Genomic DNA, 54952 nt, shown 5'->3' with positions numbered 1-54952 from the left:
GGACGAGACGAGCTCGGCCTGCTGAACGCCTCACCCGGCCCGGATGACGCCGGCCCGCGCGGGCAGGTCCAGCATCCGCCGGGTGGACGCTCCCTCCCGAGCCGGCCTGGACACCCCGCCCGCCGCGCGCGCCCCGTACCGGCGGGCCCTCGCCGTGGCCCTCGGGCGGACGCTGCTCACCGTCGTCGCCGTCCTCGCCCTCTACGCCGGCCTGCCGCTCGACGGCCGGTTCGGCCCGCGGCTGGTGCTGGCACTGGTCGCGGGCCTGCTGGCGGTCGGCGTCCTCGTGGCCTGGCAGGTGCGGGCCATCCTGCGGTCCTCCTACCCCGCGCTGCAGGCCGTGGAGGCGGTCGCGGTGTCCATCCCGCTGTACCTCCTGCTCTTCGCCGCGGCCGACGTCGTGCTCTCGAGCAGCGATCCGGGTGCGTTCACGGAGCCGCTGAGCCGGGTCGACGGCGTCTACTTCGCGGTCACCGTCTTCGCCACCGTCGGCTTCGGGGACATCGCGCCGGTCAGCGACGCCGCGCGGGTCCTCACCACGGTCCAGATGGTCGGCAACCTGGTCTTCCTCGGGCTGGTGCTGCGGGTCTTCCTCGCCGCGGTGGACCGGCGCCGCCGGCACGCGGACCAGGCCGCCCCGGACCCGCGCTGACCCGGCCGGTCACACACCCAGCAGCCGCCCCTTCTCGCGGCCGAACTCCTCGTCGGTGAGGACGCCGGCGTCACGCGCCTCCCCCAGCCGAACGAGCAGGTCCAGCCGGCCGCTGAGCGCGGACAGCGCCTCGGGCGTCAGCGCGGCCGACACGAGCGGCTCCCGGGCGGGCGCCGGGGTGGCCACCGTGTCGACCGCGGGAGGCGCCGCCGTGTCGACCAGGGTGGCGACCGCCCCGCCGTCCGGCCGCCCGTCGGCGGACGGTGTCGCGACCGAGCGCGGGGCCGGCACGGCCGAGGAGACCCCCGCCGACGGCACGGGCGGCGCACCGGGCGCCCCTGCGGGCGCGGCCCCCGGCTCGCCGGGCACCGGCTCGGGAGCCCGGCTCCGCAGCCACTCGAGCGCGCCCAGGTAGAGGGCGACGAGCGCGGCGACCCAGATGAGCACCGAGAGCGTCGGCTCGGGCCAGAAGAGGAGCACCGCCGCGCCGATCGCGATCCCGGCCCAGCGCGCCGGGCCGTGGTGGGCGCGGACGAGGGCGCCGAGGTGGGCGGTGCGCCGGGGCAGCTCCAGGCCGTCGGCGAAGGCCCGCGTCCACGCGGCGACCCGGCGCGTCCAGGACTCCCCGGTGCCGGTGGCCGCGGCCTGCTCCCGCGCCCCTCCCCCGGCCGGGAGCGCCCGCGCGGCCTGGGCCTCGCGGCGGCGCTGGAGCTGGGTCCGCGCCGCGCGGACGCCGTTGCGCACACCGGCCACCACGCCCAGCCGTCCCCACACGAGGGTCAGCACGAGCACCAGCAGGACGGCGGCCAGCAGCCACAGCGTCCAGGACCGCAGGCTGCCGGCCAGCACGTCGTAGACCGCTCCGACGGCGTCCCGGTTCTCCTCGCGCACCCGCGGGAGCAGCACGCCCCGGGTCACCCGCAGGGCGGCCAGCAGCACCAGGAGGAGCACGGTCGTGGTCACCGCCCAGGCCCGCAGCGTGCCCCGCCGGTACCGGGAGACGCCGAGCGCCCCGGCGAGGGTGCCGAGCGCCACCAGGCCGAGCCACCACCACACCGACTCGAGCAGGTCGATCGCCGAGTAGACCTCCGGGGTGTCGGCCGGGCTCAGGAGCGTCACGCCGGCGTCGTCGGGGAGCAGGTCCAGCACCTGGCCGGCGATCCCGTCGCGGGCCGAGGCGGGCACGAGGTCCTTGGCCTGCCCGAGGGTGTAGGCCACCGGTTCCCCGGCGATCAGCTGCTCCTGGGCGGAGCGGAGCGCGGCGGTGGTGAGCGGGCGGAACGGGTCGTTGGTCAGCAGGCGCTGCACCCCGGCGGCGACCACGGAGCTGATGCCGCTCTCCACGGTGGGCTCGAACCGCTGCAACCGCTCCGGCAGCACCGCCACGGCCTCGTCGACGGCGTCCTGCAGGGCAGGTTGCGCCATCACGGTCTCGGTCACCTGCTCGGTGATGCGGGACTCCACCTCCGGCAGGTCCACGATCGTCTCGACGTTGGCCACGAAGGCGTCGGTGTCGACGACGTTCTGGCGCGTCCACAGCGACACGCTGGCCAGGACGAGCGCGACGGCGCTGACGACGACGAGCAGGCCGGCCACCAGGCGACGCATGGCACTCCCCTCCCGCAGCGGGCGGGGCACGGCGCCCAGCCGACGGGCGTCAGGGTGGTCCGGGCGGTCCCGCCGTTCATCCCTCACCCGGGGTGAGGTCGCCCCGCCAGCGCCTCGCCGGGGATCAGCTGCGCCCTGCCGGGACCATCTGCCGGTACTCGTCGGGCGTGAGGGTGCCGCTCTGCAGGAGGCCGCGGGCCTCGGCGAGCTGCTCGGCCTCCGCGGCGGCCGCGACGGACCGGATGGGGGCGTCGGTCGCGGCCTGCTGCTGCTCGACGGCACGGGCCGACCGCTCGGCCATCCCCCGGCCCTGTGCGACCAGGTAGACGAACACCCCGAGCAGCGGCAGGAGCAGGGTGACCGCGACCCAGCCGGCCTTCGCCCAGCCACCGATGTCGTGACGGCCGAACAGGTCCCCGTAGACGCGGAACAGGAGCATGAACCACAGCACCCAGCCGAAGACGATCAGCGAGGTCCAGAACAGGTCGAGCAGCGGCATCGGTCCGCCTCGTGACGGTGCAGCCGCCCCGACGGTCGCGCCGGCGGACCGGGCGCTCGTCCCCCCGCCGGGGTGACGCAGTGGGTCGCCGTGGCTCACGGGGAGCTGGTGTCCGACGGCTCCGGCCCCGTGGTGCGGACCTCCAGCAGGTCCAGTCCCAGACTGCGGAGGTGTTGCAGCACGCCGTGCAGCCCGGGCTGGTCCGTCGGCTCGGTCCGCAGGATGGTCAGCGGCGGTTCCTCACCGAAGTCCTCGGCGCCGATCTCCTCGAGGAGTTCGGCCGGAACCGGTCCACGCACCCGGAGTTCGTACACGCGACGCTCCATCCCGCTCGCTCCCTCCGACCGGTGCTGACACCGTTCCCCGGGGCCTCCCCCGACGGCCCTCGGCCGGCCCGGTCGCCGGAACGCCCGACCGTGGACCTCGGCAGGTCCGATCCGATCCACGCAGCCTCGCCCTCTCCGGGCTCCGGTGACCTCCTCCCGGCCGGATGAGGCGGGCTGCGGTCGTTCGACGGGCACCGGTACGGCCGCCCCCGGGGGCTGCGGCGGGATCCGCTCATCCGGCCGGGGGGATGGTCACCGGCGCGCCGGTCCCCATGCTGAGCGGCACCCCAGGCCCTCCGGAGGTGGACCATGAGCTCGGCGGCCGACGACTACCGCTGGTCGACCTGTTCTGGAGGTTCGTCGTCTTCTTCGCGCTGCTGGTCTTCTCCTGGCTGGTCATCACGGTCTTCGGGGACCTGTACGGCGGCACGACCTGTCGGGGTGGGCCAAGGCCGGCTGGATCGTCCTGGTGCTCCTCCTCCCGCTGATCGGCTCGGTCACGTACCTCACGACGCAGGGGCGCGCCATGGCCGACCGCGACGCCCGGCAGGCCGAGCAGGCGAGGCAGCGGACCGACGCCCACATCCGGTCGGTGGCCGCCCCCGACTTCCGCGGCGTCGACGAGATCGCCCACGCCGAGGACCTCCTCGACCGGGGTGCGATCACCCAGGAGGAGTTCGAGCAGCTCGAGCGGCGCGTCCTCGTCTGAGTCCCGCGCCTCCGCACCGGGATGACCGCACGGCTGGACGCCCTCGTCCGCCGGTCCCTGCGCCGGCTGGTGCTCGGCTCCGGGCCGCGGAGGTGCCCCTCCGACCGGGTGCAGGCCGTCGGCCGGCTCGCCGTCGTCGCGTCGTTCCTCGTCGCCCCGCTGCTCGCCGTGGCCGCGTCGACCGCCACGTCGGCCCACCTCACGGCGGTGTCGGCCGCCGAGGCGGCGGACCGCTCCCGCACCCGCGCCGTCCTGCTCGAACAGGACCCGTCCCAGGTGGAGCGCGACGACGCCTACGGCGCCGCCCCGGCGCTGGCGGTCCCGGCGCGTGCCGCGTGGCCGGACGCCGGTGGCGCGCCTGGGAGGCGGAGTGGGCCGCCGTCGAGCCGGAGTGGCGGTCCCGGCTGCTCCAGCGGTGGCCGGGGTCGGCGGTCAGTCGACCGGGGCGGCCGGCGCGGGCGGGCTGCCCGCACCCGCGGAGGCCTGCTCCGCGGCGTCGAGGGTGTCGAGCGCCTCGACGAGGGCCTGGACCGGGATGTGGCCCGCGGCCACGAGCCGGCCGCCCGAGCGGCGCAGGGCAGCGGCGAACGGCGTGGCCCAGGTGTTCTCGTAGACCAGGACGCCGGCCGCGGTGCCGGGCTCGAGCGCGGCGGCGGCCTCGGCGACGTCGTCCGGGCCGATCAGTCCGGAGGCCGCGCCGTCGAACAGGGCCGCCTCCAGGACGCGCATGCGGTCCAGGTCGACCTGGGTGAGCGTCGTGACGGTCCCGTCCTCGTCCTTGCGCAGGAACACCAGGTCGAGGATGCGGATGACCCCCCGGTCGACGAGGTCGACCAGGAGCGGGAACGCCTCACCGGTCATGCGGTCGGTCGGGAACGCCACCACGATGTAGTCGACCGGACCCATCTGGTCGAGGTCGGCGGCCTGCTGCTCGAGGTCTGCGGTCATGTCTCCCCCAGCGGACGAGGAACGGGAGCGGACACCCGTCACGGTCCCCCCTCGGCCGGGCGGCGCACGTCACCCGGGGGAGACGATCCGGCCGGACCGGCACCCCCGTCCGGCCCGGGTCGCGGGCAGGCACGCCGGCACCCGCCCGGTCGAGGGGGTGGACCGGGCGGGTGCGGCTCCCCGTCGTCGGGGACGGGTGGTCAGCGGTAGGCCTTGACCTCCCGCCCGTGGACGATGATCGCGTAGATCACGATGACGTCGAGGGCGATCATGATGGTCGACCAGATCGGGTAGGCCGGGAGGAACGCCAGGTTCACCAGCGCGCTGAGCAGGGCGATCCCGACGCCGACGACACGGGCCACCATGTTGCCGGCCAGGAGTCCCAGCCCGGTGAGGATGGCGACGACGCCGATCACCGTGTGGATCCAGCCCCAGGTGTTGTAGTCCACGTCCACCACGAGGCCGTCCTGGGTGACCGCGTAGAAGCCGTCGTCGAAGAGCGCGACCAGTCCCTGGACGACCTGGAAGGCGCCCACCGTGATCAGCATGACGCCTCCGAAGACCACCCAGCCGGCCCAGGCCGTCGGGGGCTCGCGGTACGAGGCGCTGCTCTCCGTGGTGTTGCGGTGCGAGGTGTCCGTCATGTGCCAGTCCTCCGAGATCCACCCCCGGCTCCTGCCGCCCCTGGACCGGAGCCGGTCGGCGCGGGGTTCCGATGCCGTGCGCCGACAGCGTGGGACCCGGACGGCGGCCCGGCATCGTCCGCCGCGCATGACCCGCGGGCGGCGCCCGCACCGGCGGCGGACCGGCTCACCCGGCCGAGGGCTCCTCCGCCGTGCCGGGTCCCGGCCGGAGGGGCCGGTGCACCACCCGGAGGGGGACGACGACGCCGTCCGCGGACCGGGTGGCCGCCCCGGCGTGCGGCACGGGCTCCTGCCCCCGGTCCGGGGCCGGCCCGCGCCGCCGGCCGGGCGGTTCCGGGCACCGGCGGATCTCCAGGACCTGCACGTGGCCCTCGGTCAGCCGGTCGAGCACGTCGGAGAGGTCCCGGTCGGCGGGCACCCGGAACCGGTACACGGTCCGGCGCGGTACGGCGATCGGTGTCACGGGGACGCGGAACGAGGAGAGCGTCGCGGTGCTCACGAGCGTCCCCACGCGCACTTCGTACCGGGTGACCGCTGCCTCCACCGCCATCGCCTCCTCGAACGCCTCACCGGGTGGCCCGGGCCCGGGGGTCCCGCGGCCGGGGTCTGGCCCTGTCGGTCGTGTCCCTCCCGACGCTGCCGGAGAGCGCGGGAGCCCGCATCGTCCGCAGCGGAGGGGCCCGGTGTCCCCCTCAGAGGAGTCCGCGCTCGCGCGCCTTCCGGACGGCCTGGTTGCGCCGGCTGACGCCCAGCTTGCGCAGGATGCTCCGGATGTGCGTGCGCACCGTGTTCACCGAGATGAACATCGTCGCCGCGATCTCGGCGGTGGAGAGCATCTCCGCCAGGTACCGCAGGACCTCCAGCTCACGCTGGCTCAGCTCCTGCACCACCTCGGCGGGGCCGCCCGACCGGACCCCGTCCGTGCCACCGGCCGGCTGTGCCGCGCTCGACGGGTTGAGCCACGCGCCGGGGCCCTGCAGCCGGGGATGGGTGCGCAGCAGCCGGCGCGCCTGCGGAGGGGTGTCCACGAACGGCCAGCGGAGGAGTTCGGGCCGGGCCCGCTCGAGCGCCGCGGCGAGCTCCTCCGCCGCAGCGGTCACCTCGCCTGCCTCGAGCAGCTGGCAGGCGCGGACGACCATCGACTCGACGACGTCCGCCGGCGCCCGCGAGGACTCCTCGTCCGGTGGCACGTCTGCCGTCGTCACCCCGCCGAGGAGGCCCACCGACGCCTGCAGGCGCCGGCTCCACGGCTCGTCGCGCCCCCTGTCCCGGAGCACGGCGAGCCCGTCCTCGACGTGACCGCGGGCCACCGCCAGCCGCACCAGCTCGGTGACCACCTGCTCGGAGATCCACCGCGGCAGGGGCGGCCCCGCGAGGTGGGGTCGCAGCACCTGCTCGGCCAGGTCGTACTCGTGCCGCAGCCGGAAGTGCTGACCCTGCAGCACGGCCTGCAGGGGGCCCGGCCCGGCCGCACCGGAGGAGGCGGAGTGCTCCCGCACCCGGGCTCTGCCCAGCCACTCCCGCGACTCGACCAGCGCGTACCGGCGCAGGTGGACCCAGGCCAGGGCCGTCGCGGCCGCGGCATCGCGCGCGGCCTCCTCGGTGTCCTCCTCGGCGGCCAGCGTCTCGGCCTCCTGGGCGAGCTGGGCGGCCCGGGTCAGGTGCCCCTCGAGCGCCTCGAGGAGCGCGAGGTGGCCGATCGCCCGGCAGCGGAGCCTGCGGGAGCCCGCGGCGTTCGCCGCCGCCGCGGCGGCCCGCAGCGCGACGACCAGCTCCCGGTCGGGGGCGTTGGTCCGGAGCACGGCGAGCGCGCGCAGGTGGCTCAGCACCGCCGTGCCCTCGGTCCGCGCCCGGTGCTCGGAGTCCGGGAGCTCGGCGACCAGGGCGCCGGTGGCGTCGAGCCGGGTGAGGAGGGACGCGGCCTCGACGCCGCTGTGCGTGTCGGCGGTGAGGCAGGCGAGGGCCGCCGAGAGACGCAACGGCAGGGTGGCGCCCTCCTCCTGCGCCCTCCTCGACGCGGCGAGGTCCGCCGGTGACGGGGCATCGCCGCCGGCGAGGGCCACGACCGTCCGGACGACCGCGGCCTCGGGGTCGACGAGCCCCGGCGGGAGGGACGCCAGCCCACGCGTCGTCGGGTCCGTCCCGTGCACGAGCAGGCGCGTGACGAGCAGGTCCTCGACGAGGAGACGGCTGACGGAGCCCCAGTCCTCGGCGGCGACGGCGTGACCGACCGCCACCTGGGCCCGGCCCGCCGCGGCGTACCACGCGGCGCACGTCCGGTGCAGGCCGGCGAGCTCCCCCGGGTGCTCGTAGCCGAGCTGGGCCTGCAGCATCTCCCGGAAGAGGGGGTGGACGCGGAAGCCGCCCGGGGCGCTCGGGGTCTCCTCGACGAACGCGTTGGCGTGCGCCAGCCCGGCGAGGACGCGGCGGGTGTTGCGGCGGCCGCACAGCCTGTCCACGAGGTCGGGCCACAGCTCCGACGTCACGCTGGTGCGCAGCAGGACGCGCCGGACGCCGGCCGGCTGGGTCTCCAGGACCTCCGCGAACAGGTACTGGGCCACGCTGCCGTCGTCGTGCGTCAGCGACGTGATGAGCCGCTCCGGCGGCACGCCCTGCTTGAGCGGCGCGGCGGCGAGCCGGAGGCCGACCGCCCACCCCTCGGCCTCCGCGCACAGGGCCCGCGCGACCTCCGCCGTCACCGGGACACCCATGGCGGCGAGCAGGTCGCGGGTCTCCTCCGGGGTGAAGGCCAGCTGGTCACCGCGGATCTCCGCCAGGGTGCCGTCGAGCCGGTACCGGTGCAGCGGGAGCAGCGGGTCGGCCCGGCCGCACACCACGAGCCGGAGCCGGCTGCCCGCGTGCCGGACGAGCAGGTCCAGGCCGGCGGTGACCGACCGGTCCGTGACGTGGTCGGCGTCGTCGAGGACCAGCACGACGGGCCGGGGGGACGCAGCGACGTCCGCGGCCAGGCGGGGGACGAGCGAGGCGCCGGGCGGCTCCCCCGGGACCAGGGCCGGGACCTCGGACCACTGCACGCCGGCCCGGGACAGGGCCTCGACGACGTAGCTCCAGAAGGTGGCCGGGTCGTCGTCGTACGCGTCCAGGGTCACCCAGGCGACCGGCCGGCCCGCGCCGTGGGTCTGCCGCCACGAGGACGCGAGGACGGTCTTGCCGGATCCCGCGGGGCCGCTGAGGAGGGTGAGCGGGGACCGCTGGACGTGTCGCGTCAGGAGGTCGAGCAGACGCCGGCGGAGCACGGTCGCGTGTGCCGGGTCGGGTGGCGCCAGCTTCGAGTCCAGCAGGGCCGGGCCGCGGTGTCCGGCCGGACCGGGTCGTCCCGCCACGGGGAACGGAGCACCCGTTGCCAGCCTCGCCATGTCCGCCCCCAGCTGCTCGGTGCCCCTCGACCGTGTCGTCCCCCGCAACGAGCTCGTGGCCAGATGTCGCCTCCACCACCCTCGCGAACGCTCCTCCTCCTGGTCAGGGGCGAAGGTCCCCGCGGACGGCAGCGCTCGACCCGGGTCGGACGGCGACGATGCCCCGGCCACCCGGGGACCGGCTCACCCGGAGGGGATGAGGAGTCCCACCGGGTCCCGGCCGATGCTGACGGCTCCGACGGACGGGGAGGCCGCATGAGCCGGGCATCTGACGGCGGTCCAGCGTGGCCGTGAACCCGGCGTACCCGCCTCCGGGGAGCAGCCGGCCGCACGGTCGGCCGTCCGACGTTCCCGTGCCGGACGGCGGCAGCGCCGCGGAGGACACGGTGGCCGCTGCCCACGCGGTCCTGGCGGTCACGGCCGCGCTGGTGAGGTGGGCGGCGGAGGCGGCGGTGCGGAACCCGCGCGGTGTCCTCGCCCGGTTGCCGGTGCGCCTGCCGTCCGCACGGGGCGGCCTGGCCCGTCGTGCCCTGCACGGAACGCTGCCGCGGGCCCTCGTGCGCCCGGCATCCGCCGCGGTGCGGGCCCTGGCCGCCGCCGCGGATGACCTGGTCCCCGGCGTGACCCGGGCAGTGCTCGCCCGGCTCGACGTCCCCGGCCTCGTCCGCGAGTTCGTGGACCTCGACCGGCTGGCCGCGATGCTCGACGTGGACGCGGTGGTGGCGCGGGTCGACCTCGACGCCGTGCTGGACCGGGTCGACCTCGATGCGGTGGCCGCCCGGCTCGACGTCGACGCCATCGCTGCCCGGCTCGACCTCGACGCGGTGGTGGACCGGGTCGACGTCGCCCGCGTGGTCGACCGGGTCGACGTGGACCGCGTGCTGGACCGGGTCGACCTGGACGCCGTCGCCGCCCGGCTGGACCTCGACGCGGTGGTGGACCGGGTCGACGTCGCCCGCGTGGTCGACCGGGTCGACCTCGACGCCGTCGCCGCCCGGCTGGACGTGGACGCGGTGGTCGACCGGGTCGACGTCGCCCGCGTGGTCGACCGGGTCGACCTCGATGCCGTGGTCGACCGGGTGGACCTCGACGCGGTGGCCGCCCGGCTCGACGTCGACGCCGTCGCCGCCCGTGTCGACCTCGACGCCGTCGTGGACCGCGTCGACGTCGACCGGGTCATCGCCCGCGCCGACGTCCCCGGGCTGGCGCGCTACGTGGTGGAGGTGATCGACCTGCCCGGGCTGCTGCGCGAGTCGACGGGCTCGGTCACGGGAGAGGTGGTGCGCAGCGTGCGCGACCAGGGCGTGGACGCCGACCGTGCCGTCGAGCGGGTCGTCGACCGGCTGCTGCGCCGCAACGGCCGGCGCACGGCGACCCGCGCATCGGAGGACGGTGCGCGCGGGAGCGCCCCGTGACCCGCGCCCCGGAGCGCCCGGCCTACCCGTGGCACGGGGACCCGCGCCCGGTGAGGGACGGAGCGGCGGTGCGGGCGGCGGTCCGCGGCCGCCGGGCCGGCGTGGTCACCCGCTGCCTGGCCAACGTCGTCGACGCCGCCGTCGTGCTCCTGCTGCTGGGCGCCGGCTACGCCGTCGTCGCGGCGACCCGGTTCCTGCTGGCCCCCACGAGCTTCCGGTTCCCCACCCCGTCCCTCGCCCTCCTCATCGTGGCGGGGCTCGCGCTGCTGGCCGGCTACTTCGCCGTCACCTGGACCGTGGTCGGCGCCACCTACGGCGGCCGGCTGCTGGGACTCCGGGTGGTCGACGACGCGGGCGCGCGCCTGGGCTGGGGGCGCGCGTGCACACGGGCGGTCCTCTGCGCGGTGTTCCCGGCGGGCGTCCTGTGGGTCCTGGTGAGCAGGGAGAACCGCTCGGTGCAGGACCTGCTGGTGCGCACCTCGGTGGTCTACGACTGACGGCGCTCCCGGGGAGCCGGACCGTCGCGTGTCATCTGCCGGGGACGATGCGAGCCGCCCCGGTGGCCGCCACTCTCGGGTCCCCGGGAAGGACCAGCGACTCGACCACCAGCGGGGAGTCCCGCCATGACAGCGCCAGCGCCGCCCCAGTACAGCTTCACCCTCCTCGACCGGCTCATCACCGAGGCCTGGACCGACCTCCGGGCAGCGCGGGCTGCCGCGGCGAGAGTGGGCAACCGCGAGAACCTCGACCTCCTGACGCGGACCGAGGAACACCTGAACGCGCTGCTGGAGTACCGCCACGCCGCCCTGCTGCGGTGTCCCCGGGTCGGGGGCGACCTGGCCGACGAGGCGACCGTGCTGGGCAACCGGCGGTGGTGACCGTCCCCCCGCGGCCGCAGGACCTCGTCCACCGCCCCGGCCGCCCGTCCACGAGGAGCACCCACCATGTCCGAGACCGCCCCCGAGGAGACGGTGCCGCTGTCGGTGCCCGACGCGATGCCCGTGCTGAGTCGTGGCAGGCACCGGAACTCGTCGCACGGCGCCTGCTTCATGGAGTACACGGCCCTCCTGGCCGGCGAGCGGTTCAGCGACGAGCCCCGCTGTGTGGACGGTGAGCTGGCCACCGTCCTCCGGGGCGCCAACGACAGGCTGTCCGACGCCGACCGCCCCGTCCTGTTGCCGCTGCTCGGGCGGGCCATCGGCCTCGCGGTCGAGCCCCCGCCGCCGGAACCGCGGTGGTCCCGGCGCGTCTCGCGCCGGTACCACCGCGAGGTGGTGGCCCCGCACCAGACGCGGGTCGCACGCCTGCACCGGGAGGTGACGCGCCGGTTCGTCGCCGCCCTCGGACCGCTCTCGCCGCCCGTGACGCGGGACTGGACCGGGCGCAGCGGCGAGCTCGCGTGGGTGTTCTGGGAGACCATGACCGAGCCGACGGTGCTGTCCCGCTCGCCGGACCACGTGCGCCGGCTGGTCGCCCGCCTGCACCTCCTCCACGAGTGCTACGAGCAGGCCCTGGAGCACCTCGGGTACAGCCGGACCCCCCGGTCCGCGCGGGCCACCGCGGGCTCGGCCGTCGAGGCCTGACCTCCGGCGGCCCCGGGACCCCTCACGCCGGACCGTCGAGCCCCCCGCGGGTGAGGGCCCGCTGGTACCGCGCCGCCAGCGGGGCCGCGGTGAGCCCCTGCACGAGGACGCTCAGGAGCACCGTCGCGCCGATGAGCGCCACCGGCTCGTCGGCGGCGTCCCCCAGTTCCTCCAGGGCCAGCAGGGCGAACACGAGGGACGCCAGCCCCCGGGGTCCGAGCCAGCCGACGAACAGCACGGTGTGGCGGTCCAGACCCGCGCCGGCACAGGCCAGGGCGACGGGCACCATGCGCACCAGCGTCAGGCTCAGGACCGCGTAGACCACGACGACGGGGTCGACCCGGTCGACGACGAGCGGGACGGCGAGCGCACCGAACGCGAGCCAGACGAGCCGGGAGACCAGTCCGCCGGCCTCCTCGAGGAAGACCCGCTCGCCCGGGCCCTGCCGGCCCGCCGCCGCGCCGAAACCCAGCCCGCCGCAGAACGCGGCGACGAAGCCGTTCCCGTCGACGACGAGCGCGCCCGAGTAGGCCACGAGCGCCAGGGCCAGCACCGCGGCCCCGACGGATCTCCCGTCGGCCCACCCCCGCGGCGGGCCTCCTGCAGCAGCCACCCCCCGCCCAGGCCGACGACAGCACCCACCACCACACCGACGCCGAGCTCGAGCAGCGCCTCCCCCAGCCAGGACCCGCTGGTGCCCTCGAGCCCCGCGGTCGCGCCCGCGAGGGCGAACGGGACCACGGGCGTGACGATGCCGTCGTTCAGGCCGCTCTCGACGGTGATCAGCTGCCGCACGCGGGAGGGCACGGCGGGGTCGGTGACGACCCGCAGTCCCAGCGCGGCGTCGGTCGGCGCCAGCGCCGCCCCGACAGCAGCGCCGACCAGGTGCCGAGGCCGGGGACGAGCGCGTACGCCAGCGCCCAGCCGGCCACCACGGTCAGCGGCAGCCCGACGGCCAGCAGCCGCAGGTAGCGGCCGAGGTCGCGGCGCACCTGGCCGAACGGGACGGCGGAGGCGTCGGAGAACAGCACCCACACCGGCGCGACCTCGACCAGCGGTTCCAGCGACTCCGGGACGGACCCCGCGTCGACCAGGCCGGTGGCGGCGAGGAGCCCACCCGAAGACGAGCGCGCCGGTGATCGCGACGACCTCGACGGTCACGGGACCTCCCGGTGCGTCCGGCGGGGCGGCCCCGTCGTCGTGGACGGCCCGGCATCCCGGGCGCGGCGGGTGGCGCCGGTCAGCCGGGTCCCGGCTCCTCCGCGATCGGCCTGCACTCCCCCGGCAGGAGGTGGCGGTCCAGGCGCAGCAGGACCAGGGTGTCCCGGAGGGCCGGCGACGCGCCGCGCAGGCCGACCCGGCAGCCGTGCCGGACCGCCCGCCGGTAGGCACCCAGCAGGGCACGCAGGCCGGCGTCGTCGATGCCGGTGACCCCGCCGACGTCGACGGTCCAGGCCGGGTGGCGGGCCGCCAGCAACGCCGAGACCGCGTCGTACAGCAGGTGGGCGGCGCGGGCGTCCAGGGGTCCGGTCAGCGTCAGGCGACCGCTCCCCGGGTCGACGTGCACCCCGGACTCCGGCGACCCGGGAACCGACCGGGAGCGGAACGGAACAGCGGAAGCCGCAGCGGGCAGCCGTGCTCCCCTGCGGGCAGCGGCCGGGCGCCGGACCGGACGGACCGGCCCCGGGACGGCGTCGGGACCGGCCCGGAGGACCGCCGGCACCCCGTCGTCGGGCCGCCCGTCGGGTCCGGATGCCACCGTCGCCTCCTCTGCACGCCGAGGGGAGGGGACGGCCGACGCGCCCGGGCAGCGTCGCAGGGGCAGGGCACCGGGGGCCTCGTCCGTCGCGGACGATCCGTGTGGCCCGGACCCGGACGCCCGGGCCCCGCCAGGCGAGCGCACCACGGACCCGCGGGCCCTCCGTCGTCCGCCTGGCGGGGTGCGCTCAGTGTGGCACCCGGGACGTGGGGTCGCCGGTCAGCCGGGGGACCGCGTCAGCGACGGTCCACCAGGACGCCGAGGTCACGGGCCGCCCGTACGGCCGCCGCCCGGTCGGCGACGTCGAGCTTGCCCTGCACCCGCCGGATCCTCGTCCGGGCGGTGTTGCTCGACACGGAGAGGACGGCTGCGATCTGGGCCGTCGACCTCCCCCGAGCCAGGCACGCGAGCAGGTCGAGGTCACGGCGGCTCAGGAGCAGCACCGGGCCGGGACGCGGGGCGCCACTGGCCGGCTCCACCGGACCGGCAGCCGGCTCCAGCGGCGGGCGGCGGGGCGTCGGCAGCGCGACCGCCGAGGAGACGGTGCGGACGGGCGCGTGGTCACCGGTCATCTCGCCCTCTCAGGGGTCACCGGCGTCCGGCCCGGCCGCCGTCACGGTCGCCGGCGCCGGGACGGTGGAGAACAGGTGGTGGCCGGACGTGGGGCGAGACTAGGAAGGAGCCGACCGACCCGCTTTACCGATCGCGACGGAGCCCTTACCTTCTCGCGCACGCACAGGGGACCGTGATGCTTCCTCGCGTTCGGACCAACACCCTCACCGGCTACGCGGACGTGGCCCGTTCGGTGGGGCTGGACGCCGCGCTCCTCGCCGCACAGGTCGGCCTGGACCTCGCCGACCTCGACGTGCCCGACCGCTGGATCGCAGCCGCGCCCGTGGCCCGGCTCCTCGAGGTGTCCGCACGGCAGGCGGGCTGCCCGGACTTCGGCCTGCGCATGGCACGGGTCCGCACTCTCGGCACCCTCGGCCCCCTGAGCGTCGTGCTCCGCGAGGAGCCCGACCTGCGCAGCGCCGTGGACCTCCTGGTGCGGTACGAGAGGGCCTACAACGAGGCACTCCACCTGCGCCTGCGGGAGGACCGCGACGAGGCGACGATCGAGGTCTGGCTCGAGCTCGGTGAGCCCGCCCCGCGCGACGAGGCGCTCGACCTGGCCGTGGGGGCGCTCGTGGGGATCATCCGGACGCTCGTGGGCGACGGCTGGGACCCCACGTCGGCCGTCTTCGCCCACCCCGCGCCCCCGGACGCGGGACCGTGGAACCGGCTCTTCGGTCCCCGCGTGCTCTTCGCCCGCCCGTTCACCGGCCTGGTGTTCCCGGCGCGGGACCTCGGTGCCCGCGTGGTCACGTCCGATCCCTCGCTGCGGCCGTACGCCCGGCAGTTCCTCCGCACGGTCGTGGCCCCCGAGACCCCCGCGTCGCCCCCCGGCCCGACGGACGTGGCGGAGGCCGTGGAGCTGCTGCTGCCGCTCGGGGGCCAGTCGCTGACGCGGACCGGCCGGCTCCTCGGCCTCGGTCCCCGGGACCTGCAGCGCCACCTGGCCCGGCAGGGCGACACCTTCTCCTCCGTCCTGAGCGCCACGAGGGCACGACTGGCCGAGCGCTACCTCCCGAACGAGGACCTGTCGCTGACCGAGGTGTCCCGGCTGCTGGGCTTCACCGCCCCCAGCGCGTTCTCCCGGTGGTTCCGCGCGCAGTTCGGCACGAGTCCCACGGACTGGCGGAGGACGACGCGGAGCGGGGGCGGCTGAGCGGGGCAGACCCGTCCGCGGCGGGTGATGCCCCGGCCTCTCGGGGCGGCCAGGCTCCCCGGACGGGACCCGGGACGCCGGGGAGCCCCCTGGGAGGTGTGCCGTGGACTCGTTGGTCGCCCGCCGGTGGTGGGCCCGCACCGCTCTCGCGCTGGTCGTCGCCGCCTTCGTCGTCCTGCTCGCGTTCGCCGGCCGCCGCGGCCTGTGGCTCGTGCTGATGACGGCCGCGTCGGTCGTCGTCCTCGTGGCCGCCGTCTTCTGGTTCCTCCTGCAACGCGGCCCCCTGCGCTGGCTGGCGCTGGCCCTCGCCCTGGCCGCACCCCTGGCGGTGCTCGTCGCCTTCGTGGCCGACCGGCTGCTCTGGGTGGCCCTCGTCGCCGCCGCGCTGTTCGCCGCCGCGGTGTGGGCCGGGCGGGCGGCGCTGCGCCCCGACCGGTCCCGCTGGACGATGGAGGTCACCGAGGTGCCGGCGCCCCGGCAGCCGTTCCTGGTCATGAACCCGCGGTCCGGCGGGGGCAAGGTCGGTCGCTTCCGGCTGCGGGAGCTGGCCGAGGAGCTCGGCGCCGAGGTGGCCCTGCTGGACCGGCCCGGCACCGACGTCCAGGAGCTGGCCCGGGCGGCCCTGGCCCGCGGCGCGGACCTGCTCGGCGTGGCCGGCGGGGACGGCACGCAGGCGCTCGTCGCCCAGGTCGCGGCCGAGCACGACGTGCCGTTCCTCGTCGTGAGCGCCGGCACCCGCAACCACTTCGCGCTGGACCTGGGGCTGGACCGGAACGACCCCGCGCGGTGCCTCGACGGCCTGCGCGACGGCGTGGAGGCCCGCATCGACCTCGGCGACGTCAACGGCCGCACGTTCGTGAACAACGCCTCCTTCGGTGCGTACGCGGAGATCGTGGAGAACCCGGCCTACCGGGACGACAAGCGCCGGACCACCCTCGACGCCCTCCCGGACCTGCTGGCCCGCCGGCGCGGCGCCCACCTCGTGGCGCAGGCCGGTGACCTCACGCTGGACGCGCCGCAGGCCCTGCTGGTGAGCAACAACCCCTACGCCGGGTCCGACCTCGTCGGGAGCGGGCGCCGGCCGAGGCTGGACCGCGGGGTGCTCGGGGTGATCGCGGTCCGGGTGGACAGCACGCGGCAGGCGATCGGCCTGCTGAACGGCGCCCACCGGGAGGGGCTGCGGGTGGTCGAGTCCCCCGAGGTCGTGGTCACCGCGGACGTCGCCGAGGTCCCGGTCGGCATCGACGGCGAGACGGTGCGGGTGACGACCCCGGTCCGGTGCACGATCCGTCCCGGCGTCCTCCGGGTCCGGCTCCCCCGCGACCGGCCCGGGGTGAAGCCGCCGCAGGCACGCCTGACCTGGGCGGCGCTGTGGGCCCTCGCGGCCGGCCGGCCGGTCCCGGGGATGAGCGCGGAGCGCGTCTCCCGCCCGGCGGCGACGGCCTCGGAGCGTCCGGCCACGTCCACGACCACGTCCACGACCACGGACGCCTGACGCCCGCGGACTGCCGGTCAGGTGCGGTGCTCGCCGGCCGGGGTGGCCGGTGACGGCAGCGGGGTCGCCGGCTCCGGCAGCACCGCGGGACCGGGCGCGGGAGCCGGCTCGTCGGGCCAGCGCGCTCCCGTCCGCACGCGGAAGGCCTCCACCGCGGCGCCGACGGTCGGGAAGAAGTGCTTCGGCTCGATCTCCTGCGTGAGCCCGTAGCGCTCGATCTTGGCCCGCACCGGGTCCTTGAGCTCGGCGAAGACCAGCGTCTGCCCGCGCCGGTCCAGCAGGCGGTCGAGGTCGAAGAGCACGTCGGCGGCGGTGGTGTCAACGTCGGTGACCGGCTCGGCGGCGACGACGATCCACCGGGGCGCCGGCTCGCTGCGCGCGAGCGCCAGGACCGCGTCGCGGAAGGTCTTGGCGTTGGCGAAGAACAGCGGGGCGTCGAAGCGGAGGACGACCAGCCCGGGGAGCATCTGCGCGTCCGGGTAGGAGCGGACGTCGTGGTAGCCCCGCACGGAGTCCACGCGGCCGAGGGTCGTCGAGTAGGGCCGCCAGGCACGGCGGAAGACGTTCAGGATCGACAGGCCGACCGCGATCGCGATACCGGGCAGCACCCCGAGCAGCGCCACCCCGGCGAACGCGGCGACCGACAGGCTGAACTCGACCCGGCGCTGGTGCCACAGCCGGGCAGCGGCCGGGAGGTCGGCCAGCGAGAGCGCGGCGGTGACGACGACCGCGGCCAGGGCGGCGTCGGGCAGGTTCCGGAACAGGCCCGGCAGCAGCAGGATCATCAGCAGGATGAGCACGGCCCCGGTGACCCCGGTCAGCTGGGAACGGGCGCCGGCGCGCTCGGCCACGGCCGTCCGGGACGCGCTGGTGCTGACCGGGAACCCCTGGAACAGCCCGGCGGCGAGGTTCGCCGCGCCGATGCCGGCCATCTCCGCGTTCCCCCGGACCTCCTGCCCGGTGCGCTCCGCGAACGCCGACGCGGTCGAGATGGTGTCCGCCAGCGCCACCAGGGCGATCGCGAACGCACCGGCCACCAGCGGGCCCAGGTCCGACCAGCCGACGCTCGGCACGGTCAGCGGCGGGAAGCCCTGCGGCAGCTCGCCGACCAGGCCCACGCCACGGGCCCCGAGGTCGAAGACCGTCGTGGCGCCGATCGCCAGGACCACCATCACGAGGACGGCGGGCACCTTGGGCAGCCAGCGCTGGAGCCCGAGGACCACCAGGACGCCGCCGATCCCGACCGCCGCCGCGGCCGGCACGACCTCCCCGCCGGCGACGCCCGCCACGAAGCCGGTGGCCTCCCCGACCAGCCCGTCGGCGTCGACGGAGAAGCCGAGGAGCTTGGGCAGCTGGCCGACCAGGATGGTGAGCGCCAGCCCGTTCAGGTAGCCGATCATCGTGGGCTTCGACAGCAGGTCGGCCACGAAGCCCAGCCCCGCCCACGCCGCCGCGAGCATGATCGCGGCCACCAGGAGCGCGAGCACCGAGGCCAGCGCCACGGCCCGCTCCGGGTCCCCGCCGGCGACCACGAGCGGCAGCACCGTGGCGGCGATCATCGGGCCGAGGGAGGAGTCCGGGCCGAGCACCAGGATCCGCGACGGTCCGAACACGGCGTAGGCGAGCAGGCAGGTGATCGAGGTGTACAGGCCGGTGATCGGCGGCAGTCCGGCGAGCTCCGCGTAGGCCATGCCCTGCGGCACGAGCAGCGCGGTGAGCACCACCCCGGCCAGGAGGTCCTTCGCCAGCCAGGGACGGTGGTACCCGCGGAGCGCCTGGGCCCCGGGCGGCACCAGGCGCGGGGCCCGGCTCACGGGAGGGGTCGGCCGGCGGGGAGCGCCGTCCTCCGCTCGTCCCGCCGGGCCCGGTACGTCGCGCGCAGCCGCTTCTCCACCAGGATCGGGACGAACGCCTGCACGGGGGCCCCGGCGAAGGTCGCGAGCACCTCGAGCGCCGAGGAGCGGATCTCCTGCCGGTCCACGCCGTACTCGGCGTGCAGCCGTTCGACCAGGGCCTCGACGAACGGGTCGCCGGTCGGCACCGGGCCGCCGGCCGGACCGTCGTCCCCCGCGACGACCACCGCGGCGGTCACCGTCATCTCGGGCCTCCTAGCACCGTGGTCCCCTGGCAGGTGGTGGTCCCCTGGCAGGCGGCCCGAGTGTGGCGGGCACCCCGGGTACCGGACCTCATCCGTCGCGGATGACGAGCGGGTCACCCCTGCCGGTCCAGGCGCCACGCCACCAGCCCGAACAGCACGCCCAGGGCGTTGGTCGCCCAGTGCGCCCCGGCGGCGGCCAGCACGCTGCCGCTGCGGCGGCGCATCTCACCGAAGACCAGTCCCCCGACCGTCGTGAGCGCGACCGTCCCGAGGACCAGGGCGGCGCTGCCGGACCCGCCGACCGCCTCCGACACCCCGCGGTTGGTCTCGCCGACGCGCAGCGCCGGGATGACGTGCCAGAACCCGAAGAGCACCGACGTCGTGACCAGGACCTGCCACGGGCGCAGGTGCCGCGCGAGGACGCCCCAGAGGACGGACCGGAAGGCGAGCTCCTCGAGCACCACGGTGCCGAGCGGGATGGTCACGAACGCCTTGTGCAGCGCCTCGAGCGGTGGCAGGTCGTACCGGACGTCCATGAACGCCGGCCGGGTGAGCGGCAACAGCACGCCGACCACGTAGACCCCGGCGACGAGGCCGATCGCGCCCAGCGCCCACCGGCACCCCGCCCCGAGGCGGTCCCGGCCCAGTCCCAGCTGCGACCAGGTCAGCCCCTCGAGGCGGGCCCAGGCGACCAGGCCCACACCCGTCAGGGCGCGCACCCACCAGGGCGGGTGGACCGTGTGGTCGACGACGTTGACGGCGGCGAGCACGAGCACGAGCGCGCCGGAGACCAGGCGGTGCCGCCCGCGCCGCCCGGCGGAGGTGGTCACCCCGCCCCCCGGTCAGCCACCGCCGACCAGGGACCGCAACCGGTCGGTGTCGGCGTCGGTCCAGCCGGGCGGCCGCGCGACCTCCGCCCAGGCGTCGACGTAGTCGGCCTGGTACTTGTGGCCGTGGCCGTCGGGGACGCCGGTCGAGAACGCCATGTCCGCGGTGACCTGCCAGAAGGTGACGAACGGCAGCCACACCACGTCGTCGGAGACGTCGGGACCGCGCTCCCCCTCCAGCCAGTCCGGGCGGTCGAGGAGCAGCCGCGGCGACCACCAGACGATCGGGTCGGAGGCGTTCTGCAGGTAGACCACCCGCGGTTCCTCCCACGGCCCCGGCGGCCCGGAGAGGTCCGGCGACTCGTCGGCGAAGCGCACGGTGCGGCCCTCGTCGTAGACGGGCAGCCACTCCGGCGAACCGGCCTCCCGGTCCGCGACCAGCCCCCGCCACAGCTCGTTGAAGTTCGGCGGCCCGGCCCACAGCACGCCGTCGGTGCGGTTGCGGACGTCGGCGATCCCGCTGAAGGCCGCCTCACCGCCGAAGGTGCCCAGACTCTCCCCGAAGACGTACAGCTGCGGCCGGCTGCGCTCGGGCAGCTGCGCCCAGGCGCCGTACACCGCGTCGAACAGCGCCCGGCCCGCGTCCCGCGCCTTCGCCTGGTCGACGAGGAAGGACAGCCAGCTGGGCAGGTAGGAGTACTGCACCGCGACCATCGCGGTGTCGCCGTTGAACTCGTACTCCAGCGCGGCACTGGCAGCCGGGTCCACCCAGCCGGTCCCGGTGGTCGTCACCACCACGAGGACGGCGCGGTCCAACCCGCCGGCCCGCTCCAGCTCGCGGACGGCGAGCGCCGCGCGGTCGTCGGCGTCCTCGGCCGACGCCAGCCCGACGTAGGCGCGCACCGGCTGCTCGGCCGGGCGGCCCGAGAAGGCCCGCAGCTCCTCCGGGGTCGGCCCGGTGCCGGTGAAGTTGCGGCCCTGCAGGCCCAGGTCCTCCCACTCCACGAGGGAGTCCGGGCTGCCCGACCGCTCCGGCGCGGTCGGCTCCACCGCGCCCTCCTCCGTGCCGTCGTCCCGGACGCTGAACGCGGAGTTCATCGCCTCGACCAGGCCCTGGAACAGCACGCCGTTGAGCAGGAAGACCACCAGCACGGTGACCGCGGCGACGCCGAGCGGACGGGCGATGCGCCGGGGCAGGAGGCGGCCGAGGGTCCGGACGAGCCAGCGGGCCAGTGCCCGGATCCCGCGGGCGACGGCGACCAGCAGGGCGAACAGCAGCACCGCCACGACGACGACGCCGATCGCCGACCAGCCCTCCGGCGGGTCGAGGCCCACCAGCCGGTGCACGTCCCGCTGCCACCCCGCGCCGAGCCACAGCGCGACCAGGCACAGCAGCGGGCCCGCGACGGCGAGCACCCGCCACGCGCGGCGCCGGGCACCGGCCGAGAGCCGGCGCTCGGTGACCTCGGCGACGAACCAGGCCGCCGTGACGCCCACGCCGTAACCGATGGCCGCGGTGATGCCGGCGACCAGCCCCTGCAGCACCCAGCCCCGGGGCAGCAGCGACGGCGTCAGCGCACTGCAGCCGAACAGCAGGGCACCGACCGTGCCGCTCCAGGTGTAGCGCGGCCAGGAGGGGCGCAGGCGCCTGCGCCGGGGGACGTCCCGGTCCGGTGCCGGCTCGTCGCGCGGCGGCGGAACGGTCGGCGCCCCGGCCCGTGCGGGCCTCGCCGTCGGTTCCGCCGTCATGCCGCGCTCCGCTCGTCCGGCGACCGACCCTAGGGGCCGTCCGGGCGGCCGGACTCCTACGCGGAGGATGAACCGCAGCCGCCCCGCCCGGCGCACCATCCGCGCATGGGACGCACGCGACCCCGACCGGGACGGCACAGCCGCGGACGGTCTCCCGGCACGAGCACCGCGCTCGACGTCGGGCTGGTCGTGGCCGCGGCGATGGCCCCCGGCACCTTCGCCCCCTCCCTCTCCCCGCGCAGCGCGGTGGACCAGGGGCTGGTGACCGGGCTGGGCACGGGCCTGCACCACCTGCTCACGGTCGGGACGCAGGAGGCGCTGGAGAGCGCCGTCCGGGTCGCCGTCGGCGGGGCGGCACCGCCGTCCGCGCGGCGGGCCGCCACGATCGCGGCCGACTGCGCGGCCGTGCCCCTCGGCCTGGCGGCGCTGCGGGCGTTCCCGCCGCGCGCCGAGGACCCGCTCCGCGGCATCGTCCGCCAGGCGGCCTGGCGGCTGGGCGCGACCGGCCTCGGCGGCGCGCTGCTGGGCGGCGCCCAGGCGGGGACGCGGGCGCTCGACGACCGCCTGCGGCTGCACGGCCGCCTCGCCGCCGTCCCGCTCGCGGTGCCGGTCGGCCTGGGCACCGCCTACGTCGTGGACCGGTTGCGCGCGGGCGAGCAGGCCGAGCGGACCGGCGGGGCCGACGCTCCCCCGCGCCTGTCGTCCCTCGGCGTCGCCGCGGGGGTCGTCGGGTGCCTCGCCGGGGTCGGCTACGCCGAGCACGCGCTGTCCGACCTCGCCGCCCGCCGGCTGGCCGCGGTGCTGCCCGGGCCGCCCGGCCTCTGGCGCCTCGCCGGCCACGCGGTCTCCCTCGCCGGGTTGGGGGCCGGCGTCTCCGCGGTCTGGCACCGGGCGATGCGGCGGATCGAGGCGCGGACGTCGGTCGACGTCCCGGTGTTCGAGTCCGGTGAGGGCGACCGGTGGGTGCCGCCGACGGTCAGCGGCGGTCCCGGCAGCCTCGTCGCCTGGGAGGGCATGGGGCGCGACGGCCGGCTGCACGCCCTGGCCTCGGTCCGCCCGCAGCCGGTGCCCGACCTCCCGGCCGGCGTGCCGGACCTGTCGATCGAGACCGTGATGGGCACGCCCCCGCGCGCCGCTCCCGTGCAGGTGTACGTCGGCCTGGACAACGCGCCGACCCCACGCGCCCGGGTGGACCTCGCGATGGCCGAGCTGGAGCGGACCGGTGCGCTCGACCGGTCGCTGCTGGTCCTCGTCTCGCCGACCGGGACCGGCTACGTCAACTACGTCGCCGTCGCGGCGCTGCAGTACCTCGCGCTCGGTGACGTCGCCACGGTGGCCCTGCAGTACTCGCGCCGCCCGTCACCGCTGTCCCTCGGCATGGTGCCCGCGGCCCGGGAGCAGAACCGGCTGCTGTGGCTGCGGGTGCTGCAGCGGCTCCGGGACCGGCCCGGCCCCCGCCCGCGCGTGGCGGTCTTCGGCGAGAGCCTCGGCGCCCACACCAGCCAGGACGTGTTCCTGCACTGGGGGACGCTGGAGCTCGACGCCATGGGCATCGACCGGGCGCTGTGGATCGGGACCCCGTACGGCAGCGGGTGGATGCGCGAGGTCACCCGCGGGGACCGCCTCGACGTCGACCCCGCCGCCGTCGCCGTCGTCAACGACCACGACCAGTACGCCGCCCTGGCCGGGGAGCGCGGCGCACCGCCGCGCTTCGTGCTGGTCAGCCACGACAACGACGGGGTGACGAAGTTCGGTCCCGACCTGCTCTGGTACCCGCCCGAGTGGCTGGGGCCCTCCCGGCCGAAGCCGGAGCCGGTCGCCGGCGCGAGCCCCCGCGGCATCCCCCCGGCCATGCGGTGGCGCCCGCTGACGACCTTCTTCCAGAGCCTGGTCGACATGAAGAACGCGCAGACGTCGGGGCCGTTCGGGGCCTGGCAGCACGACTACCGGGCGGACCTGCCCCGGTTCCTCCGCGACGTGTACGGGTTGCCCGCGTCCCCGGAGCAGCTGGCCCGCGTCGAGGAGGTGCTGCAGGTCCGCGAGTCCGTGCGCGAGCGGCTGTTCGCCGTCGTCCCCGGCGCGGTCGGCTGACCGCTCCCCACATCCTCCGCAGCGGACGGTGTCCCGCCGGGCCGGCCCGGGGAGGCTGCGGGCCATGCGGGCGAGCCTGGAGACGCACCTCGGATCGCGGCAGGTCGGCCGGGTGGTCTACGGCTCGATCATCGGGCTGGCGCTGGTCGTGGCGCTCGAGACCCACCCGCCGGCGCCGGGCGTCATGGCCGTCTGGCTGCTCGGCACGGCCCTGGCGGTCGCCCTGGCCGAGGTCTACAGCGAGGTCGTGGGCACCGAGACGAGCACCCGCCGACCGGTCACCCGCGGCCAGGTCGGGCACATGGTGGAGGACGCCGCGGCGGTCGGCTTCGGGGTCGCCTTCCCCGCGGTCTTCTTCCTGCTCGCCGCGCTGGGCGTGTTCGAGGTCGGCACCGCGTTCTCCGTCGCCAAGTGGTCGGGGCTGGGCCTGATCGGCTTCTACGGCTACTGGGCGGCCCGCTTCGCCGGAGCCCCGCCCCGCCGGGCACTGCTCAAGGGCGCCCTCGTCGCGCTCGTCGGGGCCGGGCTCATCCTCCTCAAGGCGCTGGTCCACTGACCCGGGCCCGCGCCGCGGCACGGAGGACCGGTCAGCGCCCCGGGCGCGGCGGGCGGAACCGCGGGGCGACCTCGACCCGCCACAGCCCCCACCCGACGGCCTCGCCGACGGCGACACCGATCATCGCCCCGATGACCACGTCGGCCGGGTAGTGCACGCCGGTGTGGACCCGCGAGTAGCCGACCGCGGCGGCGAGGGTGCGCAGGGGCGCGGCGGCCGCGGGCACGATCTGCGCGACCGCCGTGGCGAACGCGAAGCCCGAGGCGGTGTGGCCGGACGGGAACGACGCCGAGTGCGGCATCGGCACCCACCGGGCCTCCGGCACGCCGGCCAGGTCCCGGTCGGGCCGCCGGCGGCGCGCGGCGAGCTTGAAACCGGCGTTGACGACGGCGGAGTCCACCGCCACCGCCGTCAGGCCCGCGGCGGCGGCCCGTCGCCCGGTGCGACCGCCGGCGAGGGCCATCACCCCGGCGACCGCCATCCACAGCCGCGAGAAGTCCGCCAGCCGCGACAGCCGGCGCACCGGGCGGTCGAGGGCGGGCGTGCGCGTCCCGGCCACGGCCCGGTAGAGGGCCCGGTCGATCCGCCCGAGGTCCCGGAGCAGGCGCACCGCGGTCGCCCGCGCGGGCGCCTCCCCGGGCGGGGGGCCGGCCGCCAGCCGGCCGGCCAGCCGCTCCTCGGGCGGCGGGGTCCGCGACGGTGCCGTGTCCATCCGCCCGTCCCTCCTGCGCGCTCGCTCGCCGACGGCGGCCAGTGTGCCGGGACGCCCGCGGGCACGGAACGACCGGCGCTCGTCCGCGCCGGGTGGTCCGCGGTCCTGCCGGGCGCGGACGGGGCGGCTCACCCCTGCTGGATGAGGCCGCCGCGACCTCCCGTGGGCCACGGTCGCCGGCATGACCGAGACCGTCAGCCTCGAGACCGCCATCTCCGGACACGGCCTGATCGGCGACCTGCAGACCGCTGCACTGGTGACGACCGACGGGTCGATCGACTGGTTCTGCTCCCCCCGGTTCGACTCCCCCAGCGTCTTCGGCGCGCTGCTCGACGACGAGCGCGGCGGGCACTTCCGCATCCGCCCGGCGGGCGTGGAGTACACCTCGACGCAGATGTACCTGCCGGACACCGCCGTCCTGGTCACCCGGTTCTTCACCGACGCCGGCCTGGGCCAGGTCCTCGACTTCATGCCGCCCGCCGGCGACACCGCGACCGATCGGCACCGGATCGTGCGCATGGTCCAGTGCGTGCGCGGCCGGATGACCTTCGAGGTCGAGGTGGCCCCCCGCTTCGACTACGGCCGGCACCCGCACCGCCTGGAGCTCAGCGACCCCGGCGCCGTCTTCGTGGCGAACGGCCAGCGGCTGACGCTGCACGTCGTGCGCGCGCCGGAGGACGAGCGGCTGGCCGACGTGCGCGTGGAGGACACCGACCTGCGCGGCACGGTGAGCCTGGTCGCGGGCCAGACGCGCGGCGTCGTCCTGGAGACCGACGCCGACGGGCCGCCCCGCGAGATCCACCCCGACGAGGTGCAGGCCCTCTTCGACGCGACCGTGGCCCACTGGCGCTCCTGGATCGGCCGGTCCACCTACACCGGGCGGTGGCGGGAGGCCGTCCAGCGCTCGGCGATCACCCTGAAGCTGATGACCTACGCCCCCTCGGGCGGCATCGTCGCGGCGCCCACCGCGGCGCTGCCCGAGCAGGTCGGCGGGGAGCGCAACTGGGACTACCGCTACACGTGGGTGCGCGACGCCTCGTTCTCGGTGCACGCGCTGCTCAAGCTCGGGCTGACCGACGAGGCGGCGCGCTTCGGGTCCTGGCTGGGCGAGCGGATCCGCGAGCGGCTCGACAGCGACAGCGGACCGCTCAACATCATGTACCGGATCGACGGCTCCTCCGACCTCAAGGAGGACGAGCTCGACCACTGGCGCGGGTACCGGGGCTCGGCGCCGGTCCGCATCGGCAACGGCGCGGCCGAGCAGCTGCAGCTCGACATCTACGGCGAGGCCCTGGACAGCGTCTACGCCGGCGTCCGGGCCGGGCTGCCGCTGTCCCACCAGGGCTGGACGGCGACCAGCCGGGTGCTGGACTGGCTCGCCGACAACTGGGACCAGCCGGAGGAGGGCATCTGGGAGACCCGGGGCGGCCGGCAGGCGTTCACCTACGGGCGGGTGATGAGCTGGGTGGCCTTCGACCGCGGCATCCGGATGGCCACGGAGCACGGCCGGCCCGCCGACGTCGACCGCTGGCGCGCCGCACGGGACCGGATCTACGAGCAGGTGCTCGAGCGCGGCTTCCACACCACGCGCGGGGCGTTCGTGCAGCACTACGACACCGACGTGCTCGACTCGGCGCTGCTGCGCATGCCGACCGTCGGCTTCGTCGACGGCCGGGACCCGCTGTGGCGCTCGACCCTGGCGGCGATGGACGACGAGCTGGTCACCGACAGCCTGGTCTACCGCTACGACCCCGAGGCCTCCCCGGACGGGCTGCGCGGCTCGGAGGGCACGTTCTCGCTGTGCACCTTCGCCTACGTGGACGCGCTCACCCGCTCCGGTCGGCTGGAGGAGGCCCGGACGGCGTTCGAGAAGATGCTGACCTACGGCAACCACGTGGGCCTGTACTCCGAGGAGATCGCCCTCACCGGCGAGCAGATCGGCAACTTCCCGCAGGCGTTCACCCACCTGGCCCTCATCGACGCGGCGGTCACCCTCGACGCGGCCCTCGACGGGCGCGGCCCCGGCTGACGCCGGGGCCCCCTCACGGTCAGGGTGAGACGGCATCCTGCGAGCGGGGCCGAGGAAGCCACGCCGGCAGCATGATGTCCCAGGCGGCGCCGGGGGGTAGCTCACCAGGACGATCGCGCAGGATCCCGGGGTCCTGCGCGGTCCAGACCCGGTGGTCCTAACCCGTGGCCACCGGGTCGCCCCCGACTCAGCGCTGCCGCCGGGCGGGGACCTCCCCGGTCTCCACCAGCCGCCGCGCCACGTCCCGCAGCTTGGTGTTGCTCTCCTGCGACAGCCGGCTGAGCACCCCGAACGCCTGGTCCGGTGTGAGCCGCAACCGCTCCATCACGATGCCCTGGGCCATCCCGATCAGGTTGCGAGTGGCCATCCCCGAGCGCAGGTTCTCCTCGATCTGGGCACTGCGCAGCGCGACCGCGGCCTGGGCGGCGAACGCCAGCGCCTCGCCCCGGGTCTCCGCGTCGAAGGCGCTCGGCTCCGGCGAGTAGAGGTTGAGCGCACCGAGGCTGTTCTGCTCCGCGTCGGTGAAGAGTTGCAGCGACAGGCTGCTGCGGATGCCGGTCTGCTCCGCGACCGCCCGGGTCCAGCGGGGATAGCGCTCCTCGGCGGTCATGTCGTCGATCTGGAAGGTCTCCTGCTCCCAGATCGCGTCCAGGCACGGCCCCTCCTCCAGGTCGTACTGCAGGTGGTCGGCCCGCTCCGCACGGTCGTCACTGGCGGCCGGGGTACGCACCTCGTGGCGGTCCTTGACCAGCGACACGCTGGACCAGACCTCGCCGTCGAGGTTCTGCGCGGCGGTCTCGACGACCCGCTGCAGCGTGTGCTGCATGTCCGGTTCGTTGACCAGATCGCGGGCGATCGCGGCCAGCCGCTCGTTGAAGTCCGACATCTCGGACATGAGCCGTTCCTCCCGCTGCCATCGGTCCGCGGCCTCGGCGGGCCCTTACCCCGACCGAGCCGCACACCATGCCGCACGGGCCCGGCTCCGATCCGCGTCGCGCCGGTCCGGCACGACGCGGATCGGACACGGCCTGCCGGCGCCGCGGCGGCCGGCGGCTGTTCCGGGGTGCTCAGCGTGGCGCCGGACCTGCCCCGGACGCGCCGCTACACCACCGCCCGCGGGCTGCCTCAGCGTGGGGAGTGCGCTCCAGCGGAGTGGGGCCGCATCTCACCCCGGTCGTAGGGGCGCCGGGGTCAGCCGTCCTCGACCGCCGTGCAGCGGACCAGCAGCAGGTGCTCGGGGTGCACCGGCGGGACCTGCAGGCCGGCCACGGCCAGGCCGCGGCCGGTGAGCACGACGCCGGCCTCACCGACGCCGGCCTCGCCGGCGCACCACGGCGGCAGGCCGGGCCAGGCGCCGCCGGTGTCGGTGCCCGGGGGCTGCAGCCGCACCCGGTAGCGGCGGTCGGGGTCCAGACCCGGCAGGCGGGCGGGCCCCGGCGGCCAGGTCACCGAGCGGCCGACGGCGACCAGCGCGAAGAGGGCGTCCCCGCCGTCGGCTGCCACGACCCCGTGCACCTGCACGGTGGGGTCGGGGTGGTCGCCGTTGACGACGGTGCCGCGGTGCAGCAGCGGGCGGAGCTCCTTGTGCAGCGCGATCCACGCGGCCAGCTCCTCGCGGTCCTCGGGTGAGGCACCGGCGAGGTCCCACTCGGCACCCATGTGCCCCCACAGCGCGGTGCCGGCGCGGAAGGACAGGTCGTGGGTGCGGCCGGTGGTGTGCGAGCGCGGCGGCCCGACGTGGGTGCCGACCAGCTCCGGCGGCAGCAGCAGCTGCGTGTACCGCTGGATGCCCTGCCGCTCGAGCGCGTCGTTGGTGTCCGACGCCCACACCCGGTCGGTGCGCTGCAGGATCCCCAGGTCCACCCGACCGCCGCCGGAGGCGCAGGACTCGATCTCCAGGCCCGGGTTGGCCGCCCGCAGCTCGTCGAGCAGCCGGTAGGTGGCACGGGTCTGCCCGTGCACCCCCGGCTCGCCGCCGGGGGTGTGCCCGGCGTCGACGAGGTAGCGGTTGTGGTCCCACTTCAGGTAGGCGATGGCGTACTCGTCGAGCAGCGCCTGCAGGTGGGAGCGGACGTGCTCGTAGGCGCCCGCGTGGGTCAGGTCGAGCACGTGCTGGTTGCGGGAGGGGTCGCCGACCCGCCCGCCGGCGCTGAACAGCCACTCCGGGTGCGCGCGGGCCAGCTCGGAGTCCAGGTTGACCATCTCCGGCTCCACCCACAGCCCGAACTCCATGCCCAGCTCGTGCACCCGGTCGACCAGCGGGTGCAGGCCCTCGGGCCAGACGTCGGCCGAGACGCGCCAGTCCCCCAGCCCGGAGGTGTCGTCCCGGCGGGAGCCGAACCAGCCGTCGTCGAGGACGAACCGCTCGATGCCCAGCCGGGCCGCGATCTCCGCGAGCTCGGTGAGCCGGCCGAGGTCGTGGTCGAAGTACACCGCCTCCCAGGTGTTGAGCGTCACCGGCCGCGGCCGGGCGGGGTGGGTCGGCCGGGCCCGCAGCCACGCGTGGAACCGGCCGGCGACCTCGTCCAGACCCTGCCCGTGGGAGGCGTACAGCCACGGGGAGGTGTAGGTGGCCCCGGCCGCCAGCTCGACCTCGCCCGACAGCAGCAGCTCGCCGGCGCCGAGCGCGCGCGCCCCGTTGTGCAGCCGTTCGGCGTAGTGCACCTGGTTGCCCGACCAGCCCAGGTGCACCGCCCACACCTCGCCCGCGCGGAACGAGAAGCCGGGGGTGCCGGCGCAGAGCAGGTGCACCGCGTCGAGCCCGGTGCGGCCGTTGCGCACCTCCCGGGAGTGCAGGCCCGCGGTGAAGGGGGTGCGCTGCGGCACCCGCTCGAGGGTGTGCCGGCCGGTGAAGTCGAGCAGCTCGCCGGCCTGCGGCGGCACCGGCAGGACCAGCCGGAGGGCATCGAGGCGGAACGGCTCGCCGCCGTCGGCAGCCGCGGCGTCGCCCTCGGCCGTGTTCGTGACCGCGGCCCGGGCCCGCAGCAGGCCGGAGGCGGTGAGCTCGAGCTCGAGCACCACCTCCAGCCGGGCGACCGGGTCGTCCGCGCGGGCCACGAGCCGGGTGGTCCCCTCGGCGGTGACGGCGACCTCGCGGGAGCGGAGCCGCAGCGCCGGTGACCAGTCCCGGCCGGCGCGCGAGCCCTCCAGGCCGGGCCGGCCGACCCAGCCGCTCGCGTGCTCGGGCAGCAGGGTCAGCCGGCGCACCACGTCGGTCGGGTGGTCCCCCACCGACGGCGCCGCGGCCCGGCCCAGCCCGGCGAGGGCGTCGGCGGGGAGGTCCCCCAGGTCGGCGCCCCAGTACACGACCTGGGGCAGCAGACCACCGACCGGGTCCAGGGCCAGCACGACGCTGGTCCCGGCGGTCCGCCAGTGGACCAGCCGGTCGGCGTCGCCGGCCGGGCCGGGCAGCGACGGTCCGGTCGGCGCCGGGTCGGTGCTCTGGCGTTCGGTCGCCGCCTCGGAGGCCGTGGGCGGTGTCGGGGCGCCGTGGGACGTGCTGGTCAGGGTGTTCTCCGGGGTTCGGGCGATCGGGCCCGGCCCGATGCGGGAGGGTCCGCGGGGCGGGCGGGCCGGCGGTCGGTGGACGGGTCCGGGACCGGACCTCCGGTGTCCCATGATGACGTCCGGCCGGGGACCCGCTGCACCCCGTGCGAGCCCACCCGTCATCCCATCCCTCCCGGGTGAGTCGGCGGCGCCGATCCGGCGGGACGGTGTCGGCCATGGACGCAGCAGTGCGCACGTCGACGACGCGGACGACGACCTCTCGCGGCAGCGGCTCCACCAGTTCGCGGTGGCACCGGGACGCGGCGCGCTTCCTCGCCGGGTGCATCGGTACGGGAGCCGTGCTCGGGGTCGCGGTGGAGGCGGTCCGGAGACCGCACGAGTGAGCCGGCGGGCGCCGGCCTCCGCTGACCGGCGTCAGAACGCGCCCAGGGCACGCGCCGCGTCCACGACGCGGTCGCGGTCGGAGACGGCGAGCTTGCCCAGGAGCCGGCGCACGCGGCCGCGGACGGTGTTGGTCGAGATCGACATGGCGGCGGCGATCTGTCCCGTCGACCTCCCGGCGGCGAGGTGCCGGAGCGTCTCGAGGTCCCGCTCACTCAGGGTCGGCGTCGCGTCGGCGCGGACCGCACCGGCGCCGCTCGAGGGGTGCTGCATCGCTGTGCCTCGCTCCGTCCGGTCCGGCCGCGGCGTGGGAGCGCGCGGCCGGGCTCCTGGATCCGGTTCCGCTCCGGCAGGTCGGCGGGGCCTGCGCCGCCCGCTGCCGGTGCGCGCGACGATAGGGAGGCGACCGGGCCCCCGCTTCAGCGATCCGGACGGTGTACTTGCTGTTTTCGGACAGCGCAGGGGGGACCGATGGACCGTCTCGTCCGCTACGCCGCGCTGACGGGTTTCCCGGAGGTGGCCCGCTCGTGCGGCCTCGACCCGGAGCGGTCGATGGCGGGCGTGGGCCTGGACATCGGCGGTCTGGCGATGCAGGACGAGTGGATCCCCGCCGTGCGGGTCGCCCGGCTGCTGGAGTCGGCCGCGGCCGAGTCCGGCCGCGAGGACTTCGGTGTCCGGATGGCGGGGATGCGCCGGCTGTCGACGCTGGGCCCGATCAGCGTGGTGCTCCGGGAGGAGCCCGACCTGCGCAGCGCCCTGGACCTGCTGATCCGCTACGAGCACGTCTTCAACCCGATCCTCGACCTGCGCCTGGTCGAGCACGACGGCCTGGCCACGGTGCAGACGTGGCTGGAGATCGGTGAGCCCGTCCCGGCCCGCCAGGCGCTCGACCTCACCGTGGCCGGCCTGGTCGGGGTCGTCCGCGCGCTGATCGGTGCCGACTGGCAGCCGCTGACGACCTGCTTCGCCCACCGGGCACCGGCCGATCGCGGCCCGTTCCACGAGGTCTTCGGCCCCGGGCTCCGGTTCGAGCAGGCGTTCACCGGTGTGGTCTTCCCCGCGCGCGACCTCGACGCCGCGACGGTGACCTCCGACCCGGTGCTGCGGCCCTACACCCAGCCGCTGCTCGAGTCGATCGCCTCCCCCCGCGCGGCGACCGCGGTCGACCAGGTCCGGGCACTGGTCGACCTGACCCTGCCGCTGGGTCGGTGCTCGATGACCCAGATCAGCCGCACCCTCGGCGTCCAGCCGCGCACCGTGCACCGGCACCTCGCCGAGGCCGGCGAGACCTTCACCGGCATCGTGCAGGCCACCCGCGCCCGGCACGCCGAGCGCCACCTCGCCAACGACGGCTACTCGCTGACCGAGGTCTCCCGGCTGCTCGGCTTCGCCGCCCCCAGCACCTTCTCCACCTGGTTCCGCCGGCAGTTCGGCACCACGGCCAGCGAGTGGCGCAGCCGGTCCCGGGCCGACGCCACGTCCGGGTCCCGTGGGTGACCGCGCCACCGGCCGCGCCGTCCCCGGCCGCGGGTGGGGCCCGCCCGGCCTTCCCGCGGATCGTCTTCACCCTGTCCTTCGCGCTGCTGCTCTCGGACTTCATGTGCCGACAGGTCCTGGCGGCCGTCTTCCCCCAGCTCAAGGCGGAGTGGGGGCTGTCGGACACCCGGATCGCCGCGCTGAGCAGCGTCGTGCCGCTGACCGTGGCCGTGCTGACCGTGCCCCTGTCGGTGCTGGCCGACCGGCTCGGCCGCCGGCGGGCCGTCACCGCCATGGCCGCCGGGTGGAGTCTGGCCACCCTGGGCTCGGCCCTCGCCGCGGACTACGGGCAGCTGCTCGCCGCGCGAGCGCTGGTCGGGGTCGGGGAGGCCGCGTACGCCAGCGTCGGCCTCGCCCTCGTCCTCGGCCTGTTCCCGGCCGACCGCCGCGCGACGCTGGCCGGTGCCTTCACCGCCGGCGCCTCCTTCGGCGCCGTGCTCGGCATCGCGCTCGGCGGCGCCCTGGCCGCCCGGTTCGGTTGGCGGTGGTCGGTGGCGGCCATGGCGGCGATCGGGTTCGTCCTCGTCGCGCTGTACCACCGGCTGGTCACCGACGAGCAGCTGGCCCGGCACGAGCAGGTCGACGGGGCGTCCGGCGCGCCCGCGGGCACCACGGGTCGGCGGGTGCGGCTGTCGGCCCTGGTCTCCCCGCCGGCGGTCGTCTGCGCCTACGTCGGCAACGGCCTGCAGCTCCTCGTCGCCGGGGCGCTGCTGACGTGGCTGCCCAGCTACCTGGAGCGCACGTACCGGGTGCCGCTGGGAGCCGCCGCCGGGCTGGCCGCGGCCCTCGTCCTGGTCATGGGCATCGGCATGATCGGCTGCGGGGTGCTCGCCGACCGGCTGGCCCGCGCCGCACCGCGGCGCACGTGGACGACCGCCCTCGTCTGCTCCGCGTCGTCGCTGCTCCTGCTCGGCCTCGCCTTCTCCCTCCCGCCGGGGCCGGCACAGCTGGCCCTGCTCGCCGCCGGGGCCCTCACCACCGCCGGCACCACCGGTCCGGCCGGCGCGCTGGTCGTGTCCCTGACCGCCGCCTCCGTCCGGGCCGGCGCGCTCGGCGTACTCGCCCTGGCCGGCAACCTGCTCGGCCTGACCGCGGGTCCCCTGGTCGTCGGGGTGCTCGCCGACCGGATCGGCCTGGCCGAGGCGCTGCGATGGGTCTCGGTCGTGTCCCTCGCCGCCGTGGCCGTCTTCGCGATCGGCCGCCGCGCGGCGCCGGACGGCACCACTCCACCGGCAGTGGCCCCGGACCCGGCTCGCCCGACCGTTCGGGTCCCCGTCCTCCGGCGGCGGCGGCGAGGAGTCGGCAAGATGGACACCGGACGGTGCACGGAGTGGCCGTGAGGGGGTCGGCGTGGAACCCGAGGACCCGGGGCGCAGGGCGGCCGAACGCGCCGCGACGGCCGCCCGCCGGACGCGGGAGCTCTCCGAGCGGCTCGCCCGCCTGACCGCCGGGGAACCGCCGGACGCCGAGGACGTCCAGGAGGCCCGGGCGCAGGCCGCGCTCGCCGCCGAGCACGCCCGCGAGTCGGCCGAGCGCGCGCGCCTGGGCCACGAGCGCGCGGCCCGCTCGCACGAGCGGACGGCGGAGGTGCACGAGTCGGCCGCGCGGGCCGGCGTCGGCGACGTCGCCGGTCACCGCAGCCGGGCGGAGGGCCACCGTTCCGCGGCCGAGGAGGACAGGCACGCCGCCGAGGAGGACGCGGCGGACGCCCGGCACGGGGAGGAGGTGCCCGGTGGCCCTGCCTGAGCCGGGACCGGCCCTGCCGCCGGCCTCCGTCGACGAGGTCCTCGCCCTGCTCGCCGACCTCGACGTCCGCGACGAGGAGCTGCAGGTCGTCTCCGAGGAGCTGCGCGCCCAGCAGGAGCAGATCGCCTCCCTGCTGGCCCGCCACGAGAGCGAGCTCCGCTGGCGCAGCCACCTCGCCGCCCTCGTGCCGCTGGGACTGGCGCTCACCGACGGCAACGGCAAGCTGCTCGAGGTCAACCCCGCGCTGGCCACGACCCTGGGCGTGGGCTTCGGCCGGCTGCACGGCAAGCCCCTGTCGGTCTTCCTGGCGCCGGCGGACACCGCCGCCTTCCGCACCGCCCTGCGCCGGCTCGCCGCGGCGGACAGCGGCGAGCAGCACCTGACGGTCACGGTCCGGCCGCGCACCGGGCCGGAGGTGCGGTCGGAGCTGTTCGGCTTCCCCGAGCGGTCCGCTGCCGCCCCGTCCGCCGCGCGGGTGCAGTGGGTGGTCGCGCCGGCCGCTCCGGAGCCGGGGCCGGACGACGGGGGCGAGCCGGGTGCGGCCGACGTCCTGGGCCTGGCCGCCGCCTTCTCCCAGCTCTCGGCGCTGCCGGTCGCCGAACCCGACCGGCAGCGGATGCTCGGCCGGATGGCCACCCTCGTGCGCAGCGCGGTCCCCGGCGCCGACTGGGTCAGTGTCGCCCTCGGCTCTCCCCTGGACCCCCAGCGGCTGGGCAGCGACTCGGCGGAGGCCCAGGACTTCGACGGCCGGCAGGTGCAGGTCCAGGAGGGCCCCTGTCTGGACGCGCACGCCACCGGGCGGCCGGTGACCACCCCGGACGTGACGGCCGACGAGCGCTGGCCGCGGTTGGCCGCGGCCAGCGGCTCCGCCGCCGTGCGCAGCGTCCTCGCCGTCCCCGTCCTGGACGGCGACGAGAGCATCGGCGTCATCAACATCTACGGGGCCCGGCCGCACGCCTTCGGGCCCGCGAACCGGCGCATCGGCGAGCTGGCGGCCGCCGCGGCGACCGGGGTGCTGCAGAGCGTCGGCGAGCGGGAGTCGCTGCGCACCCTCGCCGCGCACCTGGAGCGCGCGCTGACCTCCCGGGCCGTCATCGACCAGGCCAAGGGGGTGCTGATGGCCCGCCTGGGCGTGGACGCCGACGAGGCGTTCGCCCGGCTGGTGACCCTGAGCTCCCACCTCAACGTGAAGCTGCGCGACCTGGCGCGGCTCGTCGTCGAGGGCGACCGGGACGTGATCGCCCGGATCAGCGCTCGCTCGGGTCCATCACGATGACCGCGCCGCCGCGCTCGCCGGTCCGCTGGAAGAAGGCGCTGACGGTGACCCGCACGTGGACCGGCCGGCCTCGCCGGTTGACGCCGTCGAGCTCGACGGTGTCGTGCGAGGGGCCCTGCTCGGCCACCTGACGGCGCAGCAGCGGGTGCAGCTGCGACACCGGCAGGCCGATGTCGAGGTTGAGCAGGTGCTGGCCCTTCACCTCGTCCTGGCGGATCCCCCAGAGGTCCTCGGCGGCGGCGTTCCAGGCCAGCACGCGCAGCGCCGGGTCGACCACGGCCACCCCGGCGCGGAAGCTGCCGAGGACGCCGGCCATGAACTCGTTGAGCGCGGTCACCTCGTCGGTGCTGCCCCGCAGCTCCTCGTTGGTCGCGTGGAGCTCGTCGTTCATCGACTGGAGCTCCTCGTTCATGGTCTCGAGCTCCTCGTTGGTCGACTGGAGCTCCTCGTTGGTGGTCTCGAGCTCCTCGACCGTGGACTGGAGCTCCTCGTTGGTGGTCTCGAGCTCCTCGTTGGTCGACTGCAGTTCCTCGTAGGCGGTCTCGAGCTGCCGGTTGGCGTACTCCAGCTCGGTCTGCAGCCTCCGGTACTGCGTCACGTCGACGAAGATGATCGTGGTGCCCAGCAGGGCGCCGCCCTCGCCGTACAGGGGGCGGACCTGGACGTCGAAGACGGTGACCTCCTGTCCCGGCCGCCGCCGCTCGACCCCGCGCAGCCAGACCGGCCGGCGCTCGGCCACCGCCTCGGCGATCGCGCCCCGCAGCTCGACCGGGCGGTAGGAGCTCTCGAGGTCCTGGAACGGGCGGCCGACGTCCCGGTCCTCGACGCCGAGCACGTGCTCGGCCTGGCGGTTGACCATCGCCACCCGCCCGTCGGCGTCGAGCGCGAGCTGGGCGGTCGGCGCCGAGAGCATGACCTCCTGCCGCAGCCGGGACAGGCTGCGCTCGTCGAACGGCGGCGCGTCGGCCGACTGTGCGGGGACCGCCGGCCGCTCCGGCGCCGGTCGCGTGCTCCGCTTGCGGAAGAACCGGCGGGTGAGGTCGACCGGGACGAAGAGCTGGTTGTGCGACAGCAGCATCTCCGCCTTGCCGAGGAACAGGACCCCCGACGGGTTGAGCGCGAAGTGCAGCCGGCCGAGGATCCGGCTCTGGGTCTCGGCGTTGAAGTACATGAGCGTGTTGCGGCACAGCAGCAGGTCGACGTGCGAGATCGGGGCGTCCTGCACCAGGTCGTTGCGTCCGAAGATCACCGAGCGGCGCAGGTCCTTGCGGAAGGTGTACCGGGCGCCGTCGGCCTGGAAGTACGTCTCGGCCTGCTCCGGGGTCAGCCCGACCAGCTCCCGCTCGGTGAACGACGCCTGCCGGGCCTGGGCCAGCGCTTCCTCGTCGACGTCCGTGGCGTAGATCTTCACCCGCTGCCGGAACTCGTCGGCCCCGAGGACGTCGGCGAGCAGGATCGCGAGGCTGTAGGCCTCCTGCCCGGACGCGCAGCCGGCGCTCCACACCCGGATCGTCGGCCCCGCCGCGGCCAGGACCTCGGGGAGGACGTCGTCGCGCAGGTGCTCCCAGGACGCGGCGTCGCGGAAGAAGCTCGTGACGTTGATCAGCACCGTGTTGAACAGCGGCGTGAACTCGTCGGGGTGGACCTCCAGGTAGTCCTGGTAGTCGCTCACCGACGAGATGCCCACGTCGGCCATCCGCCGGCGCACGCGGCGGACGAGGCTGGGCCGCTTGTAGCCGGTGAAGTCGAACCCGCGCTGCTCGCGCAGGTAGACCAGCAGGGCCTCGAAGTCGGGGTCGACGTCTCCCCCACGGTCCGCCGGCGCCTCGTCGGCCGGCAGGTCGTCCCCGTCCTCGACGCCGTTCTCGACGTCGTCGGGCCCGGGCTGCTGGTGGGTCACCGGGTCACTGCTCCCCCGCCTGCTCGGGCACGGCGGTGCCCTCGAGCTCGCCGCCGCGCAGCAGGCGACGGATCAGCAGGGCGGCGGCGTGCGCCTCGTCGTGGCGCCGGGAGAACGTGTCCGCGGTGTGCGCGTGCCCGCGCCTGCGGGCTCGGTCCCTCATGCGCAGGCTCAGCGCCGCCCGCTCCTCGAGCCCGCGCAGTGCCATCCACAGCGCCCCCTCCAGGGCCTCCGACTGCTCGGCGGCCAACGCCTCCGGCGACCAGGCGTGGCCCACGCGGCACCGGTACCGCTCCAGGCCGCCCTCGGTGATCGTGAACAGGGCGCCGTTGCAGGACGGGCAGCCGAAGCCCGACGGGACGCCGGGCCGGTCGTCGTCGTTCAGCGCGGCGGCATCGAACTCCGCCATCGCCGCCTCCTTGTCCATCAGCTCGGTCACGGCCGGGGGGTCCACCACGACCTCCTCGGTCACCAGGTCGAGGAGCAGGGGGCCCATCTTCGCCGCCGGGGCCACGTGGTCAACGGCGGCCTCCTCGATGGCGTGGACGGGCATGCTCGGGTAGAGCGCGTCCTCGGGGTCCTGGGCCACGCACACGCCGCCGCGCTCGCGGACGGCGATCGTCCCCGCCGTCCCGTCGTCGAGCGCCCCGGACAGGACGACCGCCACCACGCGCGGGCCGGCGGCCCGGGCCGCGGAGCGGAACAGCGCGTCCACGGCCGGACGGTGGCCGTTCTCCCGCGGTCCGCGCGAGAGCATCAGGCGGTCCTCCACGACCAGCAGGTGCTGGTCGGGAACGGCGACCGTGACCACGCCCGACCGCAGCGGGGCTCCGTCGACCGCCCGGTGGACCGGCAGCGGGCAGACCCGGCCGAGGATCTCCGGCAGCGCACTGCGTCCGGTCGACGGGATGTGCAGCACCACCAGCACCGCCGCCGGGAAGTCCACCGGCAGGGTGCCGAGCAGGGTGCGCAGCGCCTCGACGCCACCCGCCGAGGCGCCGACCACCACGAGATTACGTCGCGCCACGACCGGACTCCGTCTCCGCACCGGACCCCTCGCGAGGTCCTGCGAGCACCGTAGTGCCCCCGTCGGCTGCCGCCCCGCTCAGTGGCTGCGCCACGGCTCGGGGCCACGGACGTCGCCGGTCCGCTGGGCCGCCCGCGCCTGCTTCCGGACGTCGCGGGCATCGGCGCGGGTACGGGCGCACCGCTGGAACAGCACCGTCAGCCTGCTCGTCTGGGCACGGGTCCGCAGCACCGCGGTGGCGGTCCGGCCCAGCCCGGGATCGTCCCCGGCGAGCAGGGCGTCCAGGACGGGGGCGTCCACCGGCACGGTGTCCTCGGGCCACATCCGCAGACCGACGTCGCGGAGGGCCTCGTCGGCGACCACCGCGAGGTACCGGTCCTCCTGCTCCGGCCACACGGCCCCGGCGAGACGGGCGTCGAACTCGAACCGCGACCGGTCGCCACCCATCGCCAGGTACCGGCACCAGAGCTCACCGGCGCTCAGGCCGCTGAGCCGGCAGGCCAGCGACAGGTCATCGGGTGCCACCATGCCGCTCCGATCCCCCCTACGGGCAGTTCCCGAGCCCCTCCAGACTAGGTCCGGCGGCGCGGCTGAGCACCTCCGTGCATGCGCCCCCTCCGGCTGGGTACCGCGGCTCGGACGGAGCTGGAACAGACGGGTCCGCCGGCGTGCACCCGCGTGCGCGCGGACCGACCCGCGCCCCAGCGGAGCCCGACACGGAGGACGGGGCGCATGGGTGTGAGCGTGTGGGCGCGCCGGCCCCCGCCACGAACGACCCCCGACGGCGGGGCGGCGTGGCAGCAGCAGCCGGCCGACCTCGCCGCCCTCGCGGCGTTGCGGCGCGGACTGCGCGCGGTCCTGCGCAGCGGCGGGCTGCCCCGCGGCGCCGACGACGGTGAGCGGCTGCTGCTGGTCGTCGAGGAGCTGGCCTCCAACGCCCTGCGGCACGGCTGCCCCCCGGTGCACGTGGCCGTCACCGCCGCTCCCCTCGGCTGGCTGGTGGCCGTCGACGACGCCGCCACCGGCCGGTCGCCGGTGCCGGCGCTCGACCGCGATCCGGGACACGGCGGCATGGGCCTGTCCGTGGTCGCCCACCTCTGCGGGTCGCACGGCTGGGACGTCGGGGGGGACCACAAGACCGTGTGGGCCCGGGTGCCCTACCTCGAGCTGCTGCCCGAGGAGAGGATCCGCACGGCCACCGACCGTGCCGTCGCCCTGGCCGCCTGCCTGGTCGAGACCACGGTCCTCACGGGCCGGACCCTCGAGGCGCTGGCGGTCCGGGCGGAGGCGGCCGGCCGCACCGACGCGGCCAGGAGGTACCGCACCCGTGCGGCGCGTGCGCGGGAGGAGGCGCAGCGGGCCCGAGCGGTGGTCGAGGCGGCCGCGGGAGCACCCGGGCAGCACGCCGGCTGACCGCCGTCCCATCCGCCGCGTCCCGGCCACGAGACCCCGGCGAGCGCCGGCACCGTGCGGGACCTGCTGGCCCCGCGGACACGGGGCCGACACGCGCGACACCCCGCACCGGCCCTTGTCGACGGCCTCCGCCGGGGGAACCCTGACTGCATGGAGGGTCCCGAGGAGCGGCCCGCCCCTGGGCAGGCGCCCGGTGGCGACGCGCCCGGTTCCGCCCGGGACGCCTCCGAGCGCCTCCGGCGGGACGTGCGAGAGCTCCAGGAGCGGCTGCGCCGAGGCGCTCAGGCGGTCGCCGCCACCGAGGGGCGCATCGCCGCCACGCTCCTCGAGATGGCCGATCGGGCACTGCGGGAGACCCGGCTCGAGGACGCGCAGCGACTGTTGCGCCAGGCCGCGGCGGCGTTCCGGGGTGCGGAGCACGAGCGGCTGCGGGCGGAACGCTGGCCGGCGGCCACCGCCCCCGACGCGGAACCGGCGGGTGCCCCGCGCCGGCCGCCCGCCGGCGACCGGGTGCGGGAGGACGAGGCCCGGGACCGCGACCGGGCTGCCCGTGATCGGGACGACGCGGCCGAGCGCCGGGAGCGGGACGCTCGCCGGCGCGACGAGGAGGCCACCGGACGCGACCACCGCGCCGACCTGCGCGGCGAGGAGGCCGACCGCAGGGAGGTCGCCGCCGCCGAGGGCCGTGCCGGACGAGCGAGCCGCGCGGCACCTCCCGGGGCAGGTGGTGAACAGCGGGCCGTCGACGCCGAGGTCGAGGCGAGCCACCGGGCGTGGGCGGAGGACGACCGAGCGCAGGCCGCGGCCGACCGGGCGGCCGACGCAGCCGACCGCCGTGCCGCGGAGGACGATCGTGCGGCAGCGGCCCGGGACCGCGCGGCCGCCCGGGCCGACCGCCGCCGCGCCGCCGGCGACCGCGCCGCCGCCCGGGCCGACCGCGACGGGTCCCCCGACGCCGGACCGGTAGACCGGTCGTAGCCGCGCCACGCCGAGGACGCGCGCCGCTGTGTCAGGGACCTGACACAGGAGTACCGTCGATCGGGTGGGAACGCCGACCGCTCCCGACCGGCGCCAGGGCTTCTCCGTCGTCGTCCTGGCCGCCAGTCTCGGCGGTCCGCGGGCGCTGCGCACCGTCGTGTCGGGGTTGCCGGCCGACTTCCCCGTACCGGTCCTGGTGGTGCAGCACCGCGGTCCCGGGCACCCGGACCTGCTGACCGACCTGCTGCGCGCCTGTGCGGACCTCCCGGTGCGGACCGCCACACCGGGTCCGCTGGTCCCCGGGGTGACGGTCCTGCCGGCGGGGACCACCGCCGACCTGGCCGCGGACGGGCTGCTGACGCTGCGGTCCCACCCGACGGCGACGGCTGCGGACGCGCTCCTCCTCGGTGCGGCCGCCGCGTTCGGCCCGCGCGTGCTGGCCGTGGTGCTGACCGGCCGGTTGTCCGACGGGGCCGCAGGCGTCCGCGCGGTGCGGCGGGTGGGCGGGCGGGTGCTGGTCCAGGACCCCGAGGACGCCGAGGCGCCGGGCATGCCCAGCGCGGCACTGGCCACCGGCTGCGTCGAGCACGCCCTGCCGCTGCCGCTCGTCGCCCCCGCGCTGGTGGCGTACACGATGGCACCGGGCGCGGCGGAGTTGCTCGCCGTCCCCGTACCGCCGTGGGCCCGGCTGCCCCCCCCCGCTCGTACCGGCCTGACCCCGGTCCTCCGGGAGTAGCCTGGCCGTCCCGGAGACGACGGGAACACCGCCCGACGAATCGGGAGGCGGCCCGTGCCGACCGACAGCACCGCACCGGATCCGCGGCGCAACGTCCTGCTCGGCCTCCTGCCCGCGGACGAGTTCCGCAGGCTGGAGCCGCTCCTCGAGGTCGTCCCGCTCGACGTCCGCGACGAGGTGTACGAGGCCGGGAAGTTCATCGAGCACGTCTGGTTCCCCCTCGACGCCGTCCTGTCGGTGGTCGCCATCGTCGAGGGCGAGGCGGCCGTCGAGGTCGCCACGGTCGGCTTCGAGGGGATGTCGGGCCTGCCGGTGTTCCTGGGGACCGCCGAGAGCCCACACGACTGCTTCTGCCAGGTCGCCGGCACCGCCGCGCGCCTGGCGACCGGCGACCTGCGCCGGTTCCTCACCTCCGACGGCGCGCTGCACGACCTGCTGCACCGCTACACGCAGGCGACGATGGTGCAGCTGGCCCAGAACGTCGCCTGCAACCGCCTGCACACCACCGAGGAGCGCTGCGCCCGGTGGCTGCTGCAGACCCGCGACCGGGTGGGTGCCGACGAGTTCAGCCTCACCCAGGAGTTCCTGGCCCAGATGCTGGGCGTGCGCCGCGGCACGGTGTCCCTCACCGCCGGGGTGCTGCAGCAGGCCGGGGTCATCCGCTACACCCGCGGGCGGATCACCGTCGTCGACGTCGACGCCCTGCACGACGCGGCGTGCGACTGCTACGACGTCATCCAGGCCGAGTACCGGCGCCTCACCGCGGCTCCCGGGCTCTGACCGCCGCCGCGGCACCGGCCCCACCCGCGTCGACCCGTGGTCGGTCGGGAGCCGGCGGGACCGATGAGATCGGCTGCGTCCGCCGGTCGGAGCTCCCGGACCCAGCCGTGGACCGGGAGGACGCATGCGGAAGATCGTCGTGCAGATGATGCTGTCGCTGGACGGCTACTCCGAGGGGCCGGACTCCGACCTGAGCTGGCACCGCGTCGACGAGGACCTGCACGCGCACTTCAACGAGCACCTCGCGACCATGAGCGCCTTCCTCGAGGGCCGGGTCACCTACGAGCTGATGGAGGCGTTCTGGCCGACCGCCGACCAGGACCCGGACAACCCGCCGACCATGCGGGAGTTCGCCGGCATCTGGCGAGCGGTGCCGAAGATCGTCTTCTCCCGCACGCTGCAGGAGGTCGGCCCCAACGCCTCACTGCGGTCAGCGGTGGACCCCGAGGAGATCCGCGCACTCAAGCAGCAGCCCGGCGGGGACATGACGCTCGGCGGGGTCGACCTGGTCGAGACCTTCCGCCGGCTGGACCTCGTCGACGAGTACCGGCTCTACGTCAACCCGGTCGTCGTCGGCCGCGGCCGGCGGCTGTTCGAGACCGCTGACCACCCGACCGACCTGGAGCTGGTGGAGACCCGGCCCTTCGGCAACGGTGTCGTCCTGCTGCGCTACGCGGTCCGACGCGCGTAGGTGTCCCCGGCCACCCCGGTCGGTGTCCCCGGGTGCCACCGACGAGCGGCCGGGGCTGCCGCTCACGGGAGGGCGCCGACCCGCGAGCTGCGCACGACGTCGAGGCTCAGCGCCGCGCCGGCGCCCGCCACGAGACCGGCGAGCAGGAACGGGACGAGGAAACCACCCGTCGTCTCGGCGAGCCAGCCACCGAGCGGCGGGCCGGCGAGCTGCGCCAGGCCGAAGGCCAGGGTGCAGCGGCCGAAGGCGCCCGCGAACTCCCGCGGGGTCAGGGAGTCCGACAGGCGGGCGGCGATGACGGCCGGCAGCCCGGACATCGTCAGCCCGAACAGCAGCGCCGACGCCGAGGCGAGGGGTTCCGCGCCCAGGGGCACGAGCAGGATCGCCGCGGCCATGAGGAGGTAGCCGCCGACCAGCGTGGGACCGCGCCCCCACCGGTCCGACAGCGGCCCCAGGACGACCCCGCCGGCGACCAGCCCGACGCCGACGAGGGTGTACACCGCCGAGGCGTGGCCGGGCGAGAAGCCGGCGTCGTCCTCCAGCGCGGTGACCAGGTAGCTGGTGTAGACGGAGTAGGCCAGGCCGTAGGCGGCGTACCCGCCGGTCAGGCCGATCCACCCGGGGACCCGCCGCAGCGCGCCGGCACGGACGGGGACGTCGTCGTCACGGTGCCGGGCCGGGCGGAGCAGCAGCAGGCACAGCACGAGGGCGAGGACGGCGATCGCCGTCTCCACCAGGTACACCGTGCGCCAGGAGGCGTCCCCGCCGGCGGCCTGCAGGGACCAGGTGAGGGCGCTGGCGAGGACGATGCCGCCGCCGATGCCCGAGCCGGCGACGCCGATCGCCGCTCCGCGGCGGGCGGGCCGGACGACGGAGCCGGCCAGGCCGGGCGCCGGCACCCAGATGAAGGCGCCGCCCACGCCGGTCAGCGTGAGCCCCGCCGCCAGGGTCCCGGCGCCCTCGGCCCGGGTGAGCAGCGCCAACCCCAGCGCGCTGCAGGCCAGCCCGGCCTTGATGAGCGCCGCCGGCCGCGCGCGGCGCGACAGCGCGCTGACCGCCACGGTGCCGAGCAGGTAGGCGGTGACGTTGGCCGTGGCGACCAGCCCGGCGAGCGCGTAGGACCCGAGCAGGTCGCGGTTGATCGCCGGCAGGAGCAGGGCGTAGGAGAACCGGCCGAAGGCCTGCGCGACGGCGGAGGCGAGCGCCACGAGCAGGACGAGCCCCAGCGGACGCACCGGCACGCCGCCACCTCCGCACCGCCGACGGACGACGCCCCAGCGGCGCCGCGCCGAGTCCACCACGCGCGACGTGGGGGACGTCGAGCGCTCCCCGTCCGCGAGCGGTGTCCGACTGTCGAGGCTCGAGGACCTCGAGTCGCTCGTGCCCCGGCGCGGCCGACCCTTCCCCCCACCCGCCGCCGGCGGGAGGATCACGACCGTTGCCCCGGCCTCCGCCGGGCTGCACAGCCAGCGCACGTCACGTGGGAGGGACGGCCAGTGGCGGTCTGGGACGTCACACACCTGCCGGAGCGGGACCAGTTCGACTACTGGCACGAGGTCATCTGCCGGGCGTTCGTCCCGCTGACCCCGCGCCGCGAGACGAGCGGTCCGGGGTTCGCCGCGAAGGTCGAGACCCGGCCCCTGGTCGAGGTCAACCGGGCGCGGATCTTCTCCCAGCCGCAGGCCACCGACCACGGCCCGCGCGAGGTCGCGGCCACCGAGGGTGAGTTCTACTTCGTGAACCTCCAGCTCGCCGGGCGGTGCCACACCCTCCAGGGCGGCGAGGAGTCGGTCGTCGAGCCCGGGCAGTTCGTCGTCGTGGACACCACCGAGCCGTACCACTTCGACTTCGACACCGAGTGGCAGATGCTGTCGTTCCGGATCCCGCACCAGCAGCTGCGGTCACGGCTGGCCGGCCGGCGGCCGCGGACGGGGGTGGGCCTGGACGGCACGGGCGCCGGCGGGGCGGTCACCGCCCTCATGACGGCGCTCTGGCAGGTGGGCGAGGCCGGCGATCGGACCGCCCTGCGGGACCTGGAGCAGGCCCTGGCGTCGGCGGTCGCCGCGGCGACGGCAGCTCCCGCGGTGCGCGCCGGCGCCATCGACCGCACCGCCCTGCGGGCTGCCGTGGGGCAGCACGTGCGGGACCACCTGACCGACCGCTCCCTGTCGGTGACCACCGTCTGCCGGCGCTTCGGCATCTCCCCCCGGACCCTGCACAACGTCTTCGCCGGATCCGGGGACTCCTTCGCCGCCACGGTGCGCGCCCACCGCCTCGACCGCTGCGCCGACCTGCTCGCCGATCCGGGGCTCTCCCGGACGGTCACCGACATCGCCGCGGCGCACGGCTTCGACGACCCCACCTCGTTCAGCCGCGCCTTCCGCCGCCGCTTCGGCGCCAGTCCCCGGGACGTGCGCCGGTCGGCCACGACCGGCCCGCGCACGTCGCACGCCACCACGCGCTGAACGGCCGGTCGGGAGGCGGGCCGACGGCGTCCCGGCCACGCCCCGCGGGGTGCACGAACTGCACGGGATCCGTGCACCCGGAGCCAGGACGGCCCGGGCGAGCGGGGCGACCCTGGCCGGTGCCCCGGGCACCGCCGGGTCCGCCAGCGAGGAGCACCGCGATGACCGTGTCGTTCACCCTCACGCCCGAGCAGGAGCAGCTCAAGGCGGTCGCCCGCCGGTTCGCCGAGGAGCACCTGCGCGACCTCGCCGCCGCCGTGCGGGCGGAGCCGGATCCGCTCACCCGGGCCATGCTCGCCCGACCGGTCTTCGAGAAGGCGGTCACCGCCGGCTTCCTCAAGGGCCTGGTCCCGGTGCCGTTCGGAGGTGCGGCCTCCAGCGGGGTGGACGCGGCGATCTTCATCGAGGAGTGGGCCACCCACAGCCCGGACTTCGTCATCTCGATGGCCGGCCCGCTGATCGCCCTGGCACCGGTGTACGAGGCGGGGACCCCGGAGCAGATCGAGCGGTTCGTCGCACCCTTCCTCGTCGACCACGGTGCGCCCGTCGCCGCGATGGCCTACAGCGAGCCGGGAGGGAGTGCGAACTTCGACGCTCCCGCACCCGCCGAGGGCACCCGCACCACCGCCGTGCTCGACGGCGACGAGTGGGTGGTCAACGGGCGCAAGGCATGGGCGTCGCACCTGTCCGGGTGGGACGGCGACGGCCCCGACGTGATGACCATCGTCTGCCGCACCCCGGGCGGCATCTCCCTCGTCGTCGCCGAGCGGGCCCAGCTGGCCGGCCGGATCGAGGTGGAGGAGCACTACGACCTGGTGGGCCTGCGCGGCTGCCTGACCTCCCGGATCAGGCTGCACGACGTGCGGGTCCCGCGCGGCAACCTCATCGGCGCCGAGGGGCAGGGGGTCGCACTGACCCGGAGCGCGTTCCTCGGCAGTGGCGCCTCGATCGGCACGTTCGCGGTCGCGGCCATGCGCGCGGCCTTCGACGTCGCCCATCGCTTCGCCCTCACCGAGAAGCGGGGCGGCGCGGTCCCGATCATCGAGCACCAGGCCGTCGCCGACGTGCTCGCCGACGCCAAGGGCCGGATCGAGGCGGTGCGCCTGCTGAGCTGGCGGGCGCTGGACGCCGTGATGTCGCAGCACCCCTCCGCGCTGGAGCTGGCACTGCACGCCAAGGTCCTCGGTTCCGAGACCGGCGTCGCGGTCGTCAACGACCTGGTCAAGATCGTCGGCGTCTCGGCGTACGACCGCAGCTTCCCGCTCATGGACCTCCTCGCCGACGCGCTGGCCTACCCGATCATCGAGGGCAGCAACACCGGGGTCCGGCGTCGCCAACTGCACGACCTCCTCCGCCGGCCCGGCTACGACCCGCTGGCGGCGTCCGGCATGGCGTGAGGCCGCCCCACGGTGGTCGAGATGGTGGCCGGCCCGGACCGCCGGTGGCCGCCGGTGCCGGGGACGGGCTACCGTGACGGACGGGTCGAAACACCCGGCCCGATTCGTGCGCGCTCAGCCGTCGTGAGCCCGGCGATCGGGGCCGGCTGCCGTGGCGCGCATCCGAGTCCAGGACGTGCCGTGACGACGACCTCCCTCTCCTCACCGGAACCGGCCGTGGCCGGGCTGCTGGTGACCCTCGACCTCCCGACCCGGCGGGTCGTGCTGACCGGTGAGCTGGACCGGGCGACCTGCGGGCACCTGACCGCGGCGTGTCCGGCGCTGGCCGCCGCCGCCGCGCCGGCCTGGGTCGTGGACGTGACCGGGCTGACCTTCTGCGACGCCTCCGGGCTGCGGGCCCTGGCCGACGTCCGGCGTGCCGCCGCGGACGCCGGTGCCACGGTGGTCGTGGTCGGTGCGCGTCCGTTCGTGCGAGGGCTGCTGAGGCTGGCCGGGCTGGGCGACGTGCTGACGCCGGTCGCGCGGACCGCCCCGGCGCCGGCCGACCGCCGGACGGGCCGGGCCCCCGCTGCGCGTGGGGCAGCTCCGGAGGGGTCCGCGGCCCGCCCGGCGCGTCCTCCCCGCACCGGAGCGCTCCCAGGAGGGCGGCATGCCTCCGGTCGGGCCTGACGCGGTCACGGGGCCGGACGGGCCGAGGGGCTCGGAGGGTCCGGAGCGGCTGGCGGCCACGCTGGTGCAGATGGCCGGCCTGGTGCTGTCGCAGGAGACGGTCCGGTCGGCGGTGGAGCTGGTCACCGCGCTGGCGTCGGCGACCGCGCCGGGCACCGACGGGGCGGCGGTCACCGTCGTCGACGAGCACGGCACCCGCACGATGGCCGCGACGAGCGAGCTGGCCACGCAGGCCGACGCCCTGCAGTACTCCCTCGACGAGGGCCCGTGCCTGACCGCCTGGCGCACCGGGCAGCTCGTGCGCATCGACGACGTCGCCGGCGACCGGCGCTGGCCGGCGTGGAGCGAGCAGGCCACCCGGCTGGGCGTCCGGTCGGCGTTGAGCGCCCCGCTGGTCACCGACGGGACGTCGATCGGCGCGATCAAGCTGTACGGGCTGCAGCCGGGCCGGTTCGACGAGCACGACGAACAGGTGATGACGCTGTTCGCCCGGCAGGCGGCCATCCTGCTGGCCGCCACCCGGGACCTGTCCGGCGCCCGGGAGCTCGGCCGCCGGCTGACCGACGCCCTGGCCGGCCGGGACGTGGTCAGCCAGGCCATCGGCGTGCTGCTGGCCCGCGGCGCGCCGGACCGGGAGGTCGCCTTCGCCCGGCTGGCCGCCGCCGCCGACGGCACCGGCCGTCCGGTGCACGACATCGCCCGGGACCTCCTCGCCGCGCTCCCCCGCGGCGTCGGCGAACCGCCGACGTCCTGAGTCGACGGGCGGCCGAGGTGACGGACCAGGACCGGCACGAGCGGGTGGAGGCCGCGCGGCTGCGCGCGGAGATGACCGTCCGCGAGTTGTGGCTGCGCTACATCGCCCTCGGCGGCAACGGCGACCTGTTCGACCTCGACGCCTACCTCAACGGGCTGCTGCCGCTGGCCGACTTCGACCAGAACGTGCTCGCCGTCGCCGTCAACGAGCGGCTCGAGGAGGTGTACCGCGCGGCGCGGGTCCCGCTGGTCACCCCACTCCCCGACGCGCCCCGCGCTCCCGCGCCGGCCGCGGATCTCCGCGCCGCCATCGCCAGGCTGCTGGACCTCGACGGCGCGAGCGGGACCACGCGGCCGCAGGCGGAGGAGGCGCCACCCACCTCACCGCGGCCGGCAACCCGTCACGGGGAGGACAGCGCCACCGCCTGAGACCCGGCGCGCCCGCCACGGTGCGCGTAACGTGGCGCCCAGCGGCGACGCGGACGTGCGTCGACAGTGCGCCCAACAGCGACGCATCCGCGAGGCGGACCCTCGATCGGGGTCCCGCGGCCGAGGTCACCCCCCGGTACGTCAGACCGGAGGCCGTGGCGTGGCGAGCAGCCAGGACCCGCGACGTCCGTCGCGAGAGGGATCCCCGTGACCACCGACGCTGCGCCCCCGTTGACCGTCATCGCCTGGCGGATGGGGCGCCTGCCCGTGACCGCCCTGTGGTGGGACTACGTCAGCTGCGGCGGCAACCGTTCCCGCGCCGAGCTGGCCGACTACCTCAGCGGTGCGGGGCGCTGGTCGGACTCCGAGCACAACGTCCTGGCCCAGGCGTTGAACGAGGCCCTGTGGGACGTCGGCTGCCCGTCCCTGGCCGCGCTCCGGTAGGCCCGCTCGGGCCGCGACGGGTCGGCTGCGCGTCCCGGCCGAGTCCCGGACGCGGCCTCAGCGGCCGAGGGCGCCGGTCCGGGTGAGCTCCTCGGCGACCACGTGCAGCTTCTGGTTCGTGTCCTGACTCGTCTTCGCCAGCAGGGCGAACGCCACCTCGGCGGTGATCTTGTACCGCTCCATCAGGATGCCCTTGGCCTGGCCGATCAGGTCCCGGCTCCCCAGGGCCGTGGCGATGTGGTCGAGGTCCTGGGCGTCGGCGACCGCGATGGCGGCGTGGGCAGCGAAGAGCAGGCCGATGCGCTCGGACTCGTCGGTGAAGGCCGCCGGCCGGCGAGCCAGCAGGTTCAGCGCCCCGAGGTCGTTCTCGTGCACGAACAGCTGGAAGCACAGCATGCTGCGCACGCCCAGCTGCGCCACGGCCCTCCGGGTCAGCTCCGGCCAGCGAGGGTCGGTGGCCAGGTCGTCGACGCGCACGGTCCGCTGCTCGTACATGGCGTCCAGGCACGGACCCTGGTGTGTCTCCTGCTGCAGGTCGTCGAGGCGTCGCGCGAGCTCACCGGTGACCGCGGCCGACACCACCCGCCGCCGGGACTGCACCAGGCTGATGCTGGCCTCGTCGGCCCCCGGGATCGTCCCCCGCACGGCGGCGACGATGACCTGCATCACCGAGCTGGCGTCGGTGTGGCGCTGCATCTCCCGCGCGAGGTCGGCCAGCACCTGGGAGAGGTCCGCCCGCACGGCCTCCCCGGTGGCCTGCGAGGACGGCCGCCCACGGTGGTTCCGTCCGGCGGTCTCGGGTGTCTCGGGACGCTGCGTTCCCGGCCCCTGCCCGGGACGGGGACTGTTCTCATCCACCCCCGAACTGTGGCACGTGCGGCGGCCGACCGGAACGGACTCGCGCGAACACCCACGTCCGGTCGTCCGCACGCGGAGGACGTCGCCGGCGCCGCCGCTGCGAGCTGTCTCAGGGGCGGCTGACGCCGTCGACGATGTCCTGGGCGATGTCGCGGACCTTGCGGTTGGACCGCTGCGAGGCGGCCGCGAGCAGGTGGAAGGCCGCTGCCGCGTCGCAGCGGCGCTGGCCCATCAGGATGCCCTTGGCCTGTTCGATCACCGCCCGCGTCTGCATGGCCCGGTCCAGGTTCTCGGCGAGGTCCCGGGTGCTCTCGTAGAGGTGCATGTTGTGCACCGCCACGGCGACGTAGGAGGCGAAGGCCCGGGCGACGTCCCTGGCCTCGTCGTCGAAGGCGTCGGCCTCGACCGCGTAGAGGTTCAGCGCACCGTGCACGGCTTCCCGTACCGGTACCGGGACGGACAGGGAGCTCAGCGAGCCGCGCTCGACGCACACCCGGGCGTAGTCGGGCCAGCGCGTCTCCTCGCGGGCGTCGGTGATCTCCCGGATCTCCTCACCGACCGCCGCCTCCAGGCAGGGGCCGTAGCCGCGACCGTACTGGGACTCGTCGAGGTCGATCGCCAGCTTGCCGGTGTAGGCCGCGGTGGTGGCCCGGTCGTTGACCACCAGGCTGATCGAGGCCTCCTCGACGCCGGGTGTCACGCGCTTGGCGAGGTCGGCGACCTTCCGCAGCATCCCGTCCAGGGAGCTGTCGTCGAAGGACATCCGGCCGAGTTCGGCGAAGGCGTCGTGGACGTCCCCGGGTCCGGGCGGCGGCTGGTCGTGGTCGGTGCTCATCGCGGTCCGCTCCGTCGGGCCCGGCTGGTCGACGAGGGGTCGCGACCCCGGGACGGGCCGCCCTGGCGGGTGGCCCGTGATCCGCCAGGCCGGCTGCACGACCCGTCCGGAGCCGCCGGCGCGGCTCCGTCAGCAACGTACCCGGCCGCCGTGTCGTCGTGCCCGGGCTCCCGGCCCGCGTCAGCGGGCGGGGTCGACCACGGTCATGCCGGCGACCGCCGCCCGGTCGAACACGGGCAGCAGGGCGGCGGCCTCCTCCAGGCCGATGGTGCGTTCGACCAGCCGCTGCGGCTGCAGCGAACCGCGCTCCACGAGCGCCATCATCGGCGGGTAGTCGGCCGCGGCCATCCCGTGGCTGCCCAGCAGGTCCAGTTCCCAGCCGATCGCCCGCGCCATCGGGACCCGCGGGTGACCGTCGACCGGCGGCAGCAGCCCGACCTGCACGTGCCGCCCCCGCCGGCGCAGGCTCAGGATCGAATCCGCGCAGGTCTGCTCGCTCCCCACGGCGTCGACGGCGACGTGGCTGCCGCCGCGGGTCAGGTCCACGACGGCCGCCGGGACGTCGCGACCGTCGGCGTGCACGGTGTGCTCCGCGCCGAGATCGGCGGCCACGGCGAGGGCCTCGGGGTTGCGGTCCACCGCCACCACCCGGGCCCCCAGCGAGCGGGCGATCGCCACAGCGCTCAGGCCGACGCCACCCGCGCCCACCACGGTGACCCACTCCCCCTCGCCGACCCGCGCGCGACCGACCAGGGCGCGGTAGGCCGTGGCGAACCGGCACCCCAGCGCGGCCGCGGCGATGGGGTCGACCCCGTCCGGGATGCGCACCAGGTTGGTGTCGGCCGCGTGCAGGGCGACGTACTCGGCGAAGGACCCCCAGTGGGTGAAGCCCGGCTGCTGCTGGTCCGGGCAGACCTGGGCCTCCCCGGCCCGGCACCACTCGCAGCGTCCGCAGCCGCAGACGAAGGGGACGGTCACCCGGTCACCGGGGCGCCAGCGGGTGACGCCGGCACCGACCTCGACCACCACCCCGGCGAGCTCGTGCCCCGGCACGTGCGGGAACACGACCTCGTCGTGTCCGGCCCAGGCGTGCCAGTCGCTGCGGCACACGCCCGTGGCCGTCACCCGCAGCACCACCCCGCCGGGCGGGGCGGTGGGCTCGGGCACCTCCCGCACCTGGGGCCGGGCCCGGACCGAGTCGACGACGACGGCGCGCACCGGCACATGCTGTCAGGCGTCCGCGCCGGGACCCGGTGAGCCGCCGGGGTGGAGCGACCCGCCTCACGCGACGAGCAGCCCGATGGCCACGAAGTGGCAGGTGGCGGCGGCGCAGACGAAGGCGTGGAAGACCTCGTGGTAGCCGAACACCGTCGGGAACGGGTCGGGTCGGCGGCGGTGGTAGGCGACGGCTCCTGCGATGTAGAGCAGCCCGCCGACGACGACGAGCACCGCGGCGGCGACACCGCCGTCGGTCCACAGGGCGGGCAGGGCGAGCGCGTTGACCACTCCCAGCCCGATGAACGCCCCGCCGACGAGCCACTCGGGTGCGTCCATGTGGGCCAGGCGGACCCCGATCCCCACCGCGGTGAGCGACCACAGCAGGACCAGGAGCACCAGGCCGTGGCTGCCGCCAGCGGCGAGCAGCAGCACGGGAGTGGCCGTACCGGCGATCAGCAGGAAGATCATCACGTGGTCGGCCCGCTGCAGGACGCGGCCGGCGACCGGACCCCAGACACCCCGGTGGTAGAGGGCGCTGACGCCGAACAGGCCGCTGAGGCAGCCGGTGTAGACCGCGACACCGACCACCTGCCTGGTCCCCTGGGCGGCGACCTGGAGCAGCGTCCCCGCGACCAGCGATGCGAGGAACCACAGCAGGTGCAGCCAGCCGCGCAGCAGGGGTCGGACGTACTGCACGCCGCGCCGGGCGTCGTAGTGCCACGTCACGCCCGCGCTCAGCTGCCCGTCCGTCCGGCTCACCTCCCCGGTCATCGGACCACTCGGCGGTCGTCCCGCCGGACCGGGCGCCCGGTGCCCGCGCCGGGCCTCCGCGACGTCGACGGCGGTCGGCCGCTCGGAGTGCGACGACTGGGCGGTCCCTCCCGCCGCCGGCACACGTCCGCGCCGGGGTGCACGGGCCGGGGACCTCGACCGGCGGACACCGACGACCACTCGGTCACCGGGACCGCCAGGTGGCCCCCATCCGGCACGCAGGTGTCCCGGGTGATCCGCTCGCCGGCCATGTCGCTCCCGGCCGGGATGTGCATCCCGGCGACGCGGGGTGGCCATCGCCACTGGTCTCGTGCCAGGCGGACCCCTCTGTGCGCAGCCGTCCTACCCGCTCGGGAGACCTGTGAATCCCGCCACCGCCTGCTGCCGCTCAGCGCCTGACGGTTCCTCGGCAGGCGCCGTAGCGACCCTTCGCTGGGAAGCCGGGTCAGGGACGTGTCCCTGAACGGCCCACTCCGGAACAGCTCCCGGGGGTTGCTCGGTGCAGGACCATCCCCACGTGGACGAGGTCACAGCACCGGACCTGCGTGGACTCAAGCCTGATGACGCGAGGCTCGTCTGTTACGAGCGAGACCTCGCGTTGAACATCGTCGTCGATGACTCGGTCGAGGTGTGTGGGATCGACTCGTCGCGCGCACGCATCACCGAGCAGGAGCCGACCCCTGGCAGCCGCACCGGTTCCAACGGTGTCGTCGCCTGGCTCGGCATCGTGGACGACGGCCCTGAGGTGGGGGTCCGAGAGCCTCGACGGCCGCCCCCGTCGCTGCACTCGCCGGGAGCGGCCCGCGACGATGGCCCAGCGCCCGGCAGCGCCAGCGGCGACTGGTAGTCCCTGGCCGCACGCGTTCTTGAAGCCGCCCCCGCGGTGAGTCTGGCCGCTGTCCCCGAGCGGCCCGCTCACGGCGGCGGCTCGGAGGGGCCCCACACCGACCCGTCCCAGCGGAACGTCCGACCGCCGGGACCTTCCCACAGGTCGCCGATCTCAGGTGGGTCCCGGTCCGGCACGATCGGGATCACCACGCCCTCGTCCTCGGCAGGGTCGAGCACGTGCAGGTCCTCCCCCGGGGTGTAGGTCCGGCGGCCGTGGCGCAGGTCGTCCACCAGGCCGGCCAGCCGGTCCCAGGCACCGTCGGTCACCAGGTCGTTGATCTCGCACCGGATGCACATCAGGGCTCCTCGGCTGTGCCTGCGCCCCAGTAGAAGGGGCCGCTGCCCGCCCTGACCGTGACGTCCCAGCCCAGGTCTCGGAGGCGTGCCTCGAGATCCGCGGGCTGGTGGGGGACCTTCACGGCGCGGTACGCGGTCCCGTCCCTGAGACGACGTTCGATGACGGAGGACTCCTCGCCGTGGACGAGCTCCGCGGGCGTTCGGGCGTTGTCGTCGACGAAGAACACACGCCCGCCGGGCCTCAGACAGTCGCGGACCATCACCCAGAACTGCTCGAACCGGTGCAGTGGAACGTGGGAGAGCCAGAAGCCGAAGAAGACGACGTCGAACTCGTGCTGAGGCCTCCACGCGAAGAGGTCCGCCTGCACGAAGCGGACCCGCGCCGCGCCGACGCGGGCCCGGGCGCGGGCCAGCATCTCCGGAGAGGCGTCCACGGCCGTGACGGTCCCAGCGGTACGGAGCAGCTGCTCGGTCCAGACACCGGGGCCGCAGGCGAGCTCCAGGACGTCACCGGCCGGGCCGAACCGTTCCAGTGCCTCGGCCAGCTCGCGCGCAGCGTCCTCGTCCACGGCGTACTCGTCCACCGCCGCGCTGTAGTAGGCGGCCTGCTCTGCCAGCAGGTCGTCATCACCGTCCAACCGCTCAGTCTCGTGCAACCACCCTCCCGGCACCCTCGAGCGTGGGGACCGGACACCTGAGCTCGGTGGACGAGCGCGTGACGGCCCGGTCGGCGAGCACCGGGACGACGGGCAATCCGCCCCTCGAGGGTGTCCTCGAGACCGGCCTCCGTCCCGGAGCGGCCCACTGGGGGACACGCCTCGAGGCCGAGGGAGTTGCCGGGTCCGAAGCGGCGCTGTGACAGGAGATGGCGGAGCTCAGGTGCCGCGGAGCGGCTGCACCTGCCGGCTCACGCTCAGGACCCACGCGGGAGTCCCAGGCCGGTCGACCGCGGTCTGTGGTCCTGGCGGCGGTCCGGACAGCCGGGCGGGGCGACGTCACGCAGGGGCACCGAGCGGCGGGTGCTCGAGCACGCGCGGCTTGTACTCGACCAGCTGGATGCGGCCGTCGAAGGTGCGGTGCTCGATCATCTCGAGGGCGACGTCCGGATAGCC

At 76.0% G+C, this 54952-nt stretch carries 58 protein-coding genes and 2 pseudogenes (1 of these 60 cut by a window edge); 29 read left to right on the top strand and 31 right to left on the bottom strand.

Translation table 11 applies throughout. The features are described 5' to 3' along the window. Together ACI79O_RS09250 and ACI79O_RS09245 are read left to right on the top strand one after the other, a co-directional pair. A protein-coding gene (locus ACI79O_RS09250; RefSeq protein WP_456913950.1) for a hypothetical protein crosses the window boundary here: on the top strand, window positions 1–25 show its 3' portion. 422 nt of this gene lie to the left of the window's left edge; the window shows 25 of its 447 coding nt (coding positions 423–447); the start codon falls outside the window, past its left edge; its stop codon occupies window positions 23–25. A gap of 57 nt (window positions 26–82) precedes the next feature. Continuing rightward, entirely contained in the window at window positions 83–652 is a 570-nt protein-coding gene (locus tag ACI79O_RS09245) for a potassium channel family protein (protein ID WP_456913949.1), read from the top strand. Between the two features lie 9 nt (window positions 653–661). Here the strand turns inward: ACI79O_RS09245 and ACI79O_RS09240 are convergent, their stop codons facing one another. The 3 genes from ACI79O_RS09240 to ACI79O_RS09230 all read right to left on the bottom strand — a co-directional run bounded on the left by ACI79O_RS09240 (window position 662) and on the right by ACI79O_RS09230 (window position 3058). Then, window positions 662–2260: an SHOCT domain-containing protein gene (locus ACI79O_RS09240; RefSeq protein ID WP_456913948.1), complete on the bottom strand. Its 1599-nt coding sequence runs from the start codon at window positions 2258–2260 to the stop codon at window positions 662–664. 124 nt (window positions 2261–2384) lie between these two features. Next, window positions 2385–2759 (bottom strand): PLDc N-terminal domain-containing protein, encoded by a 375-nt coding sequence (locus ACI79O_RS09235; protein WP_456913947.1) that lies wholly within the window; start codon window positions 2757–2759, stop codon window positions 2385–2387. 95 nt (window positions 2760–2854) lie between these two features. Continuing rightward, window positions 2855–3058 (bottom strand): hypothetical protein, encoded by a 204-nt coding sequence (locus ACI79O_RS09230; RefSeq protein WP_456887502.1) that lies wholly within the window; start codon window positions 3056–3058, stop codon window positions 2855–2857. A 329-nt stretch (window positions 3059–3387) separates the two neighbouring features. On the opposite strand from ACI79O_RS09230, the gene ACI79O_RS09225 reads away from it, so the two are divergent. Next, window positions 3388–3573 (top strand): hypothetical protein, encoded by a 186-nt coding sequence (locus ACI79O_RS09225; protein ID WP_456913946.1) that lies wholly within the window; start codon window positions 3388–3390, stop codon window positions 3571–3573. After that, on the top strand, window positions 3519–3794 hold the full coding sequence (locus tag ACI79O_RS09220) for an SHOCT domain-containing protein (protein ID WP_456913987.1): 276 nt from the start codon (window positions 3519–3521) through the stop codon (window positions 3792–3794). The genes ACI79O_RS09225 and ACI79O_RS09220 overlap by 55 nt, the downstream gene beginning before the upstream one ends. Before the next feature lie 432 nt (window positions 3795–4226). Here the strand turns inward: ACI79O_RS09220 and ACI79O_RS09215 are convergent, their stop codons facing one another. The 4 genes from ACI79O_RS09215 to ACI79O_RS09200 form a co-directional block, all read right to left on the bottom strand. Further along, the gene (locus ACI79O_RS09215; protein WP_456887504.1) at window positions 4227–4742 is read right to left on the bottom strand and encodes a DUF6325 family protein; all 516 of its coding nucleotides are present in this window, start codon (window positions 4740–4742) and stop codon (window positions 4227–4229) included. Between the two features lie 200 nt (window positions 4743–4942). Continuing rightward, window positions 4943–5386 (bottom strand): DUF7144 family membrane protein, encoded by a 444-nt coding sequence (locus ACI79O_RS09210; protein ID WP_456877554.1) that lies wholly within the window; start codon window positions 5384–5386, stop codon window positions 4943–4945. A 166-nt stretch (window positions 5387–5552) separates the two neighbouring features. Then, on the bottom strand, window positions 5553–5897 hold the full coding sequence (locus ACI79O_RS09205; protein WP_456887505.1) for a hypothetical protein: 345 nt from the start codon (window positions 5895–5897) through the stop codon (window positions 5553–5555). A 181-nt stretch (window positions 5898–6078) separates the two neighbouring features. Next, window positions 6079–8763, bottom strand: a complete 2685-nt coding sequence (locus ACI79O_RS09200) for a LuxR C-terminal-related transcriptional regulator (RefSeq protein WP_456913945.1) — start codon at window positions 8761–8763, stop codon at window positions 6079–6081. Between the two features lie 386 nt (window positions 8764–9149). Between ACI79O_RS09200 and ACI79O_RS09195 the strand changes: the two genes are divergently transcribed. From ACI79O_RS09195 to ACI79O_RS09180, 4 genes are all read left to right on the top strand, one after another. Then, on the top strand, window positions 9150–10178 hold the full coding sequence (locus ACI79O_RS09195; protein ID WP_456887507.1) for a hypothetical protein: 1029 nt from the start codon (window positions 9150–9152) through the stop codon (window positions 10176–10178). Next, a complete protein-coding gene (locus tag ACI79O_RS09190) occupies window positions 10175–10675 on the top strand; it encodes an RDD family protein (RefSeq protein WP_456887508.1) in 501 nt (166 codons plus the stop codon). The genes ACI79O_RS09195 and ACI79O_RS09190 overlap by 4 nt, the downstream gene beginning before the upstream one ends. A 126-nt stretch (window positions 10676–10801) precedes the next feature. Next, window positions 10802–11056 carry a hypothetical protein gene (locus ACI79O_RS09185; protein WP_456877549.1) on the top strand — a complete coding sequence of 85 codons (255 nt, stop codon included), beginning with the start codon at window positions 10802–10804 and terminating at the stop codon, window positions 11054–11056. A 66-nt stretch (window positions 11057–11122) separates the two neighbouring features. Continuing rightward, complete coding sequence (locus tag ACI79O_RS09180; protein WP_456887509.1) at window positions 11123–11761, top strand: hypothetical protein; 639 nt, start codon at window positions 11123–11125, stop codon at window positions 11759–11761. A gap of 22 nt (window positions 11762–11783) precedes the next feature. Here ACI79O_RS09180 and ACI79O_RS09175 read toward each other — a convergent pair whose 3' ends face one another. The 5 genes and pseudogenes from ACI79O_RS09175 to ACI79O_RS09155 all read right to left on the bottom strand — a co-directional run bounded on the left by ACI79O_RS09175 (window position 11784) and on the right by ACI79O_RS09155 (window position 14092). Beyond that, a complete protein-coding gene (locus ACI79O_RS09175; RefSeq protein WP_456913944.1) occupies window positions 11784–12314 on the bottom strand; it encodes a cation:proton antiporter domain-containing protein in 531 nt (176 codons plus the stop codon). Window positions 12315–12418: 104 nt separating this feature from the next. Further along, a pseudogene (locus tag ACI79O_RS09170) lies at window positions 12419–12592 on the bottom strand (cation:proton antiporter); the annotation flags it as partial. Then, on the bottom strand, window positions 12544–12798 hold the full coding sequence (locus ACI79O_RS09165) for a hypothetical protein (RefSeq protein WP_456913943.1): 255 nt from the start codon (window positions 12796–12798) through the stop codon (window positions 12544–12546). The gene ACI79O_RS09165 and the pseudogene ACI79O_RS09170, both read right to left, overlap by 49 nt. A 203-nt stretch (window positions 12799–13001) precedes the next feature. Next, window positions 13002–13328, bottom strand: a complete 327-nt coding sequence (locus ACI79O_RS09160) for an STAS domain-containing protein (protein WP_456913942.1) — start codon at window positions 13326–13328, stop codon at window positions 13002–13004. A 428-nt stretch (window positions 13329–13756) separates the two neighbouring features. Continuing rightward, window positions 13757–14092 carry a LuxR C-terminal-related transcriptional regulator gene (locus ACI79O_RS09155; protein ID WP_456913941.1) on the bottom strand — a complete coding sequence of 112 codons (336 nt, stop codon included), beginning with the start codon at window positions 14090–14092 and terminating at the stop codon, window positions 13757–13759. 176 nt (window positions 14093–14268) lie between these two features. On the opposite strand from ACI79O_RS09155, the gene ACI79O_RS09150 reads away from it, so the two are divergent. Both ACI79O_RS09150 and ACI79O_RS09145 read left to right on the top strand, forming a co-directional pair. Then, complete coding sequence (locus ACI79O_RS09150; RefSeq protein ID WP_456913940.1) at window positions 14269–15288, top strand: AraC family transcriptional regulator; 1020 nt, start codon at window positions 14269–14271, stop codon at window positions 15286–15288. Between the two features lie 103 nt (window positions 15289–15391). Further along, a complete protein-coding gene (locus ACI79O_RS09145) occupies window positions 15392–16783 on the top strand; it encodes a diacylglycerol/lipid kinase family protein (RefSeq protein ID WP_456887513.1) in 1392 nt (463 codons plus the stop codon). 17 nt (window positions 16784–16800) lie between these two features. Here ACI79O_RS09145 and ACI79O_RS09140 read toward each other — a convergent pair whose 3' ends face one another. From ACI79O_RS09140 to ACI79O_RS09125, 4 genes are all read right to left on the bottom strand, one after another. Then, on the bottom strand, window positions 16801–18597 hold the full coding sequence (locus tag ACI79O_RS09140) for a SulP family inorganic anion transporter (RefSeq protein ID WP_456887514.1): 1797 nt from the start codon (window positions 18595–18597) through the stop codon (window positions 16801–16803). Then, the gene (locus tag ACI79O_RS09135) at window positions 18594–18881 is read right to left on the bottom strand and encodes a three-helix bundle dimerization domain-containing protein (RefSeq protein WP_456887515.1); all 288 of its coding nucleotides are present in this window, start codon (window positions 18879–18881) and stop codon (window positions 18594–18596) included. Before ACI79O_RS09135 ends, ACI79O_RS09140 begins: the two co-directional genes overlap by 4 nt. A 113-nt stretch (window positions 18882–18994) precedes the next feature. Next, window positions 18995–19711, bottom strand: coding sequence for a CPBP family intramembrane glutamic endopeptidase (locus ACI79O_RS09130; protein WP_456887516.1), 717 nt, complete (start codon window positions 19709–19711; stop codon window positions 18995–18997). 12 nt (window positions 19712–19723) lie between these two features. Further along, complete coding sequence (locus ACI79O_RS09125; protein ID WP_456887517.1) at window positions 19724–21457, bottom strand: alpha/beta hydrolase; 1734 nt, start codon at window positions 21455–21457, stop codon at window positions 19724–19726. Between the two features lie 105 nt (window positions 21458–21562). On the opposite strand from ACI79O_RS09125, the gene ACI79O_RS09120 reads away from it, so the two are divergent. Together ACI79O_RS09120 and ACI79O_RS09115 are read left to right on the top strand one after the other, a co-directional pair. Further along, the gene (locus tag ACI79O_RS09120) at window positions 21563–23548 is read left to right on the top strand and encodes an alpha/beta-hydrolase family protein (RefSeq protein WP_456913939.1); all 1986 of its coding nucleotides are present in this window, start codon (window positions 21563–21565) and stop codon (window positions 23546–23548) included. 64 nt (window positions 23549–23612) lie between these two features. Further along, window positions 23613–24104, top strand: coding sequence for a hypothetical protein (locus tag ACI79O_RS09115; RefSeq protein ID WP_456913938.1), 492 nt, complete (start codon window positions 23613–23615; stop codon window positions 24102–24104). A 31-nt stretch (window positions 24105–24135) separates the two neighbouring features. Here the strand turns inward: ACI79O_RS09115 and ACI79O_RS09110 are convergent, their stop codons facing one another. Further along, window positions 24136–24816: a phosphatase PAP2 family protein gene (locus ACI79O_RS09110; RefSeq protein ID WP_456887520.1), complete on the bottom strand. Its 681-nt coding sequence runs from the start codon at window positions 24814–24816 to the stop codon at window positions 24136–24138. A 181-nt stretch (window positions 24817–24997) separates the two neighbouring features. Between ACI79O_RS09110 and ACI79O_RS09105 the strand changes: the two genes are divergently transcribed. After that, window positions 24998–26845, top strand: coding sequence for a glycoside hydrolase family 15 protein (locus ACI79O_RS09105; protein WP_456913937.1), 1848 nt, complete (start codon window positions 24998–25000; stop codon window positions 26843–26845). Between the two features lie 187 nt (window positions 26846–27032). Here the strand turns inward: ACI79O_RS09105 and ACI79O_RS09100 are convergent, their stop codons facing one another. From ACI79O_RS09100 to ACI79O_RS09090, 3 genes are all read right to left on the bottom strand, one after another. Beyond that, window positions 27033–27740, bottom strand: a complete 708-nt coding sequence (locus ACI79O_RS09100; RefSeq protein ID WP_456913936.1) for a GAF and ANTAR domain-containing protein — start codon at window positions 27738–27740, stop codon at window positions 27033–27035. A gap of 296 nt (window positions 27741–28036) precedes the next feature. Continuing rightward, window positions 28037–30193, bottom strand: coding sequence for an alpha-galactosidase (locus tag ACI79O_RS09095; protein WP_456913935.1), 2157 nt, complete (start codon window positions 30191–30193; stop codon window positions 28037–28039). 573 nt (window positions 30194–30766) lie between these two features. Further along, the gene (locus ACI79O_RS09090) at window positions 30767–31006 is read right to left on the bottom strand and encodes a response regulator transcription factor (RefSeq protein WP_456887524.1); all 240 of its coding nucleotides are present in this window, start codon (window positions 31004–31006) and stop codon (window positions 30767–30769) included. A gap of 198 nt (window positions 31007–31204) precedes the next feature. Between ACI79O_RS09090 and ACI79O_RS09085 the strand changes: the two genes are divergently transcribed. From ACI79O_RS09085 to ACI79O_RS09070, 4 genes are read left to right on the top strand one after another with little or no spacing between them, the layout of a single operon-like run. Beyond that, window positions 31205–32230, top strand: coding sequence for an AraC family transcriptional regulator (locus ACI79O_RS09085; protein WP_456887525.1), 1026 nt, complete (start codon window positions 31205–31207; stop codon window positions 32228–32230). After that, entirely contained in the window at window positions 32227–33609 is a 1383-nt protein-coding gene (locus ACI79O_RS09080) for an MFS transporter (RefSeq protein ID WP_456913934.1), read from the top strand. The genes ACI79O_RS09085 and ACI79O_RS09080 overlap by 4 nt, the downstream gene beginning before the upstream one ends. Before the next feature lie 10 nt (window positions 33610–33619). After that, window positions 33620–34015 (top strand): hypothetical protein, encoded by a 396-nt coding sequence (locus tag ACI79O_RS09075; RefSeq protein ID WP_456887527.1) that lies wholly within the window; start codon window positions 33620–33622, stop codon window positions 34013–34015. Continuing rightward, window positions 34002–35291, top strand: coding sequence for an ANTAR domain-containing protein (locus tag ACI79O_RS09070; protein ID WP_456887528.1), 1290 nt, complete (start codon window positions 34002–34004; stop codon window positions 35289–35291). The genes ACI79O_RS09075 and ACI79O_RS09070 overlap by 14 nt, the downstream gene beginning before the upstream one ends. On the opposite strand, the gene ACI79O_RS09065 is transcribed toward ACI79O_RS09070, so the two are convergent. From ACI79O_RS09065 to ACI79O_RS09055, 3 genes are all read right to left on the bottom strand, one after another. Next, window positions 35263–37191 carry a CheR family methyltransferase gene (locus ACI79O_RS09065; protein ID WP_456913933.1) on the bottom strand — a complete coding sequence of 643 codons (1929 nt, stop codon included), beginning with the start codon at window positions 37189–37191 and terminating at the stop codon, window positions 35263–35265. The genes ACI79O_RS09070 and ACI79O_RS09065 overlap by 29 nt on opposite strands. A gap of 4 nt (window positions 37192–37195) precedes the next feature. Further along, window positions 37196–38218: a chemotaxis protein CheB gene (locus tag ACI79O_RS09060; protein WP_456913932.1), complete on the bottom strand. Its 1023-nt coding sequence runs from the start codon at window positions 38216–38218 to the stop codon at window positions 37196–37198. Window positions 38219–38296: 78 nt separating this feature from the next. Beyond that, entirely contained in the window at window positions 38297–38746 is a 450-nt protein-coding gene (locus ACI79O_RS09055) for a hypothetical protein (protein ID WP_456913931.1), read from the bottom strand. Window positions 38747–38950: 204 nt separating this feature from the next. Between ACI79O_RS09055 and ACI79O_RS09050 the strand changes: the two genes are divergently transcribed. From ACI79O_RS09050 to ACI79O_RS09030, 5 genes are all read left to right on the top strand, one after another. After that, window positions 38951–39631 (top strand): ATP-binding protein, encoded by a 681-nt coding sequence (locus ACI79O_RS09050; protein ID WP_456887532.1) that lies wholly within the window; start codon window positions 38951–38953, stop codon window positions 39629–39631. Between the two features lie 246 nt (window positions 39632–39877). Beyond that, complete coding sequence (locus ACI79O_RS09045; protein ID WP_456913930.1) at window positions 39878–40609, top strand: hypothetical protein; 732 nt, start codon at window positions 39878–39880, stop codon at window positions 40607–40609. A 64-nt stretch (window positions 40610–40673) separates the two neighbouring features. Continuing rightward, window positions 40674–41345, top strand: coding sequence for a chemotaxis protein CheB (locus tag ACI79O_RS09040; protein WP_456913929.1), 672 nt, complete (start codon window positions 40674–40676; stop codon window positions 41343–41345). A 54-nt stretch (window positions 41346–41399) separates the two neighbouring features. Then, window positions 41400–42125, top strand: a complete 726-nt coding sequence (locus ACI79O_RS09035) for a Crp/Fnr family transcriptional regulator (RefSeq protein WP_456887535.1) — start codon at window positions 41400–41402, stop codon at window positions 42123–42125. A 124-nt stretch (window positions 42126–42249) separates the two neighbouring features. Next, on the top strand, window positions 42250–42816 hold the full coding sequence (locus ACI79O_RS09030) for a dihydrofolate reductase family protein (protein ID WP_456887536.1): 567 nt from the start codon (window positions 42250–42252) through the stop codon (window positions 42814–42816). Window positions 42817–42878: 62 nt separating this feature from the next. On the opposite strand, the gene ACI79O_RS09025 is transcribed toward ACI79O_RS09030, so the two are convergent. Further along, entirely contained in the window at window positions 42879–44057 is a 1179-nt protein-coding gene (locus tag ACI79O_RS09025; RefSeq protein WP_456887537.1) for an MFS transporter, read from the bottom strand. A gap of 255 nt (window positions 44058–44312) precedes the next feature. Here ACI79O_RS09025 and ACI79O_RS09020 point away from each other — a divergent pair, with 255 nt between their 5' ends. The 6 genes from ACI79O_RS09020 (at window position 44313) to ACI79O_RS08995 (ending at window position 48973) form a co-directional block, all read left to right on the top strand. Continuing rightward, window positions 44313–45281 carry an AraC-like ligand-binding domain-containing protein gene (locus tag ACI79O_RS09020; protein WP_456913928.1) on the top strand — a complete coding sequence of 323 codons (969 nt, stop codon included), beginning with the start codon at window positions 44313–44315 and terminating at the stop codon, window positions 45279–45281. A 161-nt stretch (window positions 45282–45442) separates the two neighbouring features. Next, on the top strand, window positions 45443–46678 hold the full coding sequence (locus ACI79O_RS09015) for an acyl-CoA dehydrogenase family protein (RefSeq protein ID WP_456913927.1): 1236 nt from the start codon (window positions 45443–45445) through the stop codon (window positions 46676–46678). Between the two features lie 180 nt (window positions 46679–46858). Continuing rightward, the gene (locus ACI79O_RS09010) at window positions 46859–47347 is read left to right on the top strand and encodes an STAS domain-containing protein (RefSeq protein WP_456913926.1); all 489 of its coding nucleotides are present in this window, start codon (window positions 46859–46861) and stop codon (window positions 47345–47347) included. Further along, window positions 47328–48101 (top strand): GAF domain-containing protein, encoded by a 774-nt coding sequence (locus ACI79O_RS09005; protein WP_456887541.1) that lies wholly within the window; start codon window positions 47328–47330, stop codon window positions 48099–48101. The genes ACI79O_RS09010 and ACI79O_RS09005 overlap by 20 nt, the downstream gene beginning before the upstream one ends. 17 nt (window positions 48102–48118) lie before the next feature. Then, window positions 48119–48529: a hypothetical protein gene (locus tag ACI79O_RS09000; RefSeq protein WP_456887542.1), complete on the top strand. Its 411-nt coding sequence runs from the start codon at window positions 48119–48121 to the stop codon at window positions 48527–48529. A gap of 207 nt (window positions 48530–48736) precedes the next feature. Then, window positions 48737–48973: a hypothetical protein gene (locus tag ACI79O_RS08995; RefSeq protein WP_456887543.1), complete on the top strand. Its 237-nt coding sequence runs from the start codon at window positions 48737–48739 to the stop codon at window positions 48971–48973. A gap of 57 nt (window positions 48974–49030) precedes the next feature. Here ACI79O_RS08995 and ACI79O_RS08990 read toward each other — a convergent pair whose 3' ends face one another. From ACI79O_RS08990 to trhA, 4 genes are all read right to left on the bottom strand, one after another. Next, window positions 49031–49714 (bottom strand): ANTAR domain-containing protein, encoded by a 684-nt coding sequence (locus tag ACI79O_RS08990; RefSeq protein WP_456913925.1) that lies wholly within the window; start codon window positions 49712–49714, stop codon window positions 49031–49033. 226 nt (window positions 49715–49940) lie between these two features. Then, the gene (locus ACI79O_RS08985; RefSeq protein WP_456887545.1) at window positions 49941–50666 is read right to left on the bottom strand and encodes a GAF and ANTAR domain-containing protein; all 726 of its coding nucleotides are present in this window, start codon (window positions 50664–50666) and stop codon (window positions 49941–49943) included. Window positions 50667–50846: 180 nt separating this feature from the next. Then, complete coding sequence (locus tag ACI79O_RS08980; protein WP_456913924.1) at window positions 50847–51884, bottom strand: alcohol dehydrogenase catalytic domain-containing protein; 1038 nt, start codon at window positions 51882–51884, stop codon at window positions 50847–50849. A gap of 63 nt (window positions 51885–51947) precedes the next feature. Further along, window positions 51948–52643: a PAQR family membrane homeostasis protein TrhA gene (trhA, locus tag ACI79O_RS08975; RefSeq protein WP_456887547.1), complete on the bottom strand. Its 696-nt coding sequence runs from the start codon at window positions 52641–52643 to the stop codon at window positions 51948–51950. Between the two features lie 529 nt (window positions 52644–53172). Between trhA and ACI79O_RS08970 the strand changes: the two genes are divergently transcribed. Then, window positions 53173–53502 (top strand): hypothetical protein, encoded by a 330-nt coding sequence (locus ACI79O_RS08970; protein WP_456887548.1) that lies wholly within the window; start codon window positions 53173–53175, stop codon window positions 53500–53502. Between the two features lie 68 nt (window positions 53503–53570). Here the strand turns inward: ACI79O_RS08970 and ACI79O_RS08965 are convergent, their stop codons facing one another. The 3 genes and pseudogenes from ACI79O_RS08965 to ACI79O_RS08955 all read right to left on the bottom strand — a co-directional run. Next, complete coding sequence (locus ACI79O_RS08965) at window positions 53571–53840, bottom strand: hypothetical protein (RefSeq protein ID WP_456887549.1); 270 nt, start codon at window positions 53838–53840, stop codon at window positions 53571–53573. Beyond that, the gene (locus ACI79O_RS08960) at window positions 53840–54424 is read right to left on the bottom strand and encodes a class I SAM-dependent methyltransferase (RefSeq protein WP_456887550.1); all 585 of its coding nucleotides are present in this window, start codon (window positions 54422–54424) and stop codon (window positions 53840–53842) included. The genes ACI79O_RS08965 and ACI79O_RS08960 overlap by 1 nt, the downstream gene beginning before the upstream one ends. Window positions 54425–54835: 411 nt before the next feature. Then, window positions 54836–54952, bottom strand: a pseudogene (locus ACI79O_RS08955) (dihydrofolate reductase family protein); the annotation flags it as partial.

Source organism: Geodermatophilus sp. SYSU D00696 (genome assembly GCF_054050235.1).
The sequence above is the reverse complement of the archived record's forward strand: the minus strand, read 5'-3'. Positions and strand labels throughout refer to the sequence as shown.

What these genes read in the sequence shown, in the direction of transcription:
- ACI79O_RS09240 (WP_456913948.1), bottom strand. Translation starts at nt 2,260, where the DNA reads ATGCGTCGCCTGGTGGCCGGCCTGCTCGTCGTCGTCAGCGCCGTCGCG.
- ACI79O_RS09235 (WP_456913947.1), bottom strand. Translation starts at nt 2,759, where the DNA reads ATGCCGCTGCTCGACCTGTTCTGGACCTCGCTGATCGTCTTCGGCTGG.
- ACI79O_RS09215 (WP_456887504.1), bottom strand. Translation starts at nt 4,742, where the DNA reads ATGACCGCAGACCTCGAGCAGCAGGCCGCCGACCTCGACCAGATGGGT.
- ACI79O_RS09210 (WP_456877554.1), bottom strand. Translation starts at nt 5,386, where the DNA reads ATGACGGACACCTCGCACCGCAACACCACGGAGAGCAGCGCCTCGTAC.
- ACI79O_RS09200 (WP_456913945.1), bottom strand. Translation starts at nt 8,763, where the DNA reads ATGGCGAGGCTGGCAACGGGTGCTCCGTTCCCCGTGGCGGGACGACCC.
- ACI79O_RS09185 (WP_456877549.1), top strand. Translation starts at nt 10,802, where the DNA reads ATGACAGCGCCAGCGCCGCCCCAGTACAGCTTCACCCTCCTCGACCGG.
- ACI79O_RS09180 (WP_456887509.1), top strand. Translation starts at nt 11,123, where the DNA reads ATGTCCGAGACCGCCCCCGAGGAGACGGTGCCGCTGTCGGTGCCCGAC.
- ACI79O_RS09155 (WP_456913941.1), bottom strand. Translation starts at nt 14,092, where the DNA reads ATGACCGGTGACCACGCGCCCGTCCGCACCGTCTCCTCGGCGGTCGCG.
- ACI79O_RS09150 (WP_456913940.1), top strand. Translation starts at nt 14,269, where the DNA reads ATGCTTCCTCGCGTTCGGACCAACACCCTCACCGGCTACGCGGACGTG.
- ACI79O_RS09135 (WP_456887515.1), bottom strand. Translation starts at nt 18,881, where the DNA reads ATGACGGTGACCGCCGCGGTGGTCGTCGCGGGGGACGACGGTCCGGCC.
- ACI79O_RS09125 (WP_456887517.1), bottom strand. Translation starts at nt 21,457, where the DNA reads ATGACGGCGGAACCGACGGCGAGGCCCGCACGGGCCGGGGCGCCGACC.
- ACI79O_RS09120 (WP_456913939.1), top strand. Translation starts at nt 21,563, where the DNA reads ATGGGACGCACGCGACCCCGACCGGGACGGCACAGCCGCGGACGGTCT.
- ACI79O_RS09115 (WP_456913938.1), top strand. Translation starts at nt 23,613, where the DNA reads ATGCGGGCGAGCCTGGAGACGCACCTCGGATCGCGGCAGGTCGGCCGG.
- ACI79O_RS09110 (WP_456887520.1), bottom strand. Translation starts at nt 24,816, where the DNA reads ATGGACACGGCACCGTCGCGGACCCCGCCGCCCGAGGAGCGGCTGGCC.
- ACI79O_RS09105 (WP_456913937.1), top strand. Translation starts at nt 24,998, where the DNA reads ATGACCGAGACCGTCAGCCTCGAGACCGCCATCTCCGGACACGGCCTG.
- ACI79O_RS09100 (WP_456913936.1), bottom strand. Translation starts at nt 27,740, where the DNA reads ATGTCCGAGATGTCGGACTTCAACGAGCGGCTGGCCGCGATCGCCCGC.
- ACI79O_RS09090 (WP_456887524.1), bottom strand. Translation starts at nt 31,006, where the DNA reads ATGCAGCACCCCTCGAGCGGCGCCGGTGCGGTCCGCGCCGACGCGACG.
- ACI79O_RS09085 (WP_456887525.1), top strand. Translation starts at nt 31,205, where the DNA reads ATGGACCGTCTCGTCCGCTACGCCGCGCTGACGGGTTTCCCGGAGGTG.
- ACI79O_RS09055 (WP_456913931.1), bottom strand. Translation starts at nt 38,746, where the DNA reads ATGGTGGCACCCGATGACCTGTCGCTGGCCTGCCGGCTCAGCGGCCTG.
- ACI79O_RS09050 (WP_456887532.1), top strand. Translation starts at nt 38,951, where the DNA reads ATGGGTGTGAGCGTGTGGGCGCGCCGGCCCCCGCCACGAACGACCCCC.
- ACI79O_RS09030 (WP_456887536.1), top strand. Translation starts at nt 42,250, where the DNA reads ATGCGGAAGATCGTCGTGCAGATGATGCTGTCGCTGGACGGCTACTCC.
- ACI79O_RS09015 (WP_456913927.1), top strand. Translation starts at nt 45,443, where the DNA reads ATGACCGTGTCGTTCACCCTCACGCCCGAGCAGGAGCAGCTCAAGGCG.
- ACI79O_RS09005 (WP_456887541.1), top strand. Translation starts at nt 47,328, where the DNA reads ATGCCTCCGGTCGGGCCTGACGCGGTCACGGGGCCGGACGGGCCGAGG.
- ACI79O_RS08985 (WP_456887545.1), bottom strand. Translation starts at nt 50,666, where the DNA reads ATGAGCACCGACCACGACCAGCCGCCGCCCGGACCCGGGGACGTCCAC.
- ACI79O_RS08965 (WP_456887549.1), bottom strand. Translation starts at nt 53,840, where the DNA reads ATGTGCATCCGGTGCGAGATCAACGACCTGGTGACCGACGGTGCCTGG.